Annotated in this window: 45 protein-coding genes, 2 tRNA genes and 2 pseudogenes (1 of these 49 running past the window's edge); 24 read left to right on the top strand and 25 right to left on the bottom strand. The window is 72.9% G+C overall.

All coding sequences use genetic code 11. The features are described 5' to 3' along the window. The 3 genes in view from IPT68_RS12075 to IPT68_RS12065 are tightly spaced (at most 24 nt apart) and all read left to right on the top strand, a layout consistent with a single transcriptional unit that may run on beyond the window. On the top strand, positions 1-383 hold the 3' portion of the coding sequence (locus tag IPT68_RS12075) for an isoprenyl transferase (protein ID WP_189698333.1). Its footprint begins 454 nt before the window's first position; 383 of the gene's 837 nt are visible here — the last part of the coding sequence; the start codon falls outside the window, past its left edge; its stop codon occupies positions 381-383. A gap of 24 nt (positions 384-407) precedes the next feature. Continuing rightward, positions 408-932, top strand: coding sequence for a YcxB family protein (locus IPT68_RS12070; RefSeq protein ID WP_189698332.1), 525 nt, complete (start codon positions 408-410; stop codon positions 930-932). Continuing rightward, positions 929-1,294 (top strand): hypothetical protein, encoded by a 366-nt coding sequence (locus tag IPT68_RS12065; RefSeq protein WP_189698331.1) that lies wholly within the window; start codon positions 929-931, stop codon positions 1,292-1,294. The genes IPT68_RS12070 and IPT68_RS12065 overlap by 4 nt, the downstream gene beginning before the upstream one ends. 19 nt (positions 1,295-1,313) lie before the next feature. On the opposite strand, the gene IPT68_RS12060 is transcribed toward IPT68_RS12065, so the two are convergent. The 4 genes from IPT68_RS12060 to IPT68_RS12045 are packed head-to-tail and all read right to left on the bottom strand — an operon-like array spanning position 1,314 to position 4,457. After that, positions 1,314-1,733 (bottom strand): Fur family transcriptional regulator, encoded by a 420-nt coding sequence (locus tag IPT68_RS12060; RefSeq protein ID WP_189698330.1) that lies wholly within the window; start codon positions 1,731-1,733, stop codon positions 1,314-1,316. 59 nt (positions 1,734-1,792) lie between these two features. After that, complete coding sequence (locus tag IPT68_RS12055; RefSeq protein ID WP_189698329.1) at positions 1,793-2,695, bottom strand: metal ABC transporter permease; 903 nt, start codon at positions 2,693-2,695, stop codon at positions 1,793-1,795. After that, positions 2,695-3,471 carry a metal ABC transporter ATP-binding protein gene (locus tag IPT68_RS12050; RefSeq protein WP_189698328.1) on the bottom strand — a complete coding sequence of 259 codons (777 nt, stop codon included), beginning with the start codon at positions 3,469-3,471 and terminating at the stop codon, positions 2,695-2,697. Before IPT68_RS12050 ends, IPT68_RS12055 begins: the two co-directional genes overlap by 1 nt. A 17-nt stretch (positions 3,472-3,488) precedes the next feature. Continuing rightward, positions 3,489-4,457: a metal ABC transporter solute-binding protein, Zn/Mn family gene (locus IPT68_RS12045; protein WP_189698327.1), complete on the bottom strand. Its 969-nt coding sequence runs from the start codon at positions 4,455-4,457 to the stop codon at positions 3,489-3,491. A gap of 160 nt (positions 4,458-4,617) precedes the next feature. Between IPT68_RS12045 and IPT68_RS12040 the strand changes: the two genes are divergently transcribed. Next, positions 4,618-6,000: a glycine--tRNA ligase gene (locus IPT68_RS12040; protein ID WP_189698326.1), complete on the top strand. Its 1,383-nt coding sequence runs from the start codon at positions 4,618-4,620 to the stop codon at positions 5,998-6,000. Here IPT68_RS12040 and IPT68_RS12035 read toward each other — a convergent pair. Next, positions 5,997-6,224, bottom strand: a complete 228-nt coding sequence (locus tag IPT68_RS12035; protein ID WP_189698325.1) for a hypothetical protein — start codon at positions 6,222-6,224, stop codon at positions 5,997-5,999. The two genes, IPT68_RS12040 and IPT68_RS12035, sit on opposite strands and share 4 nt — an antisense overlap. Positions 6,225-6,381: 157 nt before the next feature. Between IPT68_RS12035 and IPT68_RS12030 the strand changes: the two genes are divergently transcribed. Both IPT68_RS12030 and IPT68_RS12025 read left to right on the top strand, forming a co-directional pair. After that, positions 6,382-7,392, top strand: a complete 1,011-nt coding sequence (locus tag IPT68_RS12030) for an aldo/keto reductase (protein ID WP_189698324.1) — start codon at positions 6,382-6,384, stop codon at positions 7,390-7,392. A 25-nt stretch (positions 7,393-7,417) separates the two neighbouring features. Next, positions 7,418-8,005, top strand: coding sequence for a TetR family transcriptional regulator (locus IPT68_RS12025; RefSeq protein WP_189698323.1), 588 nt, complete (start codon positions 7,418-7,420; stop codon positions 8,003-8,005). A gap of 13 nt (positions 8,006-8,018) precedes the next feature. Here IPT68_RS12025 and IPT68_RS12020 read toward each other — a convergent pair whose 3' ends face one another. Then, positions 8,019-8,225 carry a hypothetical protein gene (locus tag IPT68_RS12020; RefSeq protein WP_189698322.1) on the bottom strand — a complete coding sequence of 69 codons (207 nt, stop codon included), beginning with the start codon at positions 8,223-8,225 and terminating at the stop codon, positions 8,019-8,021. 155 nt (positions 8,226-8,380) lie between these two features. Further along, complete coding sequence (locus IPT68_RS12015) at positions 8,381-9,832, bottom strand: MFS transporter (protein ID WP_189698321.1); 1,452 nt, start codon at positions 9,830-9,832, stop codon at positions 8,381-8,383. A gap of 78 nt (positions 9,833-9,910) precedes the next feature. Here IPT68_RS12015 and dusB point away from each other — a divergent pair, with 78 nt between their 5' ends. Continuing rightward, positions 9,911-11,089, top strand: coding sequence for a tRNA dihydrouridine synthase DusB (gene dusB / locus IPT68_RS12010; protein ID WP_189698320.1), 1,179 nt, complete (start codon positions 9,911-9,913; stop codon positions 11,087-11,089). Here the strand turns inward: dusB and IPT68_RS12005 are convergent, their stop codons facing one another. The 3 genes from IPT68_RS12005 to IPT68_RS11995 form a co-directional block, all read right to left on the bottom strand. After that, positions 11,090-12,835 (bottom strand): alkaline phosphatase family protein, encoded by a 1,746-nt coding sequence (locus tag IPT68_RS12005; RefSeq protein WP_189698319.1) that lies wholly within the window; start codon positions 12,833-12,835, stop codon positions 11,090-11,092. 113 nt (positions 12,836-12,948) lie between these two features. Then, positions 12,949-14,886: an amylo-alpha-1,6-glucosidase gene (locus IPT68_RS12000; RefSeq protein ID WP_189698318.1), complete on the bottom strand. Its 1,938-nt coding sequence runs from the start codon at positions 14,884-14,886 to the stop codon at positions 12,949-12,951. After that, positions 14,883-16,409 (bottom strand): MGH1-like glycoside hydrolase domain-containing protein, encoded by a 1,527-nt coding sequence (locus IPT68_RS11995; RefSeq protein ID WP_189698317.1) that lies wholly within the window; start codon positions 16,407-16,409, stop codon positions 14,883-14,885. The genes IPT68_RS12000 and IPT68_RS11995 overlap by 4 nt, the downstream gene beginning before the upstream one ends. A 121-nt stretch (positions 16,410-16,530) precedes the next feature. Between IPT68_RS11995 and IPT68_RS11990 the strand changes: the two genes are divergently transcribed. Both IPT68_RS11990 and ppdK read left to right on the top strand, forming a co-directional pair. Continuing rightward, positions 16,531-17,739: an ROK family protein gene (locus IPT68_RS11990; protein ID WP_189698316.1), complete on the top strand. Its 1,209-nt coding sequence runs from the start codon at positions 16,531-16,533 to the stop codon at positions 17,737-17,739. Positions 17,740-18,145: 406 nt separating this feature from the next. Then, on the top strand, positions 18,146-20,893 hold the full coding sequence (ppdK, locus tag IPT68_RS11985; RefSeq protein ID WP_189698315.1) for a pyruvate, phosphate dikinase: 2,748 nt from the start codon (positions 18,146-18,148) through the stop codon (positions 20,891-20,893). A 132-nt stretch (positions 20,894-21,025) separates the two neighbouring features. On the opposite strand, the gene IPT68_RS11980 is transcribed toward ppdK, so the two are convergent. From IPT68_RS11980 to IPT68_RS11970, 3 genes are all read right to left on the bottom strand, one after another. Continuing rightward, a complete protein-coding gene (locus IPT68_RS11980; protein ID WP_189698314.1) occupies positions 21,026-21,928 on the bottom strand; it encodes a UTP--glucose-1-phosphate uridylyltransferase in 903 nt (300 codons plus the stop codon). A 180-nt stretch (positions 21,929-22,108) separates the two neighbouring features. Next, positions 22,109-22,525, bottom strand: a complete 417-nt coding sequence (locus tag IPT68_RS11975) for a TIGR03668 family PPOX class F420-dependent oxidoreductase (RefSeq protein ID WP_189698313.1) — start codon at positions 22,523-22,525, stop codon at positions 22,109-22,111. A 78-nt stretch (positions 22,526-22,603) separates the two neighbouring features. Continuing rightward, positions 22,604-23,764, bottom strand: a complete 1,161-nt coding sequence (locus tag IPT68_RS11970) for an alkaline phosphatase PhoX (RefSeq protein ID WP_189698312.1) — start codon at positions 23,762-23,764, stop codon at positions 22,604-22,606. A 149-nt stretch (positions 23,765-23,913) separates the two neighbouring features. On the opposite strand from IPT68_RS11970, the pseudogene IPT68_RS11965 reads away from it, so the two are divergent. The 4 genes and pseudogenes from IPT68_RS11965 to IPT68_RS11950 form a co-directional block, all read left to right on the top strand. Beyond that, positions 23,914-24,501: pseudogene (locus tag IPT68_RS11965) on the top strand (SulP family inorganic anion transporter); the annotation flags it as partial. 169 nt (positions 24,502-24,670) lie between these two features. After that, positions 24,671-25,357, top strand: coding sequence for a FadR/GntR family transcriptional regulator (locus IPT68_RS11960; RefSeq protein WP_189698311.1), 687 nt, complete (start codon positions 24,671-24,673; stop codon positions 25,355-25,357). Beyond that, positions 25,354-26,796: a hypothetical protein gene (locus IPT68_RS11955; protein ID WP_189698310.1), complete on the top strand. Its 1,443-nt coding sequence runs from the start codon at positions 25,354-25,356 to the stop codon at positions 26,794-26,796. Before IPT68_RS11960 ends, IPT68_RS11955 begins: the two co-directional genes overlap by 4 nt. Then, positions 26,793-28,628, top strand: a complete 1,836-nt coding sequence (locus IPT68_RS11950; RefSeq protein WP_189698309.1) for a GMC family oxidoreductase — start codon at positions 26,793-26,795, stop codon at positions 28,626-28,628. Before IPT68_RS11955 ends, IPT68_RS11950 begins: the two co-directional genes overlap by 4 nt. An 18-nt stretch (positions 28,629-28,646) precedes the next feature. On the opposite strand, the gene nirD is transcribed toward IPT68_RS11950, so the two are convergent. From nirD to IPT68_RS11935, 3 genes are read right to left on the bottom strand one after another with little or no spacing between them, the layout of a single operon-like run. After that, positions 28,647-29,009 (bottom strand): nitrite reductase small subunit NirD, encoded by a 363-nt coding sequence (nirD, locus tag IPT68_RS11945; protein ID WP_189698308.1) that lies wholly within the window; start codon positions 29,007-29,009, stop codon positions 28,647-28,649. After that, complete coding sequence (nirB, locus tag IPT68_RS11940; RefSeq protein ID WP_189698307.1) at positions 29,006-31,636, bottom strand: nitrite reductase large subunit NirB; 2,631 nt, start codon at positions 31,634-31,636, stop codon at positions 29,006-29,008. The genes nirD and nirB overlap by 4 nt, the downstream gene beginning before the upstream one ends. Next, positions 31,637-32,857, bottom strand: coding sequence for an NAD(P)/FAD-dependent oxidoreductase (locus IPT68_RS11935; RefSeq protein ID WP_189698306.1), 1,221 nt, complete (start codon positions 32,855-32,857; stop codon positions 31,637-31,639). Between the two features lie 196 nt (positions 32,858-33,053). On the opposite strand from IPT68_RS11935, the gene IPT68_RS11930 reads away from it, so the two are divergent. Together IPT68_RS11930 and IPT68_RS11925 are read left to right on the top strand one after the other, a co-directional pair. Continuing rightward, positions 33,054-33,836, top strand: a complete 783-nt coding sequence (locus IPT68_RS11930) for a sulfite exporter TauE/SafE family protein (protein ID WP_189698305.1) — start codon at positions 33,054-33,056, stop codon at positions 33,834-33,836. Positions 33,837-34,031: 195 nt separating this feature from the next. Further along, positions 34,032-35,567: an MFS transporter gene (locus tag IPT68_RS11925; protein ID WP_189698304.1), complete on the top strand. Its 1,536-nt coding sequence runs from the start codon at positions 34,032-34,034 to the stop codon at positions 35,565-35,567. A gap of 72 nt (positions 35,568-35,639) precedes the next feature. Here the strand turns inward: IPT68_RS11925 and IPT68_RS11920 are convergent, their stop codons facing one another. After that, on the bottom strand, positions 35,640-36,269 hold the full coding sequence (locus IPT68_RS11920; protein ID WP_189698303.1) for a class F sortase: 630 nt from the start codon (positions 36,267-36,269) through the stop codon (positions 35,640-35,642). Between the two features lie 113 nt (positions 36,270-36,382). Next, the gene (locus IPT68_RS11915) at positions 36,383-36,904 is read right to left on the bottom strand and encodes a hypothetical protein (protein WP_189698302.1); all 522 of its coding nucleotides are present in this window, start codon (positions 36,902-36,904) and stop codon (positions 36,383-36,385) included. Positions 36,905-37,275: 371 nt separating this feature from the next. On the opposite strand from IPT68_RS11915, the pseudogene IPT68_RS33980 reads away from it, so the two are divergent. Then, a pseudogene (locus IPT68_RS33980) lies at positions 37,276-37,455 on the top strand (NAD(P)H-dependent oxidoreductase); the annotation flags it as partial. Between the two features lie 332 nt (positions 37,456-37,787). Here the strand turns inward: IPT68_RS33980 and IPT68_RS11910 are convergent. Beyond that, on the bottom strand, positions 37,788-39,428 hold the full coding sequence (locus IPT68_RS11910) for a M4 family metallopeptidase (protein ID WP_189698301.1): 1,641 nt from the start codon (positions 39,426-39,428) through the stop codon (positions 37,788-37,790). A gap of 346 nt (positions 39,429-39,774) precedes the next feature. Between IPT68_RS11910 and IPT68_RS11905 the strand changes: the two genes are divergently transcribed. Then, on the top strand, positions 39,775-40,188 hold the full coding sequence (locus IPT68_RS11905) for a gamma-glutamylcyclotransferase family protein (RefSeq protein WP_189698300.1): 414 nt from the start codon (positions 39,775-39,777) through the stop codon (positions 40,186-40,188). 31 nt (positions 40,189-40,219) lie between these two features. Here the strand turns inward: IPT68_RS11905 and IPT68_RS11900 are convergent, their stop codons facing one another. Together IPT68_RS11900 and IPT68_RS11895 are read right to left on the bottom strand one after the other, a co-directional pair. Continuing rightward, a complete protein-coding gene (locus IPT68_RS11900) occupies positions 40,220-42,529 on the bottom strand; it encodes a molybdopterin oxidoreductase family protein (RefSeq protein WP_189698299.1) in 2,310 nt (769 codons plus the stop codon). Between the two features lie 311 nt (positions 42,530-42,840). Continuing rightward, the gene (locus tag IPT68_RS11895; RefSeq protein ID WP_189698298.1) at positions 42,841-43,524 is read right to left on the bottom strand and encodes a SanA/YdcF family protein; all 684 of its coding nucleotides are present in this window, start codon (positions 43,522-43,524) and stop codon (positions 42,841-42,843) included. Between the two features lie 222 nt (positions 43,525-43,746). Here IPT68_RS11895 and IPT68_RS11890 point away from each other — a divergent pair, with 222 nt between their 5' ends. The 5 genes from IPT68_RS11890 to IPT68_RS11870 all read left to right on the top strand — a co-directional run bounded on the left by IPT68_RS11890 (position 43,747) and on the right by IPT68_RS11870 (position 51,396). Further along, complete coding sequence (locus IPT68_RS11890) at positions 43,747-44,529, top strand: sirohydrochlorin chelatase (RefSeq protein WP_189698297.1); 783 nt, start codon at positions 43,747-43,749, stop codon at positions 44,527-44,529. Between the two features lie 118 nt (positions 44,530-44,647). Beyond that, positions 44,648-45,949, top strand: a complete 1,302-nt coding sequence (locus tag IPT68_RS11885; protein WP_189698296.1) for a deoxyguanosinetriphosphate triphosphohydrolase — start codon at positions 44,648-44,650, stop codon at positions 45,947-45,949. Positions 45,950-46,107: 158 nt separating this feature from the next. Continuing rightward, a complete protein-coding gene (locus tag IPT68_RS11880) occupies positions 46,108-47,373 on the top strand; it encodes an NAD(P)/FAD-dependent oxidoreductase (protein WP_189698295.1) in 1,266 nt (421 codons plus the stop codon). 38 nt (positions 47,374-47,411) lie between these two features. Continuing rightward, the gene (dnaG, locus tag IPT68_RS11875) at positions 47,412-49,310 is read left to right on the top strand and encodes a DNA primase (RefSeq protein WP_189698294.1); all 1,899 of its coding nucleotides are present in this window, start codon (positions 47,412-47,414) and stop codon (positions 49,308-49,310) included. Positions 49,311-50,067: 757 nt separating this feature from the next. Then, positions 50,068-51,396: an RNA polymerase sigma factor gene (locus IPT68_RS11870; RefSeq protein ID WP_189698293.1), complete on the top strand. Its 1,329-nt coding sequence runs from the start codon at positions 50,068-50,070 to the stop codon at positions 51,394-51,396. 60 nt (positions 51,397-51,456) lie between these two features. Here IPT68_RS11870 and IPT68_RS11865 read toward each other — a convergent pair whose 3' ends face one another. The 4 genes from IPT68_RS11865 to IPT68_RS11850 form a co-directional block, all read right to left on the bottom strand. Further along, positions 51,457-53,385, bottom strand: coding sequence for an ABC transporter ATP-binding protein (locus IPT68_RS11865; protein WP_189698292.1), 1,929 nt, complete (start codon positions 53,383-53,385; stop codon positions 51,457-51,459). Continuing rightward, positions 53,385-55,118, bottom strand: a complete 1,734-nt coding sequence (locus IPT68_RS11860; RefSeq protein ID WP_189698291.1) for an ABC transporter ATP-binding protein — start codon at positions 55,116-55,118, stop codon at positions 53,385-53,387. Before IPT68_RS11860 ends, IPT68_RS11865 begins: the two co-directional genes overlap by 1 nt. 128 nt (positions 55,119-55,246) lie before the next feature. After that, positions 55,247-56,701, bottom strand: a complete 1,455-nt coding sequence (locus tag IPT68_RS11855; protein WP_189698290.1) for an FGGY family carbohydrate kinase — start codon at positions 56,699-56,701, stop codon at positions 55,247-55,249. 139 nt (positions 56,702-56,840) lie between these two features. Next, positions 56,841-57,146 (bottom strand): YtxH domain-containing protein, encoded by a 306-nt coding sequence (locus IPT68_RS11850; protein WP_189698289.1) that lies wholly within the window; start codon positions 57,144-57,146, stop codon positions 56,841-56,843. 157 nt (positions 57,147-57,303) lie between these two features. Here IPT68_RS11850 and IPT68_RS11845 point away from each other — a divergent pair. Both IPT68_RS11845 and IPT68_RS11840 read left to right on the top strand, forming a co-directional pair. Next, a tRNA-Asn gene (locus tag IPT68_RS11845) sits at positions 57,304-57,376 on the top strand. 5 nt (positions 57,377-57,381) lie between these two features. After that, a tRNA-Asn gene (locus IPT68_RS11840) sits at positions 57,382-57,454 on the top strand. Positions 57,455-57,479 lie beyond the last annotated feature (25 nt).

Below are 57,479 nucleotides of genomic sequence, written 5' to 3'. Positions count from 1 at the left end.
ACCGGCTGACCCTGTACTTCTGCATGAACTACGGCGGCCGCGCCGAGATCGCCGACGCGGCCCTGGCGCTGGCGCAGGACGTGAAGGCCGGGCGCCTGGATCCGTCGAAGGTCACCGAGAAGACCTTCGCGAACTACCTCTACTACCCGGACATGCCGGACGTCGACATGTTCCTGCGCCCCAGCGGCGAGCAGCGCACCTCCAACTACCTGCTCTGGCAGAGCGCCTACGCCGAGATGGTCTTCCAGGACGTGCTGTGGCCGGACTTCGACCGCCGCGACCTGTGGCGGGCCTGCGTGGAGTACGCGTCCCGGGACCGCCGCTTCGGCGGCGCCATCCCGAACGAGGAACTGCTGGCCATGGAGGGCAAGCAGGAAAGCTGATCACTGGCGGTACGATCCCGCCTCATGGTCATGGACATGGGGCGGGATCCCGTCACGCACGACGAGGTGGAACTGGCGTACCGGCCGACCCGGGGCGATCTGCGCGCCGGTGTCGGGGTACGGGAGCGGGTCCGGCACCTGCACCTGCTCCGCTGGGCCCTGACCGCGGTCTTCCTCGCCCTCGCCGCCCAGAGCGCCGTCTCCACGAAGGGCTCGGCGCTCTCCTTCGTCCTCGCCGTCTTCTGCGCCGCCGTCATCTGGGCGATGCCGCACGCGCAGGCCCACCACGCGCTGCGCACGGTCTCCTGGCAGGGCGAGTACCGCGCCACCGTCACCGACGACGGGATCAGGACCGAAACCCGGTATGTGACGCTCGAACAGCGCTGGTCGGTGTTCCGCGGCCACCGCGAGACCCGCGACCACTTCGTGCTGCTCAGCCGCGACCCGAACATCCTGCTCGTCGAGGTGCTGCCCAAGCGCGGGCTGCGCGCCGAGGCCGACGCGGACCGGCTGCGCGCGCTGCTGGCCCGGCGTCTGCCCGTCGTATGAGCCGCCGCACGAGGCTCGCCCGGGGCTGCGCGGCGGCCGTCGTGTTCGCCTTCGCCGGGCTGGTCGTGCTGTTCGCCTTCCTCGGCACGGTCGAGATGGAGACGTTTCCGGGGCTGCGGGAGAACCTGGCCCCGGTGGTCGTCTGGATGCTGGTCTTCGCCGTCCTGGTCACCGCGGGCGGTCTCGCGCTGACCGGCCCGCGGTCGTACGCGGGGTGGATCACCGCCGCCTGCATCGCGGCCCTCATCGTGCTGCGGATGTGGACGCTCGCGCCGATGCTGCACTGCTGGTCCTACGACAGCGTGGGACGCAACGACGACGGCTCCTACTCCTGCGTGAACCGCGGCGACATGCTGCCCTGAAGCGCCTGTCCCGACGGCCTCAGGCGCCGCAGGCAGCCGCGCAGTCCGCGCAGGTGCCGAAGATCTCCACCGTGTGCGCCACGTTGACGAAGCCGTGCTCGGAGGCGATGGCCTCCGCCCACGTCTCGACCGCAGGGCCCTCCACCTCGACCGCCTTGCCGCAGCCACGGCAGACGAGGTGATGGTGGTGCTCGCCGGTGGAGCAGCGGCGGTAGACGGACTCGCCGTCGGCGGTGCGCAGGACGTCGACCTCACCGGCGTCGGCGAGGGACTGGAGGGTGCGGTAGACCGTGGTGAGCCCGACGGCGTCGCCCTTGTGCTTGAGCATGTCGTGCAGTTCCTGCGCGCTGCGGAACTCCTCGACCTCTTCCAGGGCTGCCGCCACGGCGGCACGCTGCCGGGTGGCGCGGCCCTTCACGGGCGGTCCAGCGGTGGTCACCGGTTGCCTCCTTGCCTCTGTTTCTGACGGGCCATTGTGCCAGCCCGCACCGGGCGCGGTCAGACGCCGATCTCGTCGTCGGCGCCCCGCGTGGCCGGAATCGCGCACTCCGCCGGGTCCCCCGCGGGCTGCGCCGCGGCCAGGGCCCGCGCGCGCCGCCGGGCCAGCGGAGCCGCCAGCGCGGTCAGCACGACGAACGCGCCGATGGTCAGCAGCACGATGGTCGCGCCGGGCGGAACGTCCTGGTAGTACGAGGTGACCGTGCCGCCGAGGGTGACGGCCACGCCGATGGCGACCGCGATCGCGAACGTCGCCGCGAAGCTGCGCGTGAGCTGCTGGGCGGCGGCCACCGGCACCACCATCAGCGCGGACACCAGCAGCAGGCCGACCACCCGCATCGCCACGGTGACCGTGACGGCCGCGGTGATCGCCGTCAGCAGGTTCAGCGCCCGCACCGGAAGCCCCGTCACCCGCGCGAACTCCTCGTCCTGGCTGACCGCGAACAGCTGCCGGCGCAGCCCGACGGTGACCAGGACCACGAAGGCCGCGAGCAGGCAGATCGCGGTCACGTCCGACGCGCTGACCGTCGACAGGGAGCCGAAGAGGTACGACGTGAGGTTCGCGTTGGAGCCGGTCGGCGCGAGGTTGATGAACATCACGCCGCCGGCCATGCCGCCGTAGAAGAGCATCGCGAGGGCGATGTCGCCGCGGGTCCGGCCGAACCAGCGGATCAGCTCCATGAGCACCGCGCCCAGGACGGACACCAGCGTCGCCATCCACACCGGCGACCAGGAGAGCAGGAAACCCAGGCCGACGCCGGTCATGGCGACATGGCCGATGCCGTCGCCCATCAGGGCCTGGCGGCGCTGCACGAGGTAGATGCCGATCGCGGGGGCCGTGATGCCGACCAGGACCGCGGCGAGCAGGGCCCGCTGCATGAAGGCGTAGTCGAGGAATTCCATCAGCTGAGCAGTCCCGTGCGGATCGGTTCGGCGTCGTGCGCCGCGTGGGGGTGGACGTGGTCGTGGCCGGGCAGCGCGTGCTGGCCGACCGCCTTCGGCGGCGGGCCGTCGTGCAGCACGCAGCCGTCGCGCAGCACGACCGCCCGGTCGATCAGCGGCTCCAGCGGGCCCAGTTCGTGCAGGACGAGCAGGACCGTCGTACCGGAGGCGACCTGGTCCCTGAGGGTCCGCGCGAGCACCTCCTGGCTGGTCAGGTCGACGCCCGCCATCGGCTCGTCCATGATCAGCAGCTCGGGTTCGCAGGCGAGGGCCCGGGCGATCAGCACCCGCTGGTGCTGGCCTCCGGAGAGGGCGCCCACGGAGTCCCTGGCCCGGTCGGCCATGCCGACCAGCTCCAGGGCCCGGCGTACCGCCTCGTGGTCCGCCTTGCGCAGCAGCCCGAAGCGGGCCCTGGCGAGCCGCCCGGAGGAGACCACCTCGGTCACCGTGGCGGGCACCCCGCCCGCGGCGGTGGTGCGCTGCGGGACGTATCCCACCCGCGCCCAGTCGCGGAACCGGTCCCGCGGCGTCCCGAACAGCTCGATCTGCCCGGCGCCGACCGGCACCTGCCCGATGACGCTGCGCACCGCCGTCGACTTGCCCGAGCCGTTCGCGCCGAGCAGCGCGACGACCTCGCCGCGGCGCACGGTGAGGTCGATGCCGCGCAGCACGGGCCGCGAGCCCAGGTCGGCGCGGACACCGCGCATGGATATGACGGACTCTCCCGTGGCGCCCATGGCGTCCTCCGTAACGGTCACTTGGCTTCCAGGGCCGTCTGCAGCGCCTTGAGGTTGGCCCGCATGACCTGGATGTAGTCGTCGCCCCGGGACTTGTCGGTGATGCCCTCGACCGGGTCGAGGACGTCCGTCTCCAGGTTCGCGTCCTGGGCGATGGTCCTGGCGGTCTTGTCGGACACCAGTGTCTCGTAGAAGACCGTGGTCACGCCGTCGGCCCCGGCGATCTCGGCGAGCTCCTTCACGCGGGCCCCGCTGGGCTCGGACTCCGGGTCCAGGCCGCTGATGGCCTCCTCGGTGAGGCCGTAGCGCTCGGCGAGGTAGCCGAAGGCGGCGTGCGTGGTGATGAAGACCTTGGTCCGGGTGTTCCGCAGGCCGTCCGTGAACTCGGTGTCGAGGGTGTCGAGCTTCTTGATCAGGGCCGCGGTGTTCTTCCGGTAGTCCGCGGCGTGGTCGGGGTCGGCCTTCTCGAAGGCCTCGCCGACGCCCTCGGCGATCTCCGCGTACTTCACCGGGTCCAGCCAGACGTGGGGGTCGAGGCCGCCCTCCTCCTCGTGGCCGTGACCGTCCTCCTCGGCGTGCTCCTCGGCGTGGCCGCCGACCTCGGTGCCGTGCTCCTCGAGAGAGGTGAGCGTCGTCGCGTCGACCTTGGTCTTCACCTGGGACTGGGTGACGGCCTCGTCGACGGCGGGCTGGAGGCTCTTGAGGTAGAGGATGGCGTCCGCCTCCTGGAGCTGCGCGGTCTGCCGGGCGCTGATCTCCAGGTCGTGCGGCTCCTGACCCGGCTCGGTCAGGGTGGTGACGTTCACGTGGTCCCCGCCGATCTGCTCGGCCAGGAACTGCATCGGGTAGAACGAGGCGACGACGTCGAACTTGTCCGTGGTACCCGCGTTCTCCGCGCTCGCGCCGCCGCTGGAGCAGGCGGAGACGGCAGTGAGGCTGAGGGCGGCCAGTGCTGCCGCGGGTATGAGGCGTCGTCGTATGTTCATGAGAGTCATTTTCAACAAAAGTGGAAACCGTTGTCAACAAACCGCCGATTCGGTTCGAGGAGCGGCCCGATTTGGTTCAGGGGGAGTCCGCGCCGGTAACCTGAATCATTCGCTGGAAGCATCTCGCTTCGTCGCCCGTCGTCGTAATGAAGAGAGCACCGTGGCCGCCGACAAGATCGACACCATCGTCAGCCTGAGCAAGCGCCGTGGCTTCGTTTTCCCTTGTAGTGAGATCTACGGCGGCCAGAAGGCCGCCTGGGACTACGGGCCCCTGGGTGTCGAGCTCAAGGAGAACCTCAAGCGTCAGTGGTGGCGCTACATGGTGACGTCGCGCGAGGACGTCGTCGGTATCGACTCGTCCGTCATCCTGGCCCCCGAGGTCTGGGTCGCCTCCGGTCACGTCGCCACCTTCACCGACCCGCTCACCGAGTGCACCTCCTGCCACAAGCGGTTCCGCGCGGACCACCTGGAGGAGGCGTACGAGGAGAAGAAGGGCCGCGCCCCGGAGAACGGCCTCGCCGACATCAACTGCCCGAACTGCGGCACCAAGGGCCAGTTCACCGAGCCCAAGCAGTTCTCGGGTCTGCTGTCCACGCACCTCGGCCCGACGCAGGACAGCGGCTCCGTCGCCTACCTGCGCCCCGAGACCGCGCAGGGCATCTTCACCAACTTCGCCCAGGTCCAGACCACCTCGCGCCGCAAGCCGCCGTTCGGCATCGCCCAGATGGGCAAGTCGTTCCGCAACGAGATCACGCCGGGCAACTTCATCTTCCGCACCCGCGAGTTCGAGCAGATGGAGATGGAGTTCTTCGTCAAGCCGGGCGAGGACGAGCAGTGGCAGGAGTACTGGATGCAGCAGCGCTGGAACTGGTACACCGGCCTGGGCCTGCGCGAGGAGAACATGCGGTGGTACGAGCACCCGAAGGAGAAGCTCTCCCACTACTCCAAGCGCACCGCCGACATCGAGTACCGCTTCCAGTTCGGCGGCAGCGAGTGGGGTGAGCTGGAGGGCGTCGCCAACCGCACCGACTACGACCTGTCGGCCCACTCCAAGGCCTCCGGCCAGGACCTCTCGTACTTCGACCAGGAGGCCGGCGAGCGCTGGACGCCGTACGTCATCGAGCCCGCGGCCGGTGTCGGCCGCGCGATGCTGGCGTTCCTGCTCGACGCCTACGTCGAGGACGAGGCGCCCAACGCCAAGGGCAAGATGGAGAAGCGCACCGTGCTGCGCCTGGACCACCGCCTGGCCCCGGTGAAGGTCGCGGTGCTGCCGCTGTCCCGCAACCCCGAGCTGTCCCCGAAGGCCAAGGGCCTCGCCCAGGCGCTCCGCCAGAACTGGAACATCGAGTTCGACGACGCCGGCGCGATCGGCCGCCGCTACCGCCGCCAGGACGAGATCGGCACGCCGTACTGCGTGACGGTCGACTTCGACACCCTGGAGGACAACGCGGTGACCGTGCGCGAGCGCGACACCATGAAGCAGGAGCGGGTGTCCCTGGACCAGATCGAGGGCTACCTGGCCGGGCGCCTGGTCGGCTGCTAGTCGATCGGCGCGGCGGCGCCCTTGCCCGGCCGGGGGTCACCCCGCCAGGTGCGCGTCGTCCACGGTCCACCGCGCGGTTCCCCGCGCCCTTTCGAGGGTGCGGGGAACCGCGCGTTCGTTTCGGGCAGGTGTCGGCGGCGGAGGCGGTGGGGGGCGGCGGGGAGTTGGGTCAGGCAGACGGCCGCCAGTGCGGCGGCGAGCAGGCGCGGGGCGCGGCGGATCATGCGAGGCCTCCCGATGGGGGTGCGGTGAGGTGTCGTAGACATGGCACTGCGCGCGGCCCAGACCATGCGTCGAGAGGTTCGGGTGGCGTCCGCGGTGGGTGACAGCTGACGAATGACAGATATTGAAATTTGTCAGCTGCTAGGGCAGGGTGGAGGCATGACGATGCAGACACGCACCCTTGGAACCACCGGCCCCCAGGTCTCCGCCCTCGGCCTCGGCTGCATGGGCATGTCCGCCGTGTACGGCGACGCGGACCGGGCCGAGTCCGTCGCCACCATCCACGCGGCCCTGGAAGCCGGCGTCACCCTGCTCGACACCGGCGACTTCTACGGCATGGGCCACAACGAGATGCTGATCGGCGAAGCCCTGCGCGCCGCGCCCGCCGCCCGGCGGGAACAGGCGCTGCTCAGCGTGAAGTTCGGCGCCCTGCGCGACCCGGACGGCGGCTGGACGGGCTACGACGGCCGCCCGGCCGCCGTGAAGAACTTCGCCGCCTACTCCCTCGGGCGCCTCGGCGTCGACCACATCGACGTCTACCGGCTCTCCCGCCTCGACCCGGCCGTGCCGATCGAGGAGACGGTCGGCGCGATGGCGGAACTGGTCGAGAAGGGGCACGTCCGGCACATCGGCCTCAGCGAGGTCGGCGCCGAGACGATCCGCCGGGCCGCCGCCACCGCCCCGATCTGCGACCTCCAGATCGAGTACTCGCTGATCTCGCGCGGCATCGAGACGGAGATCCTGCCGACCGCCCGTGAGCTGGGCATCGGCGTCACCGCCTACGGCGTCCTGTCGCGCGGGCTGATCTCCGGCCACTTCACGGCCGACCGGCAGCTCGCCGCGAACGACTTCCGCGCGCTGTCGCCCCGCTTCCAGGGCGAGAACCTCCGGCACAACCTGAACCTGGTGGAGGCCCTGCGGAAGGTCGCCGAGGAGAAGGGCGTGAGCGTCGCGCAGATCGCCATCGCCTGGGTGCTCTCACGCGGCGAGGACATCGTGCCGCTGGTCGGCGCCCGCCGCCGGGACCGGCTGACCGAGGCGCTGGGCGCGCTGGACGTGCGGCTGGACGAGGCCGACCTGCGGGCGATCGAGGAGGCCGTGCCCGCGGACGCGGCCGCCGGCGACCGCTACCCGACGCAGCAGATGGCGCACCTCGACAGCGAACGCTGATCCGGGCCCGCGGTACGGTCACCCCATGTCCCCGACCAGCGAGACCCTGACCACCGAGCGCATCCTCGAGACGACCGAGGAGGTGCTGCGCCGTCACGGCCCGGCCAAGGCCACCGTGGTCGACGTGGCCCGCGCGCTCGGCGTCAGCCACGGCAGCGTCTACCGGCACTTCCGCACCAAGGCCGCCCTTCGGGAGGCCGTCACCAAGCGGTGGCTGGACCGCACGTCCGCGGCGCTGGCCGGGATCGTCGCCGAGGACCGGGACCCGCAGGCGCGCCTGCGGGACTGGCTGCGGGGGCTGTTCGACGCCAAGCGTCGCAAGGCGGGCGACGATCCGGAGCTGTTCGCCACGTACATGGTGCTCACCGGCGAGAGCGGTGCGGCGGTGCCGGAGCACATAGCCGACCTCGTCGCCCAGCTGACCCGGATCGTCGAGGCGGGGGTGGCGGCGGGCACCTTTGCCACCGCCGACGCCGAGGGCACGGCGCGCGCGGTGTTCCACGCCACCGGGCGCTTCCACGACCCCTGTTACGCCGCGGAGTGGACGCGGCCGGGGGTGGAGGAGGACTTCGCGGCGCTGGTGGACCTGGTGGTGCGCGGGCTGCGGGCCTGACGCCGGCGTGCGGTCAGGTCCCCGCCGGGTCGACCGTCGCCTGATGCGCCTCGGCGAGGTGCTCCTCCGCCTTCAGCCAGGGCAGGAACTGCGCACCCCGGCGCCAGCCGCAGGTGTCGCACCTGATCGTGCGTTGCACCCCGATGCGCTGGACGCGGACCACGTGTTCGCGTCCGTGCTGGTCCCACCGGCTGACCTTGCTCGTGTCGATCTGCGGCATGACGCCTCCAGCGTCCGGTCCGGGTCTCTTCGCGCAGCAAGGAGTGTGCAGCAGGATCAACATCAACGGGGATCTCTTCACGTCGAGTTGGCCAAGCTGTGCCCTCGCCCGCAGACCGGTACCCCGAGCACGCTGCCCGACGCCATGATCTCCCGCTAGGCGCGCTCCCCGACCCGCACGACCTCGCGCACCTCGTCCGACGCCAACCGCTCGGCCGTCCGCGCGGCGGTCCGCCGGGCCCATCGCCCGCTGGTCAGCAGGCCGAAAACCAGCACGGACGTCCCGCACACGACGAGGACCCACCAGCCCGGCCGGGCGGCCGGGACGAACGCCTCCCGGTACGACGACGTTCCGATCCCTGCGGCCAGCACCGCCCCGACGACCGCCACGCCCAGGGTCTGCCCCAGTTGCCGGCTGGTGGAGGCGACCGCCGCCGCCACGCCCGCCTGCGCCCGCGGCATGCCGGACACCGCGGTGTTGGTGATCGGCGCGTTCACGAAGCCGAAGCCCACACCGAACAGCACGTACCCGACGAACAGCGTGACGTCGGAGGTCTCGGCCCGGAACCCCGCGAACAGCACCGTGCCGGCCGTCATCGCCAGCCCCGCGACCAGGAGCGGCACCCGAGGCCCCCGGCTGCCCACCAGCCTCCCGGCCAGCGGCGCGCACAGGAACGTCGGCACCGCCATCGGCAGCATCCACAGCCCGGCGTGCAACGCGTCCAGCCCACGGACGTTCTGGAGGTACAGCGTCGACAGGAACAGGAACCCGCCCAGCGCCGCGAACGCGCTGACCGCGATCACCGTCGCCCCGCTGAAGGGCGCCGAACGGAAGAAGCGCAGGTCGATCAACGGCTCCGCCCGGCGCGGCTCGTAGGCGAGGAGACCCAGCAGCGCGGCCACGGCCACCGCCGCGAACGGCAGCACCGTCGCGCCCCCGGCGTTCGGCGCCTCGATGATCGCGTACGTCAGGGAGCCGAAGAGGGCGATCACCAGGCCCTGGCCGACCGGGTCTGGGCGACGGGCCCTCGGCGCGCGGGACTCCGGGACGTACCGCAGCGTCAGCAGCAGGGCGGCGGCCCCCACCGGGAGGTTGACCCAGAAGATCGCGCGCCAGCTCACCGCCTCGACCAGCAGGCCGCCCACCAGCGGGCCCGCGGCCATCGAGATGCCGACCACCGCGCCCCACGCACCGATCGCGCGGGCGCGCTCACGCGGGTCGGTGAAGGTGTTGGTGATGATCGACATGGCGACCGGGTTCAGCATCGAGCCGCCCACCGCCTGCACCATGCGGAAGACCACCAGGGTGTCCAGGTCCGGCGCGACCGAGCACAGCGCCGAGCCGATGGTGAAGACGATCAGGCCCGCCATGAAGACCCGCTTGCGGCCGATCCGGTCGGCCGTGGAGCCCGCGAGCATCAGCAGGGACGCGAGGACGAGGGTGTAGGCGTCGATCGTCCACTGGAGTCCCGAGGTGGTGGCGCCCAGGTCCTTCTGCATCGAGGGCAGGGCGACGTTCAGGATCGTGTTGTCGAGGCTGACGATCAGCAGGCTCATGCAGCAGATCGCGAGGACCAGCAGGCGTCGGCGGGGGCTGAGCTCGGGCATGCGCTCCATCGTACGCCGATTTCGATAGTGCGGCTAACTAACGATTTTTACGAACTCATTGCACGGCACAATGGAGGAATGCCCACGCCCCTGCAGATCGGTCCGCACACCGTCCAGCCGCCCGTCGTCCTGGCCCCCATGGCCGGGATCACCAACGCGCCCTTCCGCACCCTGTGCCGGGCATTCGCCGAAGGCGAATCCTTCGCCGGAGGCGAAGCAAAGGCTGGAGCCGGCGGCGGCAAGGGCCTGTTCGTGAGCGAGATGATCACGACCAGGGCGCTGGTCGAGCGCAACGAGAAGACCATGCAGCTGGTCCACTTCGACGCGAGCGAGCGGCCCCGTTCGATCCAGCTCTACGGCGTGGACCCGGCGACCGTCGGCAAGGCCGTCCGCATGATCGTGGAGGAGGACCTCGCCGACCACATCGACCTGAACTTCGGCTGCCCGGTGCCGAAGGTCACCCGCAAGGGCGGCGGCTCCGCGCTGCCGTTCAAGCGGAACCTGCTGCGCGCCATCCTGCGCGAGGCCGTCAGCGGCGCCGGTGAGCTGCCCGTGACGATGAAGATGCGCAAGGGCATCGACGACGACCACATCACCTACCTCGACGCCGGCCGCATCGCCGTCGAGGAGGGCGTCACCGCGATCGCCCTGCACGGCCGTACCGCCGCCCAGCACTACGGCGGCACCGCCGACTGGGACGCCATCGCCCGGCTGAAGGAGCACGTGCCGGAGATCCCGGTGCTCGGCAACGGAGACATCTGGTCGGCCGAGGACGCGGTGCGCATGGTGCGGCGCACCGGCTGCGACGGAGTCGTGGTCGGACGCGGGTGCCTGGGGCGGCCGTGGCTGTTCGCCGACCTCGTGGCCGCGTTCGAGGGGCGCGACCAGGACGTCGCGCGGCCCGCCCTCCGCGAGGTCGCCGACGTCATGGTCCGCCACGCCACCCTGCTCGGCGAGTGGATCGGCGACGAGTCGCGGGGCGTCATCGACTTCCGCAAGCACGTCGCCTGGTACCTGAAGGGCTTCGCTGTCGGCTCGGAGATGCGCAAGCGCCTCGCGGTCACGTCCTCGCTGGAGGAACTGCGCGCCGGGCTCGACGAGCTGGACCTCGACCAGCCCTGGCCCGCCGGCGCCGACGGGCCGCGCGGCCGTACCTCCGGGAACAACCGTGTCGTCCTGCCGGACGGCTGGCTGAAGGACCCCTACGACTGCGCGGGCGTCGGCGAGGACGCCGAGCTGGACACCTCGGGCGGCTGATCAGCCCCTTCCGCCCGACGGGGTCGAGCCGTACGCCGTCAGGAAGCGGTCCCGGAAGTCGCTCATCCGCCACACCGGCGCGTCCCGCGCGGGCCGCAGCCCGTCCGTCCAGCCCCAGCCCGCGATCGCGTCCAGCACCTTCGGGTCCTTGGCGACGACCGTCACCGGCACGTCCCGGACGGCCCGGTGCCCGCTGACCCGGGCGATGGGCTGGTGGTCGCCGAGGAAGACCAGGACGGTGTCCTCGGTGCCGTACCGCTCCAGCCACTGGGTGAGGCTGGTGACGGAGTACTGGACGGACTTGCCGTACTCCTCCTTGGAGCGGGTTCCGTCGGCGACCACGGCCGCCGGGTTCGTGCCCGCCCGCTGGATCGGTCCGAACAGCGAGCCGTCGCCGAGGTCCTCCCAGCCGACCATCCGCGGCAGCGGCGACCAGGGCTGGTGGCTGGAGGTCAGGATGATCTCCGCCATCAGCGGCTTGTCGCGTTTCCTGCCGTGCTCCAACCGCTGGAACGCCTCCAGCGCGTACTGGTCCGGCATGGTCGACCAGCTGAACTTCGGCCCGCGGTAGCCGAGTTCGAAGGCGTTGTACACGTTGTCCAGCCCGTAGAAGCCCGCCTCCGGCCAGGCCTTCTGCACACCCGGCATGATCCCGACCGTCCGCCAGTCGCCCGTCTTCTGGAACGCCTTGGTCAGCGTGAGGTGGTCGCCGGAGGTGACGGTCGTGTAGCGCTGCTGGCTGTCGACCCACAGACCGGACAGGAACGTGGAGTGGCCGAGCCAGCTGCTGCCGCCGTAGGTCGCCGAGGTCAGCCAGCCGCTCTTCGCGGCGAAGCCCGCCTCGGCGAGGGACTTCGTGCCGGCGTCGAGGGTCCGGCGGACACCGGGTGAGATCCGCGGGTCCTCGATGGCGCTGCGGCCGTAGCTCTCGATGAACGTGAAGAGGACGTCCTTGCCGCGCAGGTCCGGGACGAGCTGCTCGCCGGGCGTGCGGCCGAAGGCGTCCTGCCTCGCCTCCCGTTCGAACGCCGCCTCGTCCCGCAACGTCGACTGCACCCGCCGCGCCTGCCCCTGAAGCAGCGCTGCCGCGTGGTCGGACGCGACCGGCAGCCCCGCCACCTGGATGCCCAGGGCGGACGACAGCGTCCACACGACGGCGGCGGCGAGCGTCGAACGGGCGGCGACCGTGCGATGCCGCACCAGGACGTCGCTCAGCCGCACCGTGGCGAGCGTCATCACCGCGAACAGCGCCACGGCCAGGGCGACGGCCCCGACCGCGAGCGCGGTCGCACCCGCCCCGCCCATCGCGTCCTCGGTGTACGCCTGGGCGTCGTCCAGCAGGCCCCAGTCGAGGACGAGGTTGAAACCGCGGCCCAGGTACTCGTGGAAGCCCATGTCGAGCAGGTTCAGCACCGTCAGCGCGGCGAGCCCGAGCCCGGCGACGACGGCCGCCACCAGCCGGGGGCGGCGTGGCAGCGCGAGCAGCACCGCGGCCCCGATGATCCCCTCCACCGGCAGCCGGGCGAACTTGCCCGGGGTGACGGTGTGGAGGGTGTTGGGCAGGAGCAGCGCCATCAGGACCAGCGCCGCGCTGAGGGCGGTGGCGGTGCGGCGCAGGACGCGGGCGGCGGTGGGGTGGACGGTGCGCAGGCGCCGGAGACGGCCCTCGGGCGCGACCGGCTCGGGCCGCGCGGTGTCCGGTGCGTCATCGTTCGCCGGCCGCGATGGACGCGTGAAGACAGCCACCCGAGGGTCCCTCCGTACGAAAGCGCCGAGAAGCGGCGGACCCGGCGTGGGGAACGGGTCCGCCGCCCACTCGTACGGCCCGCCGCCCCGGCGCGTTCACTCCCGTCGCGAACTCACGCGCCGCCGACCGCCGTCAGCAACGCCAGGGGCGTCGCCGCCGACCGCGACTCCCGCACACACGCGTGCGGATACGGCACCGGCTCGGCGTGCGTGTCCCGGCCGTAGCCGGCGAGCACCTCCGGCAGCCGGTGCCCGGCCGCGGTCGCCGCGTCGACCAGCGCGTGGGCCACCGTGCGGGCCTCGTCGTGCAGGCCGTAGCGCGCGAGCCCCAGCGCGATCAGCGCGTTGTCGTGCGGCCACACCGAGCCGCGGTGGTACGACAGCGGGTGGTACGCCCCCTGCCCGGCCGCCAGCGTGCGCACCCCCCAGCCGGAGAAGAAGTCGGGTTCGACCAGCCGCCGGCCGACGACCTCGCCGTACTCCTTGTCGAGCAGCCCCGACCACAGCAGGTGCCCGGCGTCCGAGGCCAGCGCGTCCACCTGGCGTCCGTCGCCGTCCAGCGCGAGCGCGGGGAAGGACCGGTCCGGCATCCAGAAGTCCCGCTGGAAACGGTCGCGGAGGTCACCGGCCGCCTGCTCCAGCAGCGCCGCGTACGTCTCGTCGTCCCACACCGTGCGGGCCAGCCACGCCGTGCGGCGCAGCGCGTCGTACGCGTACCCCTGCGCGCCCGCCGCCATCACCGGGCCGCTCGGGCGGGTGCCGTCGGCGCAGCAGATGGCGCCCGGGGAGTCCTTCCAGTTCTGGTTGGCGAGGCCGCCCCGGTCGGCGCGGTAGACGAGGTAGCCGCGGGAGGTCAGCCCGCCGTGGTCCAGCATCCAGCCGACGGCCGCCCGGGCGTGCGGCTCCAGCCGGCGGGCCAGGCGGGTGTCGGCCGTCCCCTCGGTGTACGCCCCGAGAAGCACCAGGAACAGCGGGGTCGCGTCCACCGAGCCGTAATACCGCCCGTACGGCACCTGCCCGAAGTGCGCCAGCTCGCCGTGCCGCACCTCGTGCACGATCTTGCCGGGCTGGGCGACCGCACCGGGGTCCGTCCCCGTCGCCTGGGCGGCGGCGAGGGCGGGGAGGGTGGCGGCGGCCAGCTGCGGGCGGTAGGGGAGGGCGAACAGCGAGGTCAGGAGCGCGTCGCGGCCCAGCAGGGTGAGGAACCAGGGCGCTCCGGCGGCCGGGACGCGCAGCTCCTCCCCGTCCGGCCCGGTGGCCGGGACCTGCAGCGCGGCCAGGTCGGCGAGGCCGCGCGCACAGGCCGCCGCCAGCTCCGGCCAGCCCGTCGGGAAGGCGACGCCCTCGACGAACCCGCCCTCCATGGCGAGGAGCTGCTCGTTGACGGCGGCGGGGGAGCGGGGCACGCGCAGCGCCCGCTGCTCGCCGTGCGGGCGGGCGATGACCCGCAGGGTCAGTTCTGCGGTGCCGTGCGGCTGGAGATCGAGGGCCCACACGAGGCGCCGGGCGCCGGTCCCGGTCTCCTCCACGGCGTCCGGGGCGGGATCGGCGGTCACGGTCGTACGGGACCGCCACCCACCGCGCTGGTACGTGAACTCCACGCCGTCGTCGACGACCCGGCGGGAGCGCACGGCGCCGGTCTTGGCGTACGTGCGGTGGTCCGAGCGCAGCTCGAACTGGTCGGTGAAGTCGGCGTCGACGGTCAGCGCGAGGCGGACCGTGACCGGCACCGGGCGGTTGCTGGTGACGCGCAGCAGCTCGACGAACGAGCTGTCCCCGACGGCCTGCTCCCGGAAGACCGCGTACGCGCAGGGCTCCTGCCGACCGCCGCGCGGGACGAGGACGCAGCGGGCGGTGTCCCCGTCGGCGACGGGACTGAGGGCCTCGGGCACGGCCCCGTCGACGGTGAGCTGCCAGCGGCTCAGATGCCGGGCGTCCCGGACGAAGAGGCCGTCCGGTGCGGTGCTGCCCCGCACGCCGCTGATGTCCCCGCCGTTGCCGACGGCGGCGAACGTCCCGCCGTGCACGAGCAGATGATGCCGGTCCGTCATCCCCGGTCCCCTCCCTTGGCTCCGTCGGCGCCCTTGGCCGCCAGTAGGTCGAGCGTGAGCGCGGCGGTCCAGCCGAAGCCGGTCGCGCCGCGGGCCTCGCCGGTGTGCGGGTCCACGTACTCCGCGAACCCGGACGCGTCGGCGGTGTCGATCATCGCGTCGCGCAGGGCGTCGGCCCGCTCGGTCGCGCCGTGCGTCCTGAGCCCTCGCTCCAGCAGCCAGCCGGTGTTGAACCACGCGGGCCCGCGCCAGTACCGGTGCGGGTCGAAGGCCTCGCCGCGGAGGTCGTAGCTGGGCACGAGCCGGGCGCCGAAGTGCGGGCCGCCCAGGGTGCGCACGAGGGCAGCGGCGATGTCGTGGGGAAGGGCCGGCAGGAGCAGGGGGACCAGGCCGGAGACGCAGCGCTCGGGGATCGGCCCGCCGCCGCGCAGGTCCCGGCAGAGGAACATCCCCCGCGCCGGATCCCACAACCGCTCGACCAGGACCCTCGTCAGCCGCTCCGCCCGCGCGTGCCGGGCCGTGCCCGTCGCGCCCAACTCCCGCGCGATCCGCGCCAGCGCGTGCTCCGAGGCGATCAGCAGCGCGTTGAACGCCGGATCCTCCGCCGCGAAGTCCCCCACCCCGACGCCGTGCCCCCCGTCCGGCCCGGGGCCTCGCTTCCCATCCGGCGCGGCACCCTGCCCTCCGCTCGGCGCGGCGCCCCGCCGTCCACCTGGTCCGGTGTCCTGATCCTCGCCCGGCCCGGCGCCCCGCTCCTCGTGCCGCCCGTCCCGGTAACCGCGGTCCCGGTAGTCCGCCGCCAGTCGCACGTACCGTCCGTAGTCCAGGTCCGTCGGCCGGTCCTCGGGTGCGCCGTGGTCGAGGTCGGCGCGGCGGAAGGAGCGGGCCGGGGCCGGGGTGACGCGGGCCAGCGGGGCGTCCCAGCAGGGGCTGTTGTCCATGCCCTGCTCCCAGGGGTGCACCACGGACGCGAGCCCTGCGCCGCCCAGGTCACGCCGGTGCAGCAGATAGCGGTGCCAGGCCGCCAGTCGCGGGTACACACCCGCGAGGAAGCCGCGCGCCCGCGACAGCCCCGGGTCGGCGCAGTGCACCAGCCACGCCGCCAGCGCGTGCACCGGTGGCTGCACGATGCCGGACGTCTGTACGGTGCGCGGGGCGCCCGCAGCGCGCCCCGCGGTCGAGGAGCGCCAGAAGTCGGGGCTCGGGAAGTACGCGTCGAGCGGAACGGAGGGGTTGAAGACGATGTGCGGGATGCGCCCGTCGCCCCACTGCGCGGCGAGCAGCGTCTCCAGCTCCGTCTGGGCCCGTAACGGCGACACGTGCCGCAGCCCGATCGCGATGAACGCCGAGTCCCAGGACCACTGGTGGGGGTACAGCCCGCGCGAGGGCACGGTCGACGTTCCGGTCCAGTTGGCCGCCAGCACCCGCTCGGCCCTGAGGTGCGGTGACTCCGCCGCCGGGCCCGGATCGTATGCGGTCGCGCGGGGTGCCGGACGATGGGTGAGTTGGGCAGTGCGATCCACTCGGGGCTCCCCGAAAAGACGTCCGGCCGACCGCTTCGGCCTCGGCTACCGTAGAGTTACGTCTATTTAACACGCATAACCCACTATGTAATGCAGGGTTGGGAAACACAAGGGGGTGCGCATGTCCGGACGCAGCGCGAGCCAGACCAGCGCTGGTGAACTGCTGGAACTCGTGCGGAGTGGCCGCGCCACCACGCGCGGCGCGCTCCAGCAGGTCACCGGCCTGTCCCGGGCCACCGTCGGGCAGCGCCTCGACCGTCTCTTCCGTGCCGGCTGGTTGCGTGAGGGGGCCGGCGGCCCGGTGGACTCCCCGCTCGGCGGCCGTCCTTCCATCACCCTGGAGTTCGACGACGAACACGCGGTCGTCCTCGCCGCCGACCTGGACACCCGGCACGCCCGGGCGGCCGTCCTCTCCCTGACCGGCGAGATCCTCGCCGAGCACAGCGGCACGCTGGTCATCGAGGACGGACCGGAGCCGGTGCTCGGCGAACTCGGCCGCTGGTTCGCCACGTTGCTGCAGAAGGCCGGCCACACCGGCGACGAGGTCTGCGGCATCGGCCTCGCGGTGCCCGGCCCGGTCGACACGGACACCGGCCGGGTCGTCCAGCCCCCGATCATGCCCGGCTGGGACGGCTACGACATACGCGGGCGGCTGGCCCGGGCGCTCACCGAGCACACCGGCGCCGCGCCCGTCCCCGTCCTGGTCGACAACGACGCCAACCTGATGGCATACGGCGAACACCGCGCCGGTCACCCCGACTGCTCGGCCTTCGTCCTCGTCAAGGTCTCCACCGGCATCGGCGCGGGCGTCGTCGTCGGGGGCTCGGTCTACCGGGGCATCGACGGCGGGGCCGGCGACATCGGCCACATCCGGGTGCCCGAGGGCGCCGACGCGCTGTGCCGGTGCGGTGCGTACGGCTGCCTGGCCGCCGTCGCCAGCGGGGGCGCCGTGGCCCGGCGGCTGGCCGAGACCGGGGTGCCGGCGGCGTCCGGCTCGGACGTACGGGAGCTGCTGGCGGCCGGGCATCCGGAGGCGGTGGGTCTGGCGCGGGAGGCCGGGCGCCGGGTGGGGGACGTGCTGGCGACCGTCGTGACGCTGCTCAACCCCGGCGTGCTGATGATCGCCGGAGATCTGGCCGGAACACCCTTCCTGACCGGCGTCCGGGAACTGCTCTACCAGCGTGCGCTGCCGCGCTCCACGGCGCGGCTGGACGTCGTCACCTCACGGCTCGGGGAGCGGGCCGCGCTGGTGGGGGCCGGTGCGCTGGTCGTGGAGTACCTGTTCGCGCCGGAGCGGGTGGAGGAGCGGCTGCGCGCGCTGGGTGTGTGACGGCCCGGTTGCGGTCTCCCGGCGGCGTCCGCATGGTGAAACTCCGTCGCCTGTGGCAGCGTGATTCTCGCCACCCTTGATAAGGGCTGCGCTCAGATGAGCGGATCATGCACGGCTGCACTTCTGAAAGGTGTGGCACTCAGTGCCACCCCTTGATCGTTCATCGATCGAAATCAGACGTGTTGCAGTCCGCTCACATGAGCGACAATCTGCGTCTACGGGAGGTGATGGGTTCAAGAAGTGAAAACATATGGCCGCCATCGCTTACCAAGCCTTGACTTTCGATCCAGTGGCGGACGAGTGGTTACAGGCGTATGACGCGCAAGTAGACGTACCCAGGCGCCTTCGATCTGGGTATGTTCCTCGCCGTCAGGGCAGCCACCGCGTCCTCGAGGAGTCGAGACCCGTGTCGGAAAACAAAGATCCCCAGGTAGCCGAATCCGGCAAGAGCGTTGAGGGCGTGAAGTTCGTTTACGACTTCACCGAGGGCAACAAGGACCTCAAGGACCTCCTCGGCGGCAAGGGCGCGAACCTCGCCGAGATGACCAACCTGGGTCTTCCCGTCCCTCCGGGCTTCACCATCACCACCGAGGCCTGCAAGGTCTACCTCGACAGCGGCGAGGAGCCCGCGGCACTGCGTGACGAGGTGAGTGCGCACCTCGACGCGCTGGAGCAGAAGATGGGCAAGAAGCTCGGACAGGCCGACAATCCCCTCCTCGTGTCGGTCCGCTCGGGCGCCAAGTTCTCCATGCCCGGCATGATGGACACCGTCCTCAACATCGGCCTGTCCGACAAGTCGGTGCAGGGCCTGGCCAAGCAGGCCGGCGACGAGCGGTTCGCCTGGGACTCCTACCGCCGCCTCATCCAGATGTTCGGCAAGACCGTCCTCGGCGTCGACGGCGACCTCTTCGAGGAGGCGCTGGAGAAGGCCAAGGAGGCCAAGAAGGTCACGGTCGACACCGAGCTGGAGGCCGCGGACCTGAAGAAGCTCGTCACCTCCTTCAAGAAGATCGTCAAGAAGGAGGCCGGCCGGGACTTCCCGCAGGACCCGCGCGAGCAGATGGACCTCGCCATCAAGGCCGTGTTCGACTCCTGGAACGGCGACCGGGCCAAGCTCTACCGCCGCCAGGAGCGCATTCCGCACGACCTCGGCACGGCCGTCAACGTCTGCTCGATGGTCTTCGGCAACCTGGGCCCCGACTCCGGCACCGGCGTCGCCTTCACCCGCGACCCCGCCTCCGGCCACCAGGGCGTCTACGGCGACTACCTGCAGAACGCCCAGGGCGAGGACGTCGTGGCGGGCATCCGCAACACCGTCCCGCTCGCGGAGCTGGAGCAGATCGACAAGAAGTCGTACGACCAGCTGATGCAGATCATGGAGACGCTGGAGAACCACTACAAGGACCTGTGCGACATCGAGTTCACGATCGAGCGCGGCCAGCTGTGGATGCTCCAGACGCGCGTCGGCAAGCGCACCGCGGGCGCCGCCTTCCGCATCGCGACCCAGCTGGTGGACCAGGGCCTGATCGACGAGGCCGAGGCCCTGCAGCGGGTGAACGGCGCCCAGCTCGCCCAGCTGATGTTCCCCCGCTTCGACGAGAGCGCCAAGGTCGAGCAGGTCGGCCGGGGCATCGCGGCGTCCCCGGGCGCGGCGGTCGGCAAGGCGGTCTTCGACTCCTACACCGCGGTGAAGTGGTCGCGCTCCGGCGAGAAGGTCATCCTGATCCGCCGTGAGACCAACCCCGACGACCTGGACGGCATGATCGCGGCCGAGGGCATCCTGACCTCGCGCGGCGGCAAGACCTCCCACGCGGCCGTGGTCGCGCGCGGCATGGGCAAGACCTGTGTCTGCGGCGCGGAGGAGCTGGAGGTCGACACCAAGCGCCGCCGGATGACGGTGCCGGGCGGCCACGTGGTGGAGGAGGGCGACCTCATCTCCATCGACGGCTCGACGGGCAAGGTGTACCTGGGCGAGGTGCCGGTGGTCCCGTCCCCGGTCGTGGAGTACTTCGAGGGCCGGATGCACGCGGGCGCCGACGACGCCGACGAGCTGGTCGAGGCGGTGCACCGCATCATGGCGTTCGCCGACCGCAAGCGCCGGCTGCGGGTGCGGGCCAACGCGGACAACGCCGAGGACGCGCTGCGGGCCCGCCGGTTCGGCGCGCAGGGGATCGGCCTGTGCCGTACCGAGCACATGTTCCTCGGCGACCGCCGCGAGCTGGTGGAGCGCCTGATCCTGGCGGACACGCAGACCGAGCGCGAGGAGTCGCTCAAGGAGCTGCTGCCGCTGCAGAAGCAGGACTTCGTGGAGCTCTTCGAGGCGATGGACGGCCTGCCGGTCACCGTCCGGCTGCTGGACCCGCCGCTGCACGAGTTCCTCCCCGACATCACCGAGCTGTCGGTCCGCGTCGCCCTGGCGGAGTCCCGCCAGGAGCCGCACGAGAACGAACTGCGGCTGCTCCAGGCGGTCCACCGCCTGCACGAGCAGAACCCGATGCTGGGGCTGCGCGGTGTCCGGCTGGGTCTCGTCATCCCCGGCCTGTTCACGATGCAGGTCCGGGCGATCGCCGAGGCCGCGGCCGAGCGCAAGGCCGCGAAGGGCGACCCCCGCGCCGAGATCATGATTCCGCTGGTCGGCACCGTCCAGGAGCTGGAGATCGTGCGCGACGAGGCCGACCAGGTCATCGCGGAGGTCGAGGCGGCGAGCGGGACGAAGCTGAAGCTGGCGATCGGCACCATGATCGAGCTGCCGCGCGCCGCGCTGACCGCCGGTCAGATCGCCGAGGCGGCCGAGTTCTTCTCCTTCGGCACCAACGACCTGACGCAGACGGTGTGGGGCTTCAGCCGGGACGACGTGGAGGCCTCGTTCTTCACGGCGTACCTGGAGAAGGGCATCTTCGGCGTGTCGCCGTTCGAGACGATCGACAAGGACGGCGTGGGCTCGCTGGTCGCCGCCGCCGCGAAGGCCGGCCGCGAGACCCGTCCCGACCTGAAGCTCGGCGTCTGCGGCGAGCACGGCGGTGACCCGGAGTCCGTCCACTTCTTCCACGAGGTGGGGCTGGACTACGTCTCCTGCTCGCCGTTCCGGATCCCGGTGGCGCGGCTGGAGGCGGGCCGCGCGGCGTCGCAGTCGGTGGGCAGCGACCACCGCTGACCCAGAGACCCCGGAGCCGTCACTGATCCCCGACCTCACCGATCCGGCGGCGGTTCCGGTGCACGAAGGCCGGACCGGCCCGGGCGAGGGCGGCACCCTGTGCGGGGGGTGCCGCCCTCGCCCGCCTCCGCGTCACTCTCCGGGCTGATCCAGCTCCGCGGCGAGCCGGCGCAGGCGCGGGCCGTACTCGGGGTCGGCCAGGGCCGCGGCGAACTGGGCGGTGAGGTAGGCCAGCGGGTTGCCGGTGTCGTACCAGCGTCCCTGGATGACCTGCCCGTACACGGCCCGGCTGCCGGCGTAGGCGTTGATCGCGTCGGTCAGGTAGATCTCACCGGTCCGGTGCTCGTACCAGCGCCTGGTCTGCTCCCGCAGCTCGTCGACGATGCCGGGGGTGACGACGTACCCGCCGATGGCCGCGTAGGCGGAGGGCGCGTCCCGTGGTTCCGGCTTCTCCACCAGGCCGGTGATGCGCAGCAGGCCCTCGCCGAGATCCTCCCTGACGACCGGTACGCCGTACCGCTGCGAGTCGGCCGGTTCCATCGGCATCAGCGCGAGGACCGGGCAGCTCGTGGCCTCGTAGGCCCGGATCAGCTGCTGGGCGCGCGGCACGTCGGCGACGAACACGTCGTCCGGCCACAGCACGAGCATTGGCTCGTCACCGGCGTGGCGGGCGGCGTTGAGGACGGGCGTGCCGTTGCCGTACGGGCCGTGCTGGTCGAGATAGGTGATGTGGCCGAGCCGGGAGAGCTCGCCGACCTCCTCCACGGCGTCCGCGTACGCCGCCTTGCCGGCGGCGCGCAACTGCTCGACGAGTACCGGGTTGGGCCGGAAGTGGTCCTGGATGAGCCCCTTGCCGCCCGAGACCACGATCGTGATGTCGGTGATGCCGGAGGCCACGAGCTCGCGGACGGTGTGCTCGATGACGGGTTTGTCGCCGACGGGCAGCATCTCCTTGGGCGTTGCCTTGGTCAGTGGAAGAAGCCTGGAACCGAGACCGGCGGCGGGAATGACCGCCCTGCGGATGGTCGTGGCCATGGAGCCCCCCAGAGGCGAAGTCGGTGGCGCGGACGTGAGGTGGTGCGGCGGAGAGTGTCCCACCCGGACGCGCACCACCGGCGGACCGCGCATGCCGGGACGTGGCGGAGCGCGGCGCCGTTCACCCGTCCGGGGCCGCCGGTCCGGCGCCGGACCCCCGGGGCGCGGGGTGAGCGCCGCCTACGCGAAGGCCCAGCCGCTCCACCGGCCGACCCGCACGGCGACCGCGGGGCCCCGGGGCGGGCTGCCCCGGTACTGGTCGTATCTGTCGCACAGCGACGCGACGGCGCGACGGCGTTCCTCACCGTCCTCCAGGACCTCGCCCCGCCCGTCGGCGCGGGCCCACCACAGCGCCGTCCAGTCCTCGTCGTAGTGGTCGACCAGCACCGCCACCGCGGGGTTCTCCCGGATGTTGCGCAACCGCCGCAGGTCCCCGGTGCTCTTGGGCTTGTCGTCCACGGCGAAGTACAGGACCTCGTCGAGGACGACGAACGTCACCGGGACGACATGGGGCACCCCGTCGGCGCCGGCCGTCGCCAGCCGGGCCACGGGCGAGGTGAGGAAACGCCGCCTGGCCTCGAACGCCGAGAGCCTCATGCGTCCACCGTAGCCGGGGCGCGACCGGCGGGGGTCAAGCGGACAACCCCGGTGAACGTCCCTGCCCCGGCACGGTCGCTACGCCCGGAAGGGACCCGTCACCTCGTACGTGATGCCGCCGGAGGAGCTGCCGCTCGTACCGCGCTGGCTGGAGAAGTACAGGCGCCGGCCGTCGGGGGAGAGCGCCGGTCCCGTGATCTCCGAACCGGACTGGCCGTCGACGCGCAGGAAGGGGGCGATCACGTCGCTCGGCGTGATGACGCAGATCTCCATGGTGCCGCCGTCCTCCGCGACGAACAGGTCACCGGAGGAGGAGCCGGTGATGTTGTCGACGCCGGTGAGGGGTGCGGTGCCGGAGGTGACGAGCGAGTCGTCGTACGCCAGCTCGTAGGTGTTGTTGAGGAGGTTGACCTGCCAGACGCGGTTGTCGCCCTTGGTGGTGAACCAGACCGTGTCGTTCGCGTAGTAGCAGCCCTCGCCGCCGTTGAAGGACTTCGAGCCGGAGACCTGGGTGCGGGTGGTGGTCGGGGAGCCGTCCGGGTCGGGCACGTTGGCCCAGGTGAAGGAGCCGGAGGTGGCGCTGCCGGCGACCATGACCTGGAGGGTGCCGGAGGACAGGTCGCCCCAGGTGTTCGGGACGAAGCGGTAGAAGCGGCCGTTGGTCTCGTCCTCGGTCAGGTAGACCACCCTGCGGACGGGGTCGGCGGCCGCCGCCTCGTGCTTGAAACGGCCCATCGCGTCACGGCGGACCGCCGCCTTCACGCCCCACGGGTCGGTCTCGTAGACGTAGCCGAGGGATACCTCCTCGCAGGACAGCCAGGTGTTCCACGGGGTCTTGCCGCCCGCGCAGTTGGTGCGGGTGTTGGAGAGGATGCGGTACGCGCCGGTGATCGCGCCGGTCGACGAGAACTTCACCGCGCTCGCGCCGCCGCCCGGGCTGATCTCCGAGTTGGAGACGTAGATCCAGCCGGTGCCGTCGACATAACAGGCGCCGCCGTCGGGGGCGTTGTGCCAGGTGTACGAGGTGCCGGGGACCGTCTGCCCGGAACGGGCGATCACCCGGCTGGTGAAGCCGCTGGGGAGTCTGATGCCGTTGGCGTCGGGGGAACCGAGTGCCCCGTAGGGGCCCGCGCCCGGCTGGGCGGGGGCCGCGTACGCGGCGCCGCGCCACAGGCTTCCACCGAGGGCTGCCGTTGAGCCGCCGAGGACGGCCGCACGCAGGAGGCTACGACGTTCCACTCTCACTCCAAGAGGTGCCGTGACCGACCCGCCGCCGGTCGGCGGCGGGGTCGTGCGCTCAGGGACCCTAGGGGAGCGGGGTGGACATGTCGTGGACGGTCCGTGACGCGCCGGCGGCGGCTACGGGGACCGGAAGCTGCACGCGCACGCGAAGTGAGTTCGCCGTCATGGCGCTCACCACCCTCGTCATCACGGCCACCGCGCTGCTGGAGGGCGTCCTCGTCGGACTCGTGGCCGGGGTGGTGCTCGCCGCGCTGCGCATGTCCCAGGCGGTCGTACGCCCGCACGTCGACGACGACACGGCACGGGTCGTCATGGCGGGCAACGCCACGCTCCTTCGGCTGCCGCGCCTGATCGAGGCGCTGGAGCGGGCCGCCGCCGCGGGGAAGCCGCGCATCCGGCTCGACCTGCTCGGGGTCACCCACCTCGACCACGCCTGCCGCACCCGGATCGACGAGTTCGTGGCGCAGCAGCCGGGGGCCGGACTGCGGGTGGAACTGCTGATGCCGGATCCGACGGCGGGGACGAAGGCGCCGGCCGCGGGTGGCACCGTGGCGGACGTAGCTGGAAGGACGGCGGACGTGTCGGGCCGCACGGACGCGGGTGGTGCCGTGGCCGGTGCCGCCGGGGAGGGCGGGCCGGGCACGTACGCGTCGCCGGGTCTGCCGGGCCCCACGGCCGAATGGTTCCACCTGGACACGAGCGCCCTGCCCGGAGCGCGGGACCGGGTGAGCTGAGGATCGCGCCCGCCGCCGACGAGGGACGCGGCGGGCGCGATCACGTGCGACGGGTACCACCTCCTCAAGTACAGGGTGTGCAGGGGCCATTGACTTCCTGAGCATGCGTTGGTTGGGTGGCTCATCCACTGAGTCACCGGGTCACCGAGGCGCATCACGGAGGAACCGCATGGAGGCACTGCCCCGCGACACCGTCGTCGACGTCCTGGAGGAGCGGCTGCGCGAGGACATCCTCGCCGGGCGGCACCCCGTCGGCAGCTACCTGCCGCCGGAACGCCGGCTCGCCGACGGCTACGGCGTCAACCGCACCACCCTCAAGCACGCCTTCGGCCGCCTCGTCCAGGCGGGGCTGCTGGAGACCAGACACGGCGTGGGCACCCGGGTGCGGGACTTCGCCCGCCTCGGCGGCGCCGACCTGCTGCCCATGCTGGTGAAGCACAGCCCGGACTGGGTCGGCGAGATCTTCGAAGTGCGGCGCGGCGTCGGCCGGTTGATCGCCGGGCAGGCCGCCGCCCGGGCCACCGCACGCGACCGCGCGGAACTGCGCGCCCTGCTCGACGCCGTACGCGACGCCGAGGGCGGGGAGGCCGTCCAGCTCGCGGACATCGAGGTGCACCGGGCCCTGGCCCGCGCCACCGGCAACCGCGTCTACGTCCTGCTGACCAACACCCTCTTCAACGCCTATCTGCCGGTGCGGGCCGCCCTCGTGGGGCCCTTCACCGACGCCGGGGCCGCCCACGCGCGCCTCGCACCGGTGGTGGACGCCGTGGCGGCCGGCGACGAGGACCGCGCCCGGCAGGCGGCCGAGGCCTATCTGACGGCGACCGAGCGGATCATGCTGGAGGGCCTCGCATGACGGGCGACGCGAAGGCCCGCGCCGCGACGCGCGCCTCCCGCGCGCCGGGGACACGCGGCACGACGTTCCGCGAGACCATGCTCGGCACGGTCCGGCTCGACGGCGCGGACCGCGCCCGCCCGGTCCGCCTCGACCTGTGCGTCTCGGCTGACCGGGTGCTGCGCCCGCACACCACGACCGACGCCCGGGCCACCGGACGCGTACGGATCGCGGGCCTGGCCGACGACCCGGCGGCGCAGGGCGAGATGGAGATCGCGCCGCTGGCCCGGCGCCGCATCCGCTACCGCATCGGCTTCACCGCCGACGGCCGCCGCCTCACCCTCGACGGCTGGAAGTCGGTCAGCCCGCGCAGGCCGCTCACCTCCATGACCGTGCTGCCGTTCACCCTGTACGAGAACGGGGCGCGCATCGGCGCGGGCACGCTGCGCTTCCCCCTCACGACCGGTCTGGCCCCGTTCCTGGCGAGCTTCCGCTTCCCGCGCCGCGAGCCCGCGGACGCGCTCACCGCGCCCCGCTGGAACGGCGAGCCGGGCCGCACCGAGGTCTGGTACACCACCCTCACCGACCCGGCCACCGGCACGGGACTGTGGCTGCACCACGAGCTCACCGCGCCCGCCGACGGCTCCCCGCCCTACGCGCACGGCTGGGCGGCGGCCTTCCCCGCCGAAGGACCCGTGCGGCACGCCCGCTTCGGCCCGGCCCCGTGGGACCGGCCCGGCGACGGGTTCACCGCGGCGGGAGCGTCCGCGACGCCCGGGCGGCTGACCGGAGAGGCGGACACGTTCCGCTGGGACCTCGCCGAACGACCGGCCGACGCCCCGCTGTTCACGTTCCCGCGCTGGTCCTGGCGCCGGTCCCTGCTGCCCGCCGCCCAGATCCTGCCCGCCGCGCGCGCCACGTACGACGGCACCTTCACCTTCGACGGCACCACCCTGAGGCTCGCCGGCGCCCCCGGCGCGTCCGCCCGCATCTACGGCCACGGCAACGCCCGGCGCTGGGCCTGGCTGCACGCGGACCTCGGCGGGGGCGACGTCCTGGAGATCGTCGCCGCGGTCTCCATGCGGCCCGTGCTGCGCCGGCTGCCTCCGCTGGTGTTCCTGCGGCTGCGGCGGGGCGGCGGCACCTGGCCGCGTCGCGCGGAGCGCGGCGCGGTCGGCTGGGCCGGCCTGGGCCGGTTCCGCGCGACGATCGACCGGCCGGCCTGGACCGTGACCGGCCGCGCCGGGCTGCGCCGCATCCGGGTGGAGGTCACCCAGCCCGAGGACCGCACCCTCGCGCTCGACTACACCGACCCGGACGGCAGCCCCGCGACATGCCGCAACAGCGAACGCGCCGACGCCCACGTGCTGCTGGAACGTTGGTGGTGGCCGGGCGGCTGGCGCACCGAGGCCGAGTGGCGCCTCGACGGCACCGCCCACGCCGAAGTGGGCACCCGATGAGCCTCACCGGGTTCGTGGCCGCGCTGCTCGCCGACGACGGCACCGAGCCCTGGGCCGCCCGCGTACCCGACCGCCTCGAGGGGGTGCTCGCCTCGCTGCCGCGGGCCGCCCGCTGCGGCGTGCGGGCCGCCGCACTCGCCGCCTACGCCTACGCCGTGGCCCGCACCGGCCGCTCCCTCGCCGCCCTCACCGCCGACGAGCGGGAGTCGGTGATCGCCGGGCTCGGCGCACACCGGGCGCCCGCCACCGTCCTCGACGTGCTCAAAGTGCCCGTCCTGCTCGCGGCCGGTACCGAACGCATGCTCCAGGACGGCATGGCGGCCACCGCGCCGGCCCCCGCCGACCCACCGCTCGACTGCACACCCGCCGGCGCCTGGCCCGCCCGCTCCACCGCCGACGCCGTCGTCGTCGGCTCCGGTGCGGGCGGCGCCACGGCCGCCCGCACCCTGGCCCGCGCCGGGCTCGACGTGGTCGTTCTGGAGGAGGGGCACCACCACTCCACCGCCTCGTTCGGCCGGCGCCCCCCGCTGGACCGGTTCGCCGAGCTGTACCGGGACGGCGGCGCCACCGTCGCCCTGGGCACCCCGCCGCTGCTGCTGCCCGTCGGCCGGGCGGTCGGCGGGACCACCGTCGTCAACTCCGGCACCTGCTACCGCACCCCCGACCACGTCCTGGCCCGCTGGCGCGACGACTTCGGATTCGCGCTCGCCGAACGCCTCGGGCCCTGCCTCGACGAGGCAGAACGCACCCTGCGCGTCGGTCGCCAGAGCCTCGACGTCCTCGGCGCCAACGGACGCCTCGCGCTGGCCGGCGCGGAGCGCCTCGGCTGGCGGGCCGCGCCGCTGCGGCGCAACGCGCCCGGCTGCAAGGGCTCCTGCCAGTGTGTGGTGGGCTGCCCGACCGGCGCCAAGCAGAGCGTCCAGCTCTCCGTCCTGCCCGACGCCTGCGCCGCCGGGGCGCGCATCGTGACCGGCGCCCGGGTACGGCGGATCCTGGTGGACGGTGACCGGCCCGGCGGGCCGCGTGCCGCGGGCGTACGCGTGCGCCGCGACGGCGGCGGGGAGTTCGAGATCCTGGCCCCGCTCGTGGTCGTGGCCGCGGGCGCCCTGCAGTCGCCGCCGCTGCTGCGCCGCTCCGGCCTCGGCGGTCATCCGCGGCTCGGCCGCAACCTCAGCGTCCATCCGGCCACCAGTGTCGCCGGCCGCTTCGCCGAACCGGTCACCGCCTGGGAGGGCGTACTGCAGAGCGTCGGCGTGGAGGAGCACCACCACGAGGGTGTCCTGATCGAGGCCACGGCCACCCCGCCGGGCATGGGGTCCTTCGTCCTGCCGGGCCTGGGCAGGCAATTGCGGGACGAACTGGCCGGCGCCGGGCGTCTCGCCACGCTCGGCGCGATGATCGCCGACCGCCCCTCGGGCCGGGTCCTCGGCCGTGATCGCACGCTGCTCCGCTACGACCTGCACCCTCGCGACGCCGGCCGGCTCCTGCGGGCCGTACGCGCCATGGGCGAGCTGCTGTTCGCCGCGGGCGCGGAGGAGGTCCTCACCGGCATCCCCACCGCTCCCCGCGCCCGCACCCCGGCCGCCCTGGACGCCCTGCTCGCCGGGGTGAGCGCGCGCCACCTGCATCTGTCCGCCTACCACCCCACCGGAACGGTGGCCGCGGGCGCCGACGCCGAACGCGCCCCGGCCGACCCGGCGGGACGGCTCCGCGGCGTACGGGGCGTGCTGATCGCCGACGCCTCGGTGCTGCCCGGCTGCCCCGAGGTGAACCCGCAGCTGAGCATCATGGCCGCGGCGCTGGCGGTCACCGAGGCCTTCCTGGAGGACTGAGGCGGGCGGGAGGCGGCCTCAGTCTCCCGCCCGCACCGTGCGGACCTCGTAGGCCCGCACCCGCACCGTCGCGTCGTCCAGGCACTGGCCGGACAGCAGGTCGAAGCGCTGCTTGAGCAGGGGGGAGGCGACGAAGGGGCGGCCCTGGTGGGTGCCGGTCAGGCCCCGGGAGAGCACCGCGGCGCCGGTGAAGGGGTCGCGGTTGCCGACGGCGTACAGCCGGTCCCCGCGGTCGCGGAAGACGGCGACCTGCTCGCCGTCCGGCAGCAGCGCCGCCACTCCCCGGCCGGGGAGCAGCAGCCGCAGCTCGCAGACCGTGAACCAGCCGTCGGCCGACCGGAGCTGGACCATCAGGTCGGTCGTCTCGGGTGCCAGGGTCATCGCTGGGCGCTTCCTTCCAGGACGTCGGCCGTGTGCTCGGCGGGACGCATGCCGATCGACAGCAGCGGCAGGTCGGGCTTGATCTGGTCGCGTTCGGGGACGAAGGCGACGACGGGGTCGGGGGTGTCGGGCGCGTTCACGAAGGAGACGAAGCGGGCCAGCTTCTCGGGGTCGTTGATGGTCTGCGCCCATTCGTCGCGGTAGTTCGCGACGTGGGCCGCCATCAGCTGCTCCAGCTCCTCGCAGATGCCGAGGGAGTCCCCCACCACCACGTCCCGCACGTGGTCCAGGCCGCCGGGGATGCGCTCCAGCCAGGTCGACGTGCGCTCCAGGCGGTCCGCCGTGCGGATGTAGAACATGAGGAAGCGGTCGATCAGCCGGACGAGTTCGGCGTCCGACAGGTCCTGCGCCAGCAGGTCCGCGTGCCGGGGGGTGGCGCCGCCGTTGCCGCCGACGTACAGGTTCCAGCCGTTCGACGTGGCGATCACGCCGAAGTCCTTCGACTGGGCCTCCGCGCACTCGCGGGCGCAGCCGGAGACGGCGGACTTGAGCTTGTGCGGCGAGCGCAGGCCCCGGTAGCGCAGCTCCAGGTCGATCGCCATGCGGACGGAGTCCTGGACGCCGTACCGGCACCAGGTCCGGCCCACGCAGGACTTCACGGTGCGCAGGGACTTGCCGTACGCGTGGCCGGACTCGAAGCCCGCGTCCACCAGGCGGGCCCAGATCAGCGGCAGCTGCTCGACGCGGGCGCCGAACATGTCGATCCGCTGGCCGCCGGTGATCTTCGTGTAGAGGCCGAAGTCGCGGGCGATCTCGCCGATCACGATCAGTTTCTCCGGTGCGATCTCACCACCGGGGATGCGCGGGACGACGGAGTACGAGCCGTTCTTCTGGAGGTTGGCCAGGAAGTGGTCGTTGGTGTCCTGCAGGGAGGCCTGCTCGCCGTCCAGCACATAGCCGTTCGCGCCGATCGCCGGGGCGAGGGAGGCGATGATCGAGGCGACGGCCGGCTTGCACACCTCGCAGCCGTCGCCGCCGCGGGCGCCGTCACGTCCGTAGCGGTCCAGCAGGTCCTGGTACGACGTGACACGCAGCGCCAGGACGATCTCGTACAGCTCCTCGCGGGTCTGTGCGAAGCAGCCGCACAGGCCCTTGTCGACCTCGACGCCGCTCGCCTCCAGCTCGGCGGTGACCAGCTGGCCGAGCACCTTGACGCAGGAGCCGCAGCCCGTGCCGGCCTTGGTGCACTTCTTCACCTCGGGCACGGTCACACACTGGTGGTCCGTCACCGCGCCGCGGATCGTGCCCTTGGTGACGTTGTGGCAGGAGCAGATCACCGCGTCGTCGGGCAGCGCGGACGGACCGAGCTGGGCGCCGCCGCCCGAACCGGCCGGCAGCACGAGGGACTCGGGGGCGACGGGCGGGACGGAACCGGTGAGGGCGCGCAGGGTGCCGTAGGCGTCCGCGTCACCGACCAGGATGCCGCCGAGCAGCGTGCCGTCACGGCCGATGACCAGCTTCTTGTACAGGCCGCTGCGGGAGTCGGAGTAGACGACGTCGAGGCAGTCCTCGGCGGTGCCGTGCGCGTCGCCGAAGGACGCCACGTCCACGCCGAGCAGCTTCAGCTTGGTGGACAGGTCGGCGCCGACGAAGGACGCCTCGTCCGCCGCGATGGTCGCCGCCACCGTCTCGGCCTGCTCGTAGCCGGGGGCGACCAGGCCGTACACCCGGCCGTCCGCGGCCTGCGCGCACTCGCCGATCGCGAACACGTGCGGGTCGGTGAGCGTGCGGCACTGCTCGTCGACGGCGATGCCGCCGCGCTCGCCGACCGTCAGCCCCGAGTCCCGGGCCAGCTGGTCGCGGGGGCGGACACCGGCGCTGAACACCACCAGGTCGACGGCGAGTTCGCTGCCGTCGGACAGCTTCATGCCGGTGACGGCGCCCGCGGCGTCGGTGACGATCTCCTGCGTGCCCGTGCCGGTGTGCACGGTCAGGCCCATGTCCTCGATGGTGCGCAGCAGCGCCGCGCCGCCGCCGTCGTCGACCTGCACCGGCATCAGCCGCGGCGCGAACTCCACGATGTGGGTGGACAGACCCAGGCCCTTCAGGGCGCCCGCGGCCTCCAGCCCGAGCAGGCCGCCGCCGACGACCGCGCCCGTCGTCGCCCTGGTCCGGGCGTACTCCTCGATGGCGAGGAGGTCCTCGATCGTGCGGTACACGAAGCAGCCGGTCGCGTCCTTGCCGGGCACCGGCGGGACGAACGGGTACGAGCCGGTGGCGAGGACCAGGATGTCGTACTCGTAGACCTGCCCGGAGCGGGCGGTGACCTTGCGGGCCGCGCGGTCGACCGTCTCCGCCGGGTCGCCGACGCGCAGGTCGATCCCGTGCTTGTCGATGAAGCCCATGTCGGTCATGGAGAGGTCCTCGGGCGTCCTGCCCGAGAAGTACGAGGTGAGCTGGACGCGGTCGTACGCGGGACGCGGTTCCTCGCAGAGCACGACCACGCTGTGCGTGGCGGTCAGGCCGCGCTCGGCGAGCGCTTCGAGGAAGCGCTGCCCCACCATGCCGTGGCCGACGAGCACGATCGTGGGGCGGGGCCGGTCCCCGACAGGTGCGGTCGTGGACATTCAGGAGCCTCCATCGTTGGTGAGCAGGTGGAGCAGGGGGCCGTCGTCGGGGAGCGGCTCCGCTCCCTCCCAGGCGCGGGCGAGGGCGCCGACGGTGCCGAGTTCGCCGACGAGGACCCCGCCGACCAGGCGGTCGTCGCGGACGACGACCTTGCGGTAGGTGCCCCGGGTGGCGTCGGCGAGCTGCACGACGTCGTCGCCGGGGCGGGGTTCCGTCTCGCCGAACGCGGCGAGGTCGAAGGGGGCCTGACCGGCCAGGGTGAGGCGGGTGAGGGAGCGGGTGCCGGTGTAGCGGGCGGTGCCGCTGCCCGCCAGCAGCTCGGCGAGGGCGTCGGCCTGGTCGAGCGCCGGGGCGGCGAGGCCGTACAGGGTGCCGTCGTGCTGGGCGCAGTCGCCGATCGCGCGGATGTGCGGGTCGGAGGTGCGCAGCTCGTCGTCGACGAGGACGCCCTTGTGGACCGCGAGCCCGGCCGCCTCGGCGAGGCCCGCGCGGGGGCGGACACCGCAGGCCAGGACCACCAGGTCGGCGTCGAGGGCGTAACCGTCGGCCAGCTCCACCGAACGGACCGCGCCCGCGACGACCCGTACGTCGCGCACCCGGCACTCGGTGTGCACCTCGACTCCGAGGTCGGTCAGGTGCCGCCGGACCAGCCGGGACGCGGCCGGGTCGAGCTGACGCTCCATCAGCCGCTCGGACTGCTGGGCGAGCACGACCTGCGCGCCGCGCACGGCGAGCGCGCGGGCGGCGGAGACCCCGAGCAGCCCGCCGCCGATGACGACCGCGCGCACGCCGGGGCGTACCGCCTTCGACAGGCCGAGGCAGTCGTCCATGGTGCGGAAGGCGTGGACGCCCTCCGGCAGCACGTGGTCGGCGGCGAACAGACCGCGCAGCGGCGGCAGCACCGGGTTGGAGCCGGTGGCGAGGACCAGCGTGTCGTATGCGATCAGCGAACCGTCCGCGCAGCTCACCGTCCGTTCCTCGCGGTCGATCCCGGTCACCCGGGCGCGGACCAGCTCCGCCGGGGCCGGGACGCCCGGCAGGGAGATCACGTCCGGGTGGTACCGGCCGGCCAGCACCTCGGCGAGCAGGACCCGGTTGTACGGACGGTGCTCCTCCTCGCCGACGACCAGCGCGGGCGTGCCGAGCTCACCGAGCCGACGGGCGAGCCGTACGCCCGCGAGGCCGGCGCCGATCACCACCACACGCGTATTCGAGGTCATGCATCGCAGCGTGCGGGGCGGGTGTTACCCGACCGCATCACCGCTGTTTCCCGCGAGGAACGCTGCCCTCAGCACAGGCGGCGGATGAGTGTGAGGGGCACGCGCCCGCGGCCGGGGCCGCGGTGAGGGGCGCGGGGCGGGGCGCCGGCCGAACCACGCCGGGGACGCACCGACGGCACGGGATAAGGTCCCGATCATGCCCGACATACCCCTCGCCATGGTCGCCGCACTCTGCCTCGCCGCCCTCGCGGCCGGCTGGATCGACGCCGTGGTCGGCGGGGGAGGCCTGCTGCTCCTGCCCGTGCTGCTGCTGGGACTGCCCGCCGGCACCCCGGCCGCGTACGCGCTCGGCACCAACAAGGCGGTCGCCATCGTCGGCACGACCGGCGCCGCCGTGACCTACGCCCGCAAGGCCCCCGTCGACGTGCGCACGGCGATCCGTATCGGCCTGGCCGCGCTCGCGGGCTCCTCCGGCGGCGCCTTCTTCGCGGCCGGCATGAGCACGGAGGTGCTCAAGCCCCTGATCATGGTGGTGCTGCTCGGTGTGGCGGCCTTCGTGATCCTCAAGCCCGCCTTCGGCACGGCCCCGGCGCCGGGGCCGGTCACCCGGCGCCGGATCCTCGCCGCGATCGGCCTGGCGGGCCTCGGCATCGGTTTCTACGACGGCCTGATCGGCCCCGGCACCGGTACGTTCCTGGTCCTCGCCCTGACCGCCGTGCTCCACCTCGACCTGGTCACCGCCTCCGCCACCGCGAAGATCGTCAACTGCTGCACCAACGCCGGCGCTCTCGCCACCTTCGCCTGGCAGGGCACCGTGCTGTGGCAGCTGGCCGCGCTGATGGCGGTGTTCAACCTCGCGGGCGGCACCCTGGGCGCGCACACCGCGCTGAAGAAGGGCAGCGGTTTCGTCCGGGTCGTGCTGCTGACGGTGGTGTTCGCCCTGGTGGCGAATTTGGCGTACGAGCAGTGGGTGGCCTGACCAGCGCCTGTCGGGCGGATCACGCCGCAGCCGTCGGCGGTACCGCCATGACGCCCGTGTCCAGGAGACGGGCACCGGAAGCGGCTGGCCCGAATGCCGGGCTTCTGCGCGCGTCGGCCAGGGGGAGCCCGGCGGCACGCCGTGACCGGGTTACCGTCGACCGGCATGCGACGTGGGAGCACGGGAGGTGTCGCGATGTCGGGCGTTGGAGCACGCACCGGCGCGACACCCCTGCCGATCATCCTCGGACTCGCCCTCGCTTTCGCGGTCACGGTCGTCGATCCGCTGGTGCTCAGCCTGAATCTGCCGCAGGTGAGCCAGGCCCTCCACGTGCCACCGCAAGTCGTCGGATTGCTCGGCGGAGCGGCGACGCTGGTGATGGCCGCCTCCGTCCTCGCCGCGGGCAGGATCGGGGACGCCGTCGGGCTCAAGCGGCTGCTGATGCTGGGGCTGGCCGTCGTCACGGTCGTCGACCTGCTGTCCACGCTGTCTCCCGGCTACGGCTTCCTGCTGGCGATGCGGTTCCTGATCGGGCTGGGGATGACCGCGCTGCTGGGAGTGCCGCTGGCCCTGCTGAAGGTGTCCGTGGCGCCGGAGAAGCGGCCGGTGGCCATCGGTGTGCTGATGGCCGTGTATGTGGTCCTGTGCGGGGTGATCCCCCCCTTCACCGGCTGGGCGGTGGCCGCCGTCGGGTGGCGGGTCGTCTTCCTGATCGCCCCGGTGCTGTGCCTGGTCTCGCTCGGGTTGACCGCCCGGTACGTCCCCGAGTCACCCGTTCAGCAGGGCCGTCGCCTCGACATGGCCGGTGTCGTGCTGATCGGCGTGACCCTGCTGGCCTTCGTCGTCGGCCTCGCCGAGGCACAGAACGGCGTCACCCGGCCCGGGACCTGGGGACCACTGGCGGGTGGCACGGTCCTCGCCGTGCTCTGCGTGCTCCACGCACGCCGCGTTCCCGAACCCGCGCTGGACCCGGCGTTGTTCCGCAGCACTCCGTTCACCGTGGCCCTGGCGGCGACCCTCACGCTGAACTTCCTGTGCGCCGGACTCGGCATCGTCCTGGGGCAGTTCGGCAGCAGGGTGCTGTCGCTGTCCCCCGAGTCCATCGGCCTGCTGTACTTGCCCGGCACCGTGCTGATCGCAGGCGCCGTCGTCCTGGCCGGGCGCCTGGTCGAGAAGTACACCCCGCGGCCGGTGATGGTCACCGGTCTGCTGGTGATGGCGACCGGGGGTCTGCTGATGGCGGGCACCGCCGGCCCCGGGATGGCGGTATGGCTGCTCGTGCCGGCCATCTGGCTGTCCAACCTCGGGGCGGTGGTCACTTCGGCATCGGTTTCCGAGACGGTCCTGTCCCAGGCACCGCCCGGGCATTCCGGCACGGTGGCCTCCGTCCAGATGGCCTTCGCGGTGACCGGCGCCGCACTGGGGCCCACCGTCTATCTACTGCTTCTCAACCTCTTCTTCCGGAGGGAGTGGCTGGCCGACGCGGAGTCACGCGGGCTGTCGGCGACCCGGGCCGAGCGGGCCGTGGATGCCGTGCGCAGCGGGATGGCGCAGAGCCCGGGCAGCACCGTGTACGACCCGAACCTGCTCCGACAGGCCTCGGGGCTGGACCTCGGGCTGGACTTCGCCGACGGACTGCGGCTCACCATGCTGACCGTCAGCGTGCTGCCCCTCGTCGTGGCGGCGGCGGCCTTCTGGATGATGCCCCGCCGCGAGAAGCACCGGACGTAGGGCCCGGCGCGTCATTTCCTGCCGGTGCCGGTGCGGCTGTCGCGGGGTCCGTTCCGCGCATCGCCGAGTCCGTCACGCGCTCCCCGTCAGGTGCGCGAAGACGACGACGTTGCCCTGGTAGCCGGTGCTGCTGGAATAGCCGCCGCCGCAGGTGATCACCCGGAGCTCGGGCCGGGCCGCCGCGCCGTACACCTTGCGGTCGGGGAAGTTCTTGGCGTCGTACACCTCGATCGCGTCGACCTCGAAGCGGGCCACGCTCCCGTCGCGCCGGTCCACCTCGATCACGCTGCCGCGTCTGAGGGCGCCGAGTCGGTAGAAGACGGCGGGTCCGTCGGCGTTGTCGACGTGCCCGGCGACGATGGCGGTGCCGGTCTCACCGGGAGTGGTGCCGGCCTCGTACCAGCCGGCGAGGTTCTTGTCGGCCGCGGGCGGCACGTCCAGGCTGCCGGTGCGGGTCAGGCCGAGGCCCATCAGGGGCGCGTTCACACGGATCGCGGGGATGCGGATGCGGTCGGGCGGGGACGGCGGCAGCCCGGGCGCCGCCGGCTGCCCCACGGAGGCTCCGGTGTGCGCCTCCACGGCCGACGGCTGCGGCGGGGCGGGCGCGTCGCGCCCGGTGGACAGCAGCCACACGCCGGCGCACAGGGCGACGACGGTGACGCCGGCTATCGCGGCGTCGCCCGTGGTGCCGTACCTGCCCATGTCGGCCTCCCAGCTCGACTGCTCGCCCCGTTCCCCTCCGGGCCGCGAGGGGCGTCGGACCCGGAGGGGGCGGGGTGATGCGGTACCGGCGGACGGACAGCGGAGGGTGTCCGTCAGATCCCGTCGCCTCTCGCCCGGCGATGCAGGAGCCAGGTACCGCCCGCGCCGGCGACGGCGAGAGCCGCCACGCCGGCCGCGGTCTGCACGGGGTCGGTGCCCAGGGCGCCGCCGACCCCCGTCTTCACAATGCCTCTCGGGTGCACGTAACCCCGGGCCGATTCCAGGACGACCTCCAGGTCGCCGCGGACCTCCGGGCCGTCGCCGGCGCACTTGGCGACGATCTCGTACGTCCCCGGCTGCGCGCTCGGCGGCACCCTGAACTGCCCGATCACGTCGTTCTCGTGGGTGCTGGGCGCGAGCGTGAACCGCCCCGCCCCCACCGCGCTGGCGTCACCCTCCGCCGTGCCGCCCTCGCCGCAGGCGGCGGTGTTCACCGTGACGTCACCGCCCGGCACCGCGGTGGACGGCAGCACCTCCAGGCGTGCCGCGTCCGCGCCGTACACGGGTGCGGCGAGCGACCCCGCGGTGGCGACGGCGAGCGTGGTACCGATCAGCAGACGGGCGCTACGTCGCATCGATGCTCCTCACGAGGTCTCCGGCGGGCCACGCCCCGCGGCACCCCATGTGCCGCCGTCGGTCGCGCCCTTGCACTTCCGAGGTAAAGCGCACGACGGCCTGCCCGCTCCCTGAAGGCTCGTCAGATTCGCCCGGAAAGGGGTCCCGCAGGCGCCTCCGCACCCTGCCGGAAACCCCGTTTCAGCAGGTCACCGCCGTCCGCGGGCCGCCAAGAGCACGAGAACCCGAAGGGCGCGGGGCGGAGGTGTGAACGGGTGATCGCACCCCGGAAAACCCGTGACGCGCCGACGCGACCGCGACGTGACCTCACCCTTGGTCGAGGTATCGGCCTTGCCGGCATGACGCACCCCACCTCGGACCCGTCCGCCCCCTGGCCGTCACCGCCGTCATCGGCAGCAACCGGCACGGCCGCTTCGGCCCCGTTGTCGCCGAGTGGCTGCTCGACCGCGTCCGGGACCGCCCGGACCTGACCCTCCAGGTGGTCGACGTGGCCGGAACCGACCTGCCGACGAACCTCGCGCGCAGCCCGCGGAACCGTGCCCCAGCGGCCGGCCGTCCGCGGCGGTGGTGATGTCTGGGCCGCCTCGAACCAGGCGTGGTCGTACGCGTAGCGGCCCTCGTCCTCGTCGGCGCCCAGCCCGGGCGTCGCGGTGTGCATGACGGGCAGCCGGTACTCCGTTCTCCGCTCCCGCTCGCGCAGCACCAGCTTCGTGCCGACGTCCCGCGTCTCCACCCGGTGGAGGCCGGCGTGACCGGTCAGGTGCAGTGACCAGCCGGTGAACTGTCGCCTCGCGCACCGCAGACCCGCACAGCGAGGCCGGCCGCCTCCCGGACGCCTCTCGCACGCCCCGGGGACGGCCGGCCGCATCCGCCGGACCCGGCTCAGCCCACGTTCACCGCACGCCAGGCCGCCCCGACGGCCGCGTACTCCGCGCTGCCCTCCCCGTACAGGTCCCGGGCCGCGTCCAGGGTCGCCGTCCGCGCCCCCGCGTAGTCCGTCGACGACGTCATGTACACCGTCAGTGCCCGGTACCAGATCGCGCCCAGCTTGTCCCGGCCGATGCCCGTCACCGTCGAGCCGTCGCAGGTGGCGGAGTCGTGGGCCCGCCCGTTGATCGTCCTGGCGCCGCTGCCCTCGGCCAGCAGGTACGCGAAGTGGTTGCCGACGCCGGAGGAGTAGTGGACGTCCAGGCTGCCCGTGGCGGCGCTCCAGCAGTCCGCGGAGAGGCCGTCGCGCGACGGGCGGTCCATGTACCGCAGCGCGTCCCGCCCGAAGCCCGCCCGCACGACCTTCTCGCCGATCAGCCAGTCGCCCCGGTCGGACGCATTGCCCGCGTGGAACTCCACCAGCGTGCCGAAGATGTCGGACGTGGCCTCGTTCAGCCCGCCGGACTCGCCCGAGTACGTCAGCGCGGCCGTCTTCGAGGTCACGCCGTGGGCCATCTCGTGGCCGGCGATGTCGAGGGACACCAGCGGCCCCATGTTCGTGCCGTCACCGTCGCCGTAGGTCATGCAGAAGCAGGTGTCGTCCCAGAAGGCGTTGTTGTACCGGGTGCCGTAGTGCACGCGGCTGTAGGAGCCCTTGCCGTCGCCCGCGATGCCGTTGCGCCCGTGCACGTCACGGAAGTAGTCCCAGGTGACGTCGGACCCGTACTGCGCGTCCACCGCCGCCGACGCCCGGTCCGTCGTCGTGCCGTCGCCCCAGTGGTTGTCCGCGTCCGTCAAGACGGTCGCGGGGGCGCGCACCACACAGATCGTGCCGAGGAAACACAGGTCGGACCGGTTCGCGGCGTCACCGGTGTACGTGCCGCCGCGCGTCGCGTCCGCCAGCCGGTACGACGACCCCGCCGCCGTCGTCCGCAGCGGCACCGTGCCGCCGTACAGCGACCGTCCGTCCCCCGACGCCGCCTCAAGCGTGTCCCAGGCGTCGATCTGCAGGCCCGTGCGGGCGTCCGTCAGCACCGTGCGGGCGACCGGGTTGCCCTGGTCGTCCAGCGCCACCGCCTCGGTCCGCCAGGCCAGTCTCGGCGTGCCGTGCAGGGCGTCGACGACCAGCTCCGGCCGGGCCGTCAGCCGCTTCAGCGCCTCGCCGAGCCGGGTGGCGCGCAGGGCGTCGGCCGCCCGGTCGGCGGCCTTCGGGGCGGCCACCAGGGGCGTGACGGTGGGCAGGGACAGGGTGCCCGAGGTCGCCCGGCTCGCGCCGCGGTAGGTGCCGTCCGGCGCCAGGTGGACCACGAAGTCGCCGCCGAGGACCGGGAGTCGGTGGTAGGTCCGGTCGTAGCGGACGTGCTGGGTGCCGTCCGCGTCGACGATCACGTCCCGGACCTTCGTGCCCTGGGCGGCGCTGAGCCCCAGGGCGTCGGCGTGCCGCACGAGCGCCGCGTCCGCGTTCTCGACCGCCTGGACCCGGGTGGGCCGGTCGGCCGCGCCGGCGGTGGTGGGGGAGAGGGCGGCGGCCAGCAGGGCGGCGGTGGCGGCGGTGACGGCGAGGCGGGAAGCTCGCGCGTGCCGTATTCGACTCATCGGTCTCCTCGGGAAGGCGCCTGAGTGGGGGGCGGCGCAGATGTTCACCGAGGTTTACGCGATCATGACATGTCATGTCCATAGAGGGCTGGTGAGGGTGTGTGAGGGGTTGTGAACTGCCGCAGTGGGGCTGAGTGTGAGCGTGTACGAGTGAGCAGGAGTGAGTGTGGGGGCCTGCCGCACGTAGGGAATGGAGGTTCGTGTGTCGAATGGGTGACCTTGTGGGGTGTGGGTCGTTGAGTGCGGTGATCGGGTTCTCGGCGGCGTGGTGGGGGTGCAGGGTGGGCGGGCTGCGTCAGGTGGCGGCGTCGTTCGTGGTGCCCGGCCCTGCGAAAGAATCGTTTCTGTGACCCTCCCGTTCTTCGTCTACGGCACCCTCCGCCCCGGCGAGCCCAACCACGACGCCTTCCTGCGCGGTCGTACCCGGGCCGAGGAACGCGGGCGGCTCACCGGTGCGGTGCTCTACGACGGGCCCGGGTATCCGTACGCGGTGGAGGAACCCGGCGGAGTGGTGACCGGCGACCTGATCACGCCCCTGTCGGACGCCTACGGCGAACTCCTCGCCGCTCTCGACCGGTTGGAGGAGTACGCCCCGGGAAACGCCCGCAACCTCTACGAGCGCGTCAGCCGCGAGGTCGTCCGGGACGCCGACGGGGCGAGGCTGCGGGCCTGGGTGTACGTGGCCGCACCCGCCGTCGCCGCCCGGCTGCGGGCTCGGGGCAGGCTGATCGAGGGCGGGGACTGGTTGACGCGGGGTTGAGGGGGCCTCGCGGCGCCTGCGGCGCCTTCGCCTACGCCTGCGCCGCCTCGATGGCTCCCGTCGCCTTCACGGCCTTCACCGCTTCCACTCGCACCGCACAGGCCTTGAACTCCGGCATGCGGGAGGTCGGGTCCAGCGCCGGGTTGGTGAGGGTGTTGGCGCGGCCCTCGCCCGGCCAGTGGAACGGCATGAAGACGGTGTCCGGGCGGATCGACGTGGTGATCCGCGCCGGTGCCACCGCGCGGCCCCGCCGGGACACGACCGCCACCGGGTCGCCCTCGGCCGCGCCCAGCCGCCGCGCCAGCCGCGGGTGCAGCTCCACGAACGGGCCGGGCGCGGCGGCGTTCAGCTCGTCGACCCGCCGGGTCTGGGCGCCGGACTGGTACTGGGCCACGACCCGCCCGGTCGTCAGCAGCACCGGGTACTCGGCGTCGGGTTCCTCGGCGACGGCCCGGTGCGAGACCGGCGCGAACCGGGCGCGGCCGTCGTCGGTGGCGAACCGGTCGAGGAACAGGCGCGGGCTGCCGGGGTGGACGCCCGGGGCGTCGTCGTCCTGCGCCGGGTCGTCCGGCCGGCGCACGTCGAGGGCGGCGTCCTCGGCGTCGTCGACCCCGTCCGAGTGCGCACCGCCACCGCCCGGGACCGCACCGCCGCTGCCCGAGTTCGCACCGCCACCGCCGGGACCCGTACCGCCACCGCCCGGCCCCGCGTCCGCTCGGTCGCCCGCATCCTCCGGCGGTGCGGGGCACGGCCAGAACACCCCGTTCTCGCGCGCCAGCCGGCGGTAGGTGATCCCCGAGTAGTCGGCGGGCCCGCCCGCACTGGCCCGGCGCAGTTCTTCGAAGACCTCCTCGGGGTCGGTCGGGAAACCCTTCTCCACGCCCAGCCGCGCGGCCAGTTCGTGCATGACCTCCAGGTCGCTGCGGACGCCCCGCGGCGGGGTGATCGCCTGCCGCCGCAGCAGCACCCGGCCCTCCAGGTTGGTCGTCGTGCCGGTCTCCTCCGCCCACTGCGTCACCGGCAGCACGACGTCCGCGAGGGCCGCCGTCTCGGACAGCACCACGTCGCACACGGCGAGGAAGTCGAGGGACCTGACGCGCTCCTCGACGTGCGCGGCGCGCGGCGCGGACACCACCGGGTTGGAGCCCATCAGCAGCAGCGCCCGGATGTCGGTGCCGAGCGCGTCCAGCAGCTCGTAGGCGCTGCGGCCGGGCCCCGGCAGGCTGTCCGGGTCGACACCCCACACCTCGGCCACGTGCCGTCGCGCCGCCGGGTCGGTCAGCTTGCGGTAGCCGGGCAACTGGTCGGCCTTCTGGCCGTGTTCGCGCCCGCCCTGCCCGTTGCCCTGCCCGGTGAGGCAGCCGTACCCGGACAGGGGGCGGCCCGCGCGGCCGGTCGCCAGGCACAGGTTGATCCACGCGCCCACCGTGTCCGTGCCCTTGGAGTGCTGCTCCGGTCCCCGCGCGGTGAGCACCATCGCGGCCCGGGGCTCGCAGAACAGCCGTACGGCCTCGCGCAGTTCGGGCACCGGCACGCCGGTGATCCGCTCCACGTACTCCGGCCAGTGCGCCATCGCCGCGGCGCGGGCGTCCTCCCAGCCGGTGGTGCGCTCGCGGATGTACTCCTCGTCGGTCCGTCCCTCGGCGACGATCAGGTGCAGCAGCCCCAGCGCGAGCGCGAGATCGGTCCCCGGGCGGGGCGCGAGGTGCAGGTCGGCCTGTTCGGCGGTCCTGGTGCGGCGCGGGTCGACCACGATGAGCGTGCCGCCGTTGTCCTTCAGCTCGGTCAGGTACCGCAGCGCGGGCGGCATGGTCTCCGCGAGGTTCGACCCGACGAGGATCACGCACCCCGTCCTGGGGATGTCCTCCAGCGGGAACGGCAGCCCCCGGTCCAGCCCGAAGGCCTTCGTCCCGGCCGCCGCGGCCGACGACATGCAGAACCGCCCGTTGTAGTCGATCTGGGAGGTGCCCAGCACGATCCGCGCGAACTTGCCGAGCGTGTACGCCTTCTCGTTCGTCAGCCCGCCCCCGCCGAACACACCCAGCGCGTCCGGCCCGTGCGCCGACCGGACGGCGGACAGCCGCTCGGCGATCCGGTCCAGTGCCTCGTCCCAGGTCGCGGGCACCAGGGCGCCCCCCTCGCGCACCAGGGGCGAGGTCAGCCGCACCCGTGAGGACAGCACCGCCGGCGCCGTACGGCCCTTGCCGCACAGTGCGCCCCGGTTCACCGGGAAGTCCGCGCGCTCGGTCACCTCCACCGTCCCGTCCGGGGCGGGTGCGAGGTTCATCCCGCACTGCAGGGCGCAGTACGGGCAGTGCGTGGGCGTCGCGGAGGTTTCCATGCACGTCAGCGTGCGTCCGCCGTGTTACGTGCCGCGACGGCTCCTTGTTACACGGGCGCGACGGTGATCTCCCCGCCGGGGCCCGGCCGCCGTGAGGCACCCGGCCGCGCGGCCGCTTCGGCACCCGTCGCGGTCGTCGGTCCGGGTGGCGCGGCCCACGAGCGACGCCATCCGTGAGGGAGTGACTACGGAGATGCGCGATCCGTTCGTCGCACGCCCGAGTGAGCAACCCCGGCACAGCGGCCCGTTCTCAGAACGGCCCGAAAGCCGCAGCTCACCGACCAGATCCGGTCAAGATTCGGTCGGGCCCGTCACTCCTGCCCGTCCGCCGCCAGGGCCCGCTCCACGCCCGGCTCCCGGGGCCCCAGGAAGCGCGGATCGGGCCTGAAGACGACGTCCAGGGCGCCCTTTCCCGCCGCGAGGATCTCCCGGACACCCCCGTAGTACCAGGTCGCGTCGTGCCGCTCGTCCACCCCGACGCCGTACGACACGACCCCCGCCGCCTCGCACAGCGCGACCGCCCGCCGGATGTGGAAGCCCTGGCTGATCAGCACGGCCTCGTCCACCCCGAAGATCTTCCGGGCCCGCACGCAGGAGTCCCACGTGTCGAACCCCGCGTAGTCGCTGACGATCCGGGCGTCCGGGACGCCCTGCCGGGTGAGATAGGCCCGCATGGCGTCCGGCTCGTCGTAGTCCGCACGGCTGTTGTCGCCGCTCACGAGCACCACCTCCACCCGTCCCGCGCGATACAGCTCGGCCGCCGCGTCGAGACGGTGGGCGAGGTACGGCGACGGCTCGCCGTTCCACAGGCCCGCCCCGAAGACCACCGCCACGTCGGTGCGGGGCGCGTCCGCCGTCGTACGCAGCCGGTCGTCCGTGGTCACGTGCGTCCACGTCGACGGCGCCAGGGCGAGCACGCAGCCCGCGAGCAGCGCCTGCACGAGTCGCCGCTGCCCGGCCCGGGTGCGCGGCGGACGCGGTCGGCGGATCTTCATGGGATGCCCTCCCGTCGGCTCCGACACGTCGGCGACCCGTCGGTCTCGACACGAACAAGACGCTCCGCGAGGCGGCCGGGTTGCGTGACCGCTGTCACCCCGGCCTTCGTAAGGCCAGGTCACCCGGCCTCACACACTCCCACCACCGCACGGTGAACCCGACGAAAACACCCGTGACGCCCGCGCAACGGGTCGGCAACGTGGCCGCGCAACGATCGGTTCATGACGGCGTTGCTCCCGCTTCACGACGAGTCCGACCGCCGCCCCGGCTCCCCGGCGCTGGTCCTGGTGGCCCACGGCAGCCGCGACCCCCGCACCCTCGCCACGGTCCACACCCTCCTCGACCGGATCCGCGAGCTGCGCCCCGGCCTGCGCGTGCGGCTGGGCCACATCGAGCTGAACGAGCCCCTGCTGCCCGACACCCTCGCCGCCCTCGGCGACGACGAGGCGATCCTCGTACCGCTCCTGCTCAGCCGCGGCTACCACATCAAGCAGGACATCCCCGAGATGGCCGCCGCGGCACCGGCCCGCACCCGCGTGGCCGCACCGCTCGGCCCGCACCCGCTGCTGGTGGACACCCTGTGCGCCCGTCTGGCCGAGGCGGGCCTGCGCATCCCCGCGACACGGTCCGGCCGCCGCCCGTCCGCCGTGGTCCTCGCCGCGGCCGGCTCCCGCGACCCCGACGCCGCGACCGACACGGGCCGCACGGCGGCGCTGCTCTCCGCCCGCCTGGGCGTCCCGGTCCGGCCGGCCTACGCGTCGGCCGCGTCCCCCACGGTGCCGGAGGCGATCCGCCTCCTCAGGTCCGAGGGCCGCCACGACATAGTGCTGGCCTCGTACTTCACGGCTCCGGGCCGCTTCGCGACGGAGTGCGCGCAGGCAGCACCGGGCATCGCGGCGGCCCCCCTGGGCGCCCACCCCCTCATGGCCCGCCTGGTCCTCGCCCGTTACGAGGAGGCGAGGTCGAGGACGGAGGCACGGCAACCACTGCCGGCATCGGCCTGAGACGCCGCAACGGGCACGTCCCCAGGGGCGCGGCCGGCCCCCACGACCCGCACCCGTCCCACGACATGACCCGGCGGACGCGTACGCGGTTGTCACCCCCTGCGCTTACTGTCGAGTCATGGAAGGCACCGCACAGCAGCCGCAGGAGAACCACGTCCCACCCCCCGGCTACGACCCGACGTCGGTCGAACGCTGGGCCCCCGAGCCCGACAAACGCCCCGGCCGCACAGCCTTCCAGCGCGACCGCGCCCGCATCCTCCACTCCGCCGCACTGAGAAGACTCGCCGGCAAGACGCAGGTGGTGACCCCCGGAGGGACGAGCAGCGCGGCCTGGGACCCCAGCCCCCGCACCCGCCTCACCCACTCCCTGGAATGCGCCCAGGTCGGCCGCGAACTGGGCGCGGCCCTCGGCTGCGACCCCGACCTGGTCGAAGCCGCCTGCCTCTCGCACGACCTCGGCCACCCGCCCTTCGGTCACAACGGCGAACAGGCCCTCAACGAGTTCGCCGAGGACTGCGGCGGCTTCGAGGGCAACGCCCAGTCCCTCAGACTCCTCACCCGCATCGAGCCCAAACGCTTCACCCCGGAGGGCTCCGTCGGCCTCAACCTCACCCGCGCCGCCCTCGACGCCGCCACCAAGTACCCCTGGCCGCGCGGCGCCCACCCCACCGACCCGGCCTCCCCGAAGTTCGGTGTGTACGAGGACGACCGCCCGGTGTTCGACTGGGCCCGCAAGGACGCCCCCGGCACCCGCACCTGCTTCGAGGCCCAGGTCATGGACTGGTCGGACGACGTGGCGTACTCGGTGCACGACGTCGAGGACGGCCTGCACGCCGGGCACATCGACCCCAACTGCCTGCACGCGGAGCCGGAACGGCAGGCGGTGTTCGAGGTCGCCGTCGGCCGGTACGTCCCCGCCGACACCGAGCCCGCCGAACTCGCCGCCGCTCTCGACCGGCTCCTCGACGAGGAGTGGTGGCCGCACGGCTACGACGGCACGGCCGTCGCCCAGGCCCGCCTCAAGGACGCCACCAGCCAGCTCATCGGCCGCTTCTGCCTGGCGGCCGAGGGAGCCACCCGCGAGGCGTACGGCGGCGGCCGGCTCACCAGGTACGGCGCCGAACTGGTCGTACCGCGCGAGACCCGGATGGAGTGCGCGGTGCTGAAGGCGGTCGCCGACCGGTACGTCATGCAGCGCGCCGAACAGGCCCGGCTCCGCGCCGACCAGCGGGTGGTCGTCGCGGAACTGGCCGAGGCGCTCACCGCCCGCGCCCCGGACGGACTGGACCCGCAGTTCCGCGCCCTGTTCGACCACGCCCCCGACGACCGGGCCCGCAAACGGGTGATCGTCGACCAGATCGCGTCGCTGACGGACGCCTCGGCGCGGTCGCTGCACGTGAGGCTGACCGGGCACCTGTGAGACTGGCGCGACGCGGGTGATCCCGTGGGAGCCCGAAGGTGACCCTGCGTGGCCTGATCGGGGCACTCCCTCTTCCCCCATCACGCTCCGTGCGGGACGCTCGCATATGGCGGGACGATGAACTCGCACGGGGCGGCACGTTTACGAGGAGGCATCAAGTGGTCGACGCGGATCAGACGTTCGTCATCGTCGGAGGAGGGCTCGCCGGCGCGAAGGCGGCCGAGACGCTGCGGGCGGAGGGCTTCAACGGCCGGGTCATACTGATCTGCGACGAACGCGACCACCCGTACGAACGCCCGGCCCTGTCGAAGGGCTATCTGCTCGGCAAGGAGGAACGCGACAGCGTCTTCGTGCACGAACCCGCCTGGTACGCGCAGAACGACGTCGAGCTGCACCTCGGCCAGACCGTCGACGCGATCGACCGCACGGCGAAGACGGTCCGCTTCGGCGAGGACGGCACCGTCGTCCGGTACGACAAGCTGCTGCTGGCCACCGGAGCCGAGCCCCGCCGCCTGAACATCCCCGGCACCGACCTGGCCGGCGTGCACCACCTGCGCCGCCTCGCGCACTCCGACCGGCTGCGCGGCGTCCTGCACTCGCTGGGCCGGGACAACGGCCACTTGGTCATCGCCGGCGCGGGCTGGATCGGCCTGGAGGTCGCGGCGGCGGCGCGGCAGTACGGCGCGGAGGTCACCGTCGTCGAACCGGAGCCGACCCCGCTGCACGGCGTGCTCGGTCCCGAGCTGGGCGCCCTCTTCGCCGAGCTGCACCGCGACCACGGTGTCCGCTTCCGCTTCGGGGTCCGGCTGACGGAGATCGTCGGCCAGGACGGCATGGTGCTGGCCGCCCGCACCGACGACGGCGAGGAGCACCCGGCGCACGACGTCCTCGCCGCGATCGGCGCCGCCCCCCGCACCGCCCTCGCCGAGGCGGCGGGCCTGGAGATCGCGGACCGGGCGTACGGCGGCGGCGTCGCCGTCGACGAGCGGCTGCGCACCTCCGACCCCGACATCTTCGCCACCGGTGACGTGGCCGCCTTCCCGCACGCCCTGTTCGACACCCGGATCCGCGTGGAGCACTGGGCGAACGCGCTCAACGGCGGCCCGGCGGCGGCCAGGGCCATGCTGGGAGAGCCGGTGACGTACGACCGCGTGCCCTACTTCTTCTCCGACCAGTACGACCTCGGCATGGAGTACTCCGGGTGGGCGCCGCCCGGCTCCTACGACCAGGTGCTGATCCGCGGGGACGCCGGGAAGCGGGAGTTCGTCGCGTTCTGGCTCGCGGAGGGCCGGGTGCTGGCCGGGATGAACGTGAACGTGTGGGATGTCACAGAGCCGATCCAGAACCTGATCCGCTCGCGGGCGCGGGTGGACACGGACGCCCTGGCAGACCCGCACGTACCGCTGGGCGACCTCGTCCCGTAGCCGACGGGAGTGTCACCGCGTCCCCGTAGAATCATTTCGTGGCAGGACGGATCAACGACGAGGACGTGAAGGCGGTACGGGACGCGGTCCCGATCGACGCCGTCGTGTCCGAGTACCTCCAGCTACGCAACGCGGGTGGCGGCAACCTCAAGGGCCTGTGCCCCTTCCACGACGAGAAGTCGCCGTCCTTCCAGGTCAGCCCGAGCAAGGGACTCTTCCACTGCTTCGGCTGCCAGGAGGGCGGCGACACCATCACCTTCGTGATGAAGGTCGACCACCTGTCCTTCTCGGAGGCGGTCGAGCGCCTCGCCGCCCAGGCCGGCATCACCCTGCGCTACGAGGAGGGCGGCTACCACCCCGGCCACCAGCGAGGCGAACGCATCCGCCTGGTCGAGGCCCACAAGATCGCCGCCGAGTGGTACGCCGAGCAGCTCGCCACCAGCCCCGAGGCGGAGACCGGCCGCGTCTTCCTCGCCGAACGCGGCTTCGACCAGTCGGCGGCCGTCCACTTCGGCGTCGGCTATAGCCCCCAGGGCTGGGACCACCTCACCCGCCACCTCCGCGGCAAGGGCTTCACCGACAAGGAGCTGCTCCTCTCCGGCCTCTCCCAGGAGGGCCGCCGCGGCCCCATCGACCGCTTCCGCGGCCGTCTGATGTGGCCGATCCGGGACATCGGCGGCGAGGTGGTCGGCTTCGGCGCCCGCAAGCTGTACGAGGCGGACAACGGCCCCAAGTACCTCAACACGCCGGAGACGGCGATCTACAAGAAGTCCCAGGTCCTGTACGGCATCGACCTGGCGAAGAAGGAGATCGCCAAGACGAGCCGCGCGGTGGTCGTCGAGGGTTACACGGACGTCATGGCCTGCCACATCGCGGGCGTGACCACCGCCATCGCCACCTGCGGCACGGCCTTCGGCGGCGACCACATCAAGATCCTGCGCCGCCTCCTCATGGACAACGGCTCGGCCCGGGTGATCTTCACCTTCGACGGCGACGCGGCCGGCCAGAAGGCGGCGCTGCGGGCGTTCGAGGACGACCAGAAGTTCGCCGCCGAGACCTACATCGCGATCGCCCCGGACGGCATGGACCCCTGCGACCTGCGCCTGATGAAGGGCGACGAGGCGGTCGCCGACCTGGTCGAACCGCGCACCCCGCTCTTCGAGTTCGCGCTGCGCCAGATCGTCGGCCGGTACGACCTGGACACCCCGGCCGGCCGCGCGGCGGCGCTGGACGAGGCCGCCCCGATCGTCGCCCGCATCAAGAACAGCGGCGCGCAGCACGAGGTCGCCGTCCAGCTCGCCGGCCTGCTGGGCATCCTGGACACGCAGTTCGTGGTCAAGCGGGTGGCGCAGCTGGCCCGTTGGGCGCGCGACCGGGGCGGCAAGGGGCCGGCGCCGGCCCGACCGCAGCAGCCCTACGACGGTCCCGCCGCGCCGGTCCACTCCGGCCCGGCGCTCAACCTGCGCAACCCCGTCCACGCCACCGAACGCGAGCTGCTCAAACTCGCCCTCCAGCGCCCCGAGCTGGTCTCCCCGGCCTTCGACGCGTACGGCGTCGACGAGTTCACGGCCCCGCCCTACGCCGCCGTGCGCCAGGCCATCCTGGACGCGGGCGGCGCGGAGTACGGCGCGCGGGACCCGCAGCAGTACCTGGTCGGGGTCCGCGAGGCGGCCCCGGACGACACGGTCCGCGCGATGGTCACGGAACTGGCGGTGGAGGCGATCATGCGCCGCACGGTCGACGAGGCGTACGCGGGAGAACAACTGGTCTGGGTCCGCCGCCGCGCCGTCGACCGCCGCATCCAGGACATCCAGAGCACCCTCACCCGCCTGGGCACGAACGGCGACCCGGCACAACTGGCGTCGGTGCAGAACGAATTGTGGGTACTCCAGCAGTACGGCCAGGCCCTCCGCGAACACGGCGCAGCGGCCCTCTGAGCCCACCCCGAACCACTGCCCCACCCTCTTCTTGACTCGACCGCCAAGCCCTCCGGGTGGCGACCGCCTGCCGCGCCCGGGCCGACGGCCAAGCCCCCGCGGGTGGTGACTGCCTGCCGCGCGCGGGTCTGCCGCCCGGCCCCCGTGGGTGGTGACTGCCTGCCGCGCGCGGGTCTGCTGCCCGCCCCCGTGGGTGGTGACTGCCTGCCGCGCGCGGGTCTGCTGCCCGCCCCCGTGGGTGGTGACTGCCTGCCGCGCGCGGGTCTGCTGCCCGCCCCCGTGGGTGGTGACTGCCTGCCGCGCGCGGGCCGGCCGCCCCGCCCCCGCGGGTGGTGACGCCCGCCGCGCCCGGGCCGACGGCCAAGCCCCCGCGGGTGGTGACTGCCTGCCGCGCGCGGGCCGGCCGCCCCGCCCCCGCGGGTGGTGACGCCCGCCGCGCCCGGGCCGACGGCCAAGCCCCCGCGGGTGGTGACTGCCTGCCGCCCCGAGGGCAACCACCCACCGCCCCGGGGACGGCCGCCCCACTGCCTCGGGGACGGCCACCCCACTGCCTCGGGGACGGCCACCCCACTGCCACGGGGACGGTCACCCCACTGCCTCGGGGACGGTCACCTCACCGCCTCGGGGACGGCCACCCCACTGCCTCGGGGACGGCCACCCCACCGCCCCGGGATGACCGCGCCGTCACGGGTCGACCGCAAAAAGTCACCGCACGCCCCTCGTGGCGGAGATGTGTCTTACCCCACACTGGGTCCCGGTGCCTGAGTCCTCGGAGCGCGGCCGATCCGTCCCCCACGGGTCCCTCACCCCCGCGGTTCCGCTCATCGCGTACGGGACGGACAGCGGCGAGGCCGCCGACTCCGCCCCCCGAGCAGCGCTGCCGTACGCCTCAGCAGCGATCACCCTGGAGGTCGCCCCCGTGCAGACCCAGACCCTCATCCCTACCGACACCACCACGGACGGCGCGGACCCGGACGCGGAGACCGGCGTGCTGGTGGCCGTGCCGCCGCAGAGCCGGGTCGCGCTCCACCCGGAGACGGACCCGCCGGAGGCCACGGAAGCCGTCGAGCACCCCGCGGACGCCGACGGAGCTCCCGCAACCGCCGGGCCGGTGGAGCCCGTCGAGCCGGCCGAGCCGGTGGAGCCGCCCGCTCCCGGCCGGGCCGACACCGGCGGTCCCTCCTCGGACCTGTTCCGCCAGTACCTGCGTGAGATCGGCCGCATCCCGCTGCTCAGCGCCGCCGAGGAGGTCGAGCTCGCCCGCCGCGTCGAGGCCGGCCTGTTCGCCGAGGAGAAGCTGACCAGCACCCCCGACCTGGACTCCGAACTGGCCCTGGACCTGGACCGCCTGGTCGTCATGGGCCGGATGGCCAAACGCCGCCTCATCGAGGCGAACCTGCGGCTCGTCGTCTCGGTCGCCAAGCGGTACGTCGGCCGCGGCCTGACCATGCTGGACCTGGTCCAGGAGGGCAACCTCGGCCTCATCCGCGCGGTCGAGAAGTTCGACTACGCCCGCGGCTACAAGTTCTCCACCTACGCCACCTGGTGGATCCGCCAGGCCATGTCCCGCGCCCTCGCCGACCAGGCCCGCACCATCCGGGTCCCCGTCCACGTGGTCGAGTTGATCAACCGGGTGGTCCGCGTGCAGCGCCGGATGCTCCAGGAACGCGGCTACGAACCCACCCCCGCGGAGGTCGCCGCGCATCTCGACCTCCCGCCCGAGCGGGTCAGCGAGGTGCTCCGCCTGGCGCAGGAGCCGGTCTCCCTGCACGCCCCCGTCGGCGAGGAGGACGACGTGGCGCTCGGCGACCTGATCGAGGACGGCGACGCCGCCAGCCCCGTCGAGTCGGCCGCGTTCCTCCTGCTCAGGCAGCACCTGGACGCCGTCCTGTCGACCTTGGGGGAACGGGAGCGGAAGGTGGTCCAGCTCCGCTACGGCCTGGCCGACGGCCGCCCGCGCACCCTGGAGGAGATAGGCCGCCTCTTCGGCGTCACCCGCGAACGCATACGCCAGATCGAGTCGAAGACCCTGAACAAGCTGAGGGACCACGCCTTCGCGGACCAGTTGCGGGGCTACCTGGACTGAGGCCGCGGGGTGCCGCCGTGGTGGACGCGGCGGCACCCCGGCGCCGGGCGGGCGACCGCCTCAGTCCACCTCGGCCACCGCCTGCGCGAACTGCGCCCGGTACAGGCGCGCGTAGGCCCCGTCCGCGGCCAGCAGCTCCGCGTGCGCCCCCTGCTCGACGATCGCCCCGTTCTCCATCACCAGGATCGTGTCCGCGTCCCGGATCGTCGACAGCCGGTGCGCGATGACGAACGACGTCCGCCCGTGCGCCAGCTTGGCCATCGCCTTCTGGATCAGCACCTCGGTCCGGGTGTCCACCGAGGACGTCGCCTCGTCCAGCACCAGGATCACCGGATCGGACAGGAACGCCCGCGCGATCGTGATGAGCTGCTTCTCGCCCGCGCTGACCCCCGCCCCCTCGTCGTCGATCACGGTGTCGTAGCCGTCCGGCAGCGTCCGGACGAACCGGTCCGCGTGCGCCGCCCGCGCCGCCTCCTCGATCTCCCCCCGGGTCACCTCGCGCGCGGCCCCGTACGCGATGTTCTCGGCGATCGTCCCGCCGAACAGCCAGGTGTCCTGGAGCACCATCCCGATCGCGGACCGCAGTTCGTCGCGGGACATGCCGGCGATGTCGGCCCCGTCGAGCGTGATCCGCCCGCCGGACACCTCGTAGAACCGCATCAGCAGGTTCACCAGCGTGGTCTTGCCCGCCCCGGTCGGCCCGACGATCGCGACGGTCTGTCCGGGTTCCACCGTCAGCGACAGGTCCTCGATCAGCGGCTTGTCCGGGTCGTACCGGAAGGACACCCCTTCGAGCGCCACCCGCCCGCGCAGCTCCTTCGGCCGCAGCCCCGGCACCGGGTCCGCCGACTGCTCGTCCGCGTCGAGGAGTTCGAAGACCCGCTCGGCGGAGGCCACCCCGGACTGCACCAGGTTCGCCATGGACGCGATCTGCGTCAGCGGCATCGAGAACTGCCGCGAGTACTGGATGAAGGCCTGCACATCGCCGATGGACAGGGCACCCGAGGCGACCCGCAGCCCACCGACCACCGCCACCAGCACGTAGTTGAGGTTCGACACGAACAACATCAGCGGCTGCATCACCCCGCTGTTGAACTGCGCCCGGAACCCGGCCTCGTACAGCGCCTCGTTCTGCTCGGCGAACTGCCGCGCCGACTCCTCCTGCCGCCCGAACACCTTCACCAGCGTGTGCCCGGTGTACATCTCCTCGACGTGCCCGTTGAGTTTGCCCGTCGTCCGCCACTGCTGCACGAAGTGCGGCTGCGACCGCTTGCCGACGTACGTCGCCACGTACAGCGACAGCGGCACCGTCACCAGCGCCACCAGCGCCAGGATCCAGGACACCCAGAACATCACCGCCAGCACACCGATGATGGTCAGCAGCGAGTTGATCAGCTGGCCCATCGACTGCTGGAGGGTCTGGCCGATGTTGTCGATGTCGTTCGTCGCCCGGCTGAGCACCTCACCGCGCTGCCGCCGGTCGAAGTACGACAACGGCAGCCGCGACAGCTTCGTCTGCACGTCCTCGCGCATCCGGTACATCGTCCGGTTGACGGCCCGGTTCACCAGCCGCGTCGCCACCGCCATCAGCAGCCCCGCCGCCACGAACACCGCGAGCGCCAGCAGCAGTACGTCCCCCACCGCGCCGAAGTCGATGCCCTGGCCCGGGGTGAAGTCCGTGCCGCGGAGCATGTCGGCCATGTCGCCGTCGCCCCGCTCCCGCATGGCGTCGAGGACCTGCTCCTTGCTCTGCCCGGCCGGCATGTCCCGCCCGACGATCCCCGCGAACACCAGGTCGGTGGCGTGCCCGAGGATCTTCGGGCCGATCACGGACAGCCCGACGCTCACCACCACGCACAGCAGCAGCGCGCCGATGGTCAGCCGCTCCGGCCGGAACCGGCCGATCAGCCGCCGGCCCGACCCCCGCAGGTCCAGCGAGCGATGGTCGGGGCCGGTCCCGGCCATCATCCGCCCCATCGGACCGGCCATCAGGCAGCCTCCGCTTCCGTCAGCTGGGAGAGCACGATCTCCCGGTAGGTCTCGTTGTCCGTCATCAGCTCGTGGTGCCGCCCGGTGCCCACCACACGGCCCTCGTCGAGGACGACGATCCGGTCGGCGTCCCGGATGGTCGCCACGCGCTGGGCGACGATCACGACGGTCGCCCGGGCCGTCTCGCGGGTGAGCGCCGCGCGCAGGGCGGCGTCCGTGGCGTAGTCGAGGGCGGAGAAGGAGTCGTCGAAGAGGTAGATCTCCGGCCGCTGCACCAGCGTCCGCGCGATCGCGAGCCGCTGGCGCTGGCCGCCGGAGACGTTGCTGCCGCCTTGCGCGACCGGCGCGTCGAGCCCGCCCTCCAGCCGTTCCACGAAGGGCTTGGCCTGCGCCACCTCCAGCGCGTGCCACAACTCCTCGTCGGTCGCGTCCGGGTTGCCGTAGCGCAGGTTGGTGGCGACCGTCCCCGCGAAGAGGTACGGCTTCTGCGGCACCAGTCCGACGGTCGTGGCCAGCACCTGCGGGTCGAGGGTGCGCACGTCCACCCCGTCGACGAGCACCTGCCCCTCCGTGGCGTCGAACAGCCGGGGCACGAGCCCCAGCAGGGTGGACTTGCCGCTGCCGGTCGAACCGATCACGGCGGTCGTCTCACCGGGCCGGGCGACCAGGTCGACGCCCTTCAGCACCGGCTCCTCGGCCCCCGGGTAGCGGAAGCCGGCCCCGCGGATCTCCAGATGCCCGTGCCGTCGCAGCTCCCGCACCGGCGCCTTCGGCGGTACGACGCTGGACTCGGTCCCCAGCACCTCCTGGATCCGCTCGGCGCACACCTCCGCGCGCGGCACCATCATGAACATGAAGGTGGCCATCATCACGGCCATCACGATCTGCATCAGATAGGCGAGATACGCCGTCAGATCGCCGATCTCCATTCCGCCGTCGGCGATCCGGTGCGCGCCGAACCACACCACCGCGATGGACGAGAGGTTCACCACGGTCATCACGATCGGGAACATCAGCGCGAGCAGCTTTCCGGTGCCCAGCGACATCTCCGTCAGCTCGGCGTTCGCCTTCCGGAAGCGGTGCTGTTCGTACTCGTCGCGTACGAAGGCCCGGATCACCCGGTTGCCGGTGATCTGCTCGCGCAGCACCCGGTTCGCCGTGTCCAGGCGCTCCTGCATGGCGCGGAACAGCGGCCGCAGCCGCCGCACGATCAGCGCCACGCTGACGCCCAGCACGGGCACCACCGCGGCGAGCACCCCGGACAGCGGCACGTCGAGGCCGAGCGCCAGCACGATGCCGCCCACGCACATGATCGGCGCCGACACCATCAGCGTGAACGTCATCAGCGCCAGCATCTGGATCTGCTGCACGTCGTTCGTCGTCCGGGTGATCAGTGAGGGCGCGCCGAAGTGACCGACCTCACGCGCGGAGAAGGACTGCACCCGGTCGAAGACGGCGGCCCGCAGGTCCCGGCCGAGCGCCGCGGCGGTGCGGGCGCCGTAGTACACGGCACCGATGTTGCACACCACCTGCGCCAGCGAGATGCCGATCATCACGGCACCGAAGGACAGGATGTAACCGGTGTCGCCGTCGACGACACCGTTGTCGATGATGCCGGCGTTCAACGTGGGGAGGTAGAGCGTCGCGCAGGTCTGCAGGAACTGCAGCAGCACCAGCACGGCGATGGGTTTCTTGTAGGGCCTCAGACAGGTCCGCAGAAGTCGTATGAGCACGCTGGTCTCTCGGAGTCGGCGGTAGGGGCCGGTTGGTTGCCCCTGGCCCCTATCGTCGGACACTCCACCCGCGTTACCTCAACCGATCAACCCGGCGGGTCGGCCGCCGCCGACCCGCCGAGGGACTGCTACGGCCGGAACGCCCCGGGATGCGTCTGCTCCCGCACCGACACGTACTGCTGGCGCACCGCCTGCCCCACGGCCAGCTCCTCGCCGGGTTCGAGCACCTGCGCGACCGCCCCCTGCCAGGCCGGCGGGGTACGCGCGTCGAGGGTCCCCCGGGACACCCCGAGCGACCAGGCCGCCTGCCGGGCCGCGCCGATCGCTGCGTAGTCCGCGGGCTGCGGCACGACGACCTGGGCCCCGAACAGCGAGGGCGCCGAGGCCTGCACGGCCGGCAGCTCGGCCGCCGCCCCCAGCAGGAAGACCCGCCGCACCTCGACCCCGCGCCCACGCAGCACGTCGAGCGCGTCCGCGAGCCCGCACAGCATGCCCTCGAAGGCCGCCCGCGCCAGGTGCTCCGCCTTCATCGACTCCCGCCTGAGCCCCGTCAGCGTCCCCGCGGTGTGCGGCAGCGCGGGCGTCCGCTCGCCCTCCAGGTAGGGCAGCAGTACGAGGCCGTGGGAGCCGGGCGTCGACTTCAGCGCCAGGTCGGACAGGCTCTCCAGGTCGGGCAGCCCGAGCAGTTCGGCGGTGCCGCGCAGGGTGCGCACGGCGTTCAGGGTGGTGACGACCGGCAGGTGCATGCCGGTGGCGTCGGCGAGGGAGGTGATCATCCCGGTGCCGTCCTGCAGCGCCTCGGGGTGCACGGCCATCACCGACCCGGAGGCGCCCAGGGAGACGACCGCGTCCCCGAAGCCCAGGCCCAGCCCGAAGGCGGCCGCCATGGTCTCGCCGGTCCCGGCGGAGATCAGCAGCCCCTCCGGCGTCGTACCGGCCGCGTCGGACGGCCCGACGACCTCGGGCAGCACGACCTGGTGACCGAGGGCCAGTTCCACCAGGTCGGGCCGGTAGCCGCCGGTCGCGGCGGACCAGTAGCCGGTCCCCGAGGCCCCGCCCCGGTCGGTGGTGCGCCGGATCGGCCGGCCCAGCAACTGCCACACCAGCCAGTCGTGCGCCTGCATCAGCACGGCGACCCGGGCGGCGTTCTCCGGCTCGTTCCGGGCGAGCCAGCGCAGCTTGGTCACCGGCTGGGCGGCCTGCGGCACACACCCGACGGCCTGCGCCCACGCCTCACGCCCGCCCAGCGCGTCGATCAGATCGGCCGCGGCGACCTGCGCCCGCCTGTCCCCGCCGACCAGCGCCGGCCGTACGGTGCCGCCCTGCGCGTCCAGCGGCACGAGGGCGTTCTGCTGCGCGGACACGCCGATGGCCTGCACGCCCTCCAGCAGCCCACCGCCGGCCGCCTCGCCCAGGGACAGCAGCCACGCCTGCGGGTCGACGTCACTGGGCCGCCCGGTGCCCTCGGCGCCTTCCACCGGATGCGGCGCGTAGCCCTGCCGCAGCACGGCTCCCGTGTCCGCGTCGCAGACGACGATACGAGTGAAATCGGGCGAACTGTCCAACCCGGCGACTATCCCCATGCCGGAATTCTGCCGTATCGCTGGGCCGAATCGGACTGCGGAGACCGCAGGGGCGCGTGAAGGGGGTGCGGGCGCGGGTGGAAGGTGGTGCTCACGCGGTTTTCCCGCGCCCTGTCGCGAACGTCGCGGTTCCCCGCGCCTACGTGTTGCTGGTGCCCCAGTCGTCCCCGGCCGTGCCGTTGACGTTGCGCTCGCGCAGGGAGCGGACGCGGTGGGCGACCGAGTCGGGCATGTGGTCGCCGACCTTCGCGCTCACCGTGTGGTACGCCTTGCCGGCGAACTGGCGGCCCTGCAGGGCCGCCGTCTCGGCGGTGTTGCGCACGGTCGGGTTCTGCGCGACCTGACGTGCGGTCTTCTTCAGCTGTTCGTAGCGCTCCCGTCCGGCTCGTGTGCCCAGCACGTAACCCACAGCGAGTCCGACGACGAACGTGAGCCGGTAACGCATACGGCCACCCTTCCCTTGCGTAGGTCCTCTGGCGCGGCCTGGGGCCGGGGAGTACCGATTGGCGGAGCACCCCCCTGCTTGCGCTAATGTATGTGTCGCAGCGAGCGCGCGCCCTCTGGCGAATACCCAGGTGGGTGCGTTCGATGCAACGAGGCATTCCTCCGTAGCTCAATTGGCAGAGCAGCCGGCTGTTAACCGGCAGGTTACTGGTTCGAGTCCAGTCGGGGGAGCTCGGTCCTCCGTAGCTCAATTGGCAGAGCAGCCGGCTGTTAACCGGCAGGTTACTGGTTCGAGTCCAGTCGGGGGAGCAGCCTGAACGAGGACCCCGCAGGG

This window comes from Streptomyces chromofuscus (genome assembly GCF_015160875.1).
GTDB classification, from domain to species: domain Bacteria; phylum Actinomycetota; class Actinomycetes; order Streptomycetales; family Streptomycetaceae; genus Streptomyces; species Streptomyces chromofuscus.
The sequence above is the reverse complement of the archived record's forward strand: the minus strand, read 5'-3'. Positions and strand labels throughout refer to the sequence as shown.

Bases quoted from the DNA above. Each gene is read 5' to 3' on its own strand.
- IPT68_RS12070 (WP_189698332.1), top strand. From the start codon at position 408: ATGGTCATGGACATGGGGCGGGATCCCGTCACGCACGACGAGGTGGAA.
- IPT68_RS12065 (WP_189698331.1), top strand. From the start codon at position 929: ATGAGCCGCCGCACGAGGCTCGCCCGGGGCTGCGCGGCGGCCGTCGTG.
- IPT68_RS12055 (WP_189698329.1), bottom strand. From the start codon at position 2,695: ATGGAATTCCTCGACTACGCCTTCATGCAGCGGGCCCTGCTCGCCGCG.
- IPT68_RS12050 (WP_189698328.1), bottom strand. From the start codon at position 3,471: ATGGGCGCCACGGGAGAGTCCGTCATATCCATGCGCGGTGTCCGCGCC.
- IPT68_RS12045 (WP_189698327.1), bottom strand. From the start codon at position 4,457: ATGAACATACGACGACGCCTCATACCCGCGGCAGCACTGGCCGCCCTC.
- IPT68_RS12035 (WP_189698325.1), bottom strand. From the start codon at position 6,224: ATGATCCGCCGCGCCCCGCGCCTGCTCGCCGCCGCACTGGCGGCCGTC.
- IPT68_RS12030 (WP_189698324.1), top strand. From the start codon at position 6,382: ATGACGATGCAGACACGCACCCTTGGAACCACCGGCCCCCAGGTCTCC.
- IPT68_RS12025 (WP_189698323.1), top strand. From the start codon at position 7,418: ATGTCCCCGACCAGCGAGACCCTGACCACCGAGCGCATCCTCGAGACG.
- IPT68_RS12020 (WP_189698322.1), bottom strand. From the start codon at position 8,225: ATGCCGCAGATCGACACGAGCAAGGTCAGCCGGTGGGACCAGCACGGA.
- IPT68_RS12015 (WP_189698321.1), bottom strand. From the start codon at position 9,832: ATGCCCGAGCTCAGCCCCCGCCGACGCCTGCTGGTCCTCGCGATCTGC.
- dusB (WP_189698320.1), top strand. From the start codon at position 9,911: ATGCCCACGCCCCTGCAGATCGGTCCGCACACCGTCCAGCCGCCCGTC.
- IPT68_RS12000 (WP_189698318.1), bottom strand. From the start codon at position 14,886: ATGACGGACCGGCATCATCTGCTCGTGCACGGCGGGACGTTCGCCGCC.
- IPT68_RS11990 (WP_189698316.1), top strand. From the start codon at position 16,531: ATGTCCGGACGCAGCGCGAGCCAGACCAGCGCTGGTGAACTGCTGGAA.
- IPT68_RS11980 (WP_189698314.1), bottom strand. From the start codon at position 21,928: ATGGCCACGACCATCCGCAGGGCGGTCATTCCCGCCGCCGGTCTCGGT.
- IPT68_RS11975 (WP_189698313.1), bottom strand. From the start codon at position 22,525: ATGAGGCTCTCGGCGTTCGAGGCCAGGCGGCGTTTCCTCACCTCGCCC.
- IPT68_RS11960 (WP_189698311.1), top strand. From the start codon at position 24,671: ATGGAGGCACTGCCCCGCGACACCGTCGTCGACGTCCTGGAGGAGCGG.
- IPT68_RS11955 (WP_189698310.1), top strand. From the start codon at position 25,354: ATGACGGGCGACGCGAAGGCCCGCGCCGCGACGCGCGCCTCCCGCGCG.
- IPT68_RS11950 (WP_189698309.1), top strand. From the start codon at position 26,793: ATGAGCCTCACCGGGTTCGTGGCCGCGCTGCTCGCCGACGACGGCACC.
- nirD (WP_189698308.1), bottom strand. From the start codon at position 29,009: ATGACCCTGGCACCCGAGACGACCGACCTGATGGTCCAGCTCCGGTCG.
- nirB (WP_189698307.1), bottom strand. From the start codon at position 31,636: ATGTCCACGACCGCACCTGTCGGGGACCGGCCCCGCCCCACGATCGTG.
- IPT68_RS11935 (WP_189698306.1), bottom strand. From the start codon at position 32,857: ATGACCTCGAATACGCGTGTGGTGGTGATCGGCGCCGGCCTCGCGGGC.
- IPT68_RS11930 (WP_189698305.1), top strand. From the start codon at position 33,054: ATGCCCGACATACCCCTCGCCATGGTCGCCGCACTCTGCCTCGCCGCC.
- IPT68_RS11925 (WP_189698304.1), top strand. From the start codon at position 34,032: ATGTCGGGCGTTGGAGCACGCACCGGCGCGACACCCCTGCCGATCATC.
- IPT68_RS11920 (WP_189698303.1), bottom strand. From the start codon at position 36,269: ATGGGCAGGTACGGCACCACGGGCGACGCCGCGATAGCCGGCGTCACC.
- IPT68_RS11915 (WP_189698302.1), bottom strand. From the start codon at position 36,904: ATGCGACGTAGCGCCCGTCTGCTGATCGGTACCACGCTCGCCGTCGCC.
- IPT68_RS11910 (WP_189698301.1), bottom strand. From the start codon at position 39,428: ATGAGTCGAATACGGCACGCGCGAGCTTCCCGCCTCGCCGTCACCGCC.
- IPT68_RS11900 (WP_189698299.1), bottom strand. From the start codon at position 42,529: ATGGAAACCTCCGCGACGCCCACGCACTGCCCGTACTGCGCCCTGCAG.
- IPT68_RS11895 (WP_189698298.1), bottom strand. From the start codon at position 43,524: ATGAAGATCCGCCGACCGCGTCCGCCGCGCACCCGGGCCGGGCAGCGG.
- IPT68_RS11890 (WP_189698297.1), top strand. From the start codon at position 43,747: ATGACGGCGTTGCTCCCGCTTCACGACGAGTCCGACCGCCGCCCCGGC.
- IPT68_RS11885 (WP_189698296.1), top strand. From the start codon at position 44,648: ATGGAAGGCACCGCACAGCAGCCGCAGGAGAACCACGTCCCACCCCCC.
- IPT68_RS11865 (WP_189698292.1), bottom strand. From the start codon at position 53,385: ATGGCCGGTCCGATGGGGCGGATGATGGCCGGGACCGGCCCCGACCAT.
- IPT68_RS11855 (WP_189698290.1), bottom strand. From the start codon at position 56,701: ATGGGGATAGTCGCCGGGTTGGACAGTTCGCCCGATTTCACTCGTATC.
- IPT68_RS11850 (WP_189698289.1), bottom strand. From the start codon at position 57,146: ATGCGTTACCGGCTCACGTTCGTCGTCGGACTCGCTGTGGGTTACGTG.